This is a genomic window from Methanobrevibacter sp. TMH8 (assembly GCF_020148105.1).
Lineage (GTDB): Archaea > Methanobacteriota > Methanobacteria > Methanobacteriales > Methanobacteriaceae > Methanobinarius.
Genome location: NZ_JAHLZE010000012.1, coordinates 1 through 57671, shown reverse-complemented (window position 1 = coordinate 57671; position 57671 = coordinate 1). Strand labels below are relative to the sequence as shown.

General features: G+C 24.3%; 43 protein-coding genes (1 of these 43 running past the window's edge). 34 read left to right on the top strand and 9 right to left on the bottom strand.

The window, feature by feature from the left end:
* From KQY27_RS02655 to KQY27_RS02640, 4 genes are all read left to right on the top strand, one after another.
* Nucleotides 1-655: the 3' portion of a glycosyltransferase gene (locus tag KQY27_RS02655; protein ID WP_224425029.1), read on the top strand. 479 nt of this gene lie to the left of the window's left edge; 655 of the gene's 1134 nt are visible here — the last part of the coding sequence; the start codon falls outside the window, past its left edge; its stop codon occupies nt 653-655.
* A 281-nt stretch (nt 656-936) separates the two neighbouring features.
* The gene (locus KQY27_RS02650) at nt 937-2190 is read left to right on the top strand and encodes a glycosyltransferase family 2 protein (protein WP_224425028.1); all 1254 of its coding nucleotides are present in this window, start codon (nt 937-939) and stop codon (nt 2188-2190) included.
* A gap of 99 nt (nt 2191-2289) precedes the next feature.
* Complete coding sequence (locus tag KQY27_RS02645; protein ID WP_224425027.1) at nt 2290-3474, top strand: glycosyltransferase family 2 protein; 1185 nt, start codon at nt 2290-2292, stop codon at nt 3472-3474.
* A gap of 98 nt (nt 3475-3572) precedes the next feature.
* Nucleotides 3573-4670, top strand: a complete 1098-nt coding sequence (locus KQY27_RS02640; protein WP_224425026.1) for a glycosyltransferase — start codon at nt 3573-3575, stop codon at nt 4668-4670.
* A 139-nt stretch (nt 4671-4809) separates the two neighbouring features.
* Here KQY27_RS02640 and KQY27_RS02635 read toward each other — a convergent pair whose 3' ends face one another.
* The gene (locus KQY27_RS02635; protein ID WP_224425025.1) at nt 4810-5679 is read right to left on the bottom strand and encodes a hypothetical protein; all 870 of its coding nucleotides are present in this window, start codon (nt 5677-5679) and stop codon (nt 4810-4812) included.
* Between the two features lie 150 nt (nt 5680-5829).
* Nucleotides 5830-7074: a nucleotide sugar dehydrogenase gene (locus KQY27_RS02630; protein ID WP_224425024.1), complete on the bottom strand. Its 1245-nt coding sequence runs from the start codon at nt 7072-7074 to the stop codon at nt 5830-5832.
* 396 nt (nt 7075-7470) lie between these two features.
* Here KQY27_RS02630 and KQY27_RS02625 point away from each other — a divergent pair, with 396 nt between their 5' ends.
* The 3 genes from KQY27_RS02625 (at nt 7471) to rfbA (ending at nt 10649) form a co-directional block, all read left to right on the top strand.
* Nucleotides 7471-8790, top strand: coding sequence for a UDP-glucose/GDP-mannose dehydrogenase family protein (locus tag KQY27_RS02625; protein WP_224425023.1), 1320 nt, complete (start codon nt 7471-7473; stop codon nt 8788-8790).
* Nucleotides 8791-8904: 114 nt separating this feature from the next.
* A complete protein-coding gene (rfbD, locus tag KQY27_RS02620; protein ID WP_224425022.1) occupies nt 8905-9759 on the top strand; it encodes a dTDP-4-dehydrorhamnose reductase in 855 nt (284 codons plus the stop codon).
* A gap of 17 nt (nt 9760-9776) precedes the next feature.
* A complete protein-coding gene (gene rfbA, locus KQY27_RS02615) occupies nt 9777-10649 on the top strand; it encodes a glucose-1-phosphate thymidylyltransferase RfbA (RefSeq protein WP_224425021.1) in 873 nt (290 codons plus the stop codon).
* A 38-nt stretch (nt 10650-10687) separates the two neighbouring features.
* On the opposite strand, the gene glf is transcribed toward rfbA, so the two are convergent.
* Together glf and KQY27_RS02605 are read right to left on the bottom strand one after the other, a co-directional pair.
* Nucleotides 10688-11812: a UDP-galactopyranose mutase gene (gene glf, locus KQY27_RS02610; protein ID WP_224425020.1), complete on the bottom strand. Its 1125-nt coding sequence runs from the start codon at nt 11810-11812 to the stop codon at nt 10688-10690.
* Between the two features lie 45 nt (nt 11813-11857).
* The gene (locus tag KQY27_RS02605; RefSeq protein ID WP_224425019.1) at nt 11858-12883 is read right to left on the bottom strand and encodes a hypothetical protein; all 1026 of its coding nucleotides are present in this window, start codon (nt 12881-12883) and stop codon (nt 11858-11860) included.
* Nucleotides 12884-13397: 514 nt separating this feature from the next.
* On the opposite strand from KQY27_RS02605, the gene KQY27_RS02600 reads away from it, so the two are divergent.
* The 4 genes from KQY27_RS02600 (at nt 13398) to KQY27_RS02585 (ending at nt 18504) form a co-directional block, all read left to right on the top strand.
* Nucleotides 13398-14687 carry a LicD family protein gene (locus KQY27_RS02600; protein WP_224425018.1) on the top strand — a complete coding sequence of 430 codons (1290 nt, stop codon included), beginning with the start codon at nt 13398-13400 and terminating at the stop codon, nt 14685-14687.
* A gap of 218 nt (nt 14688-14905) precedes the next feature.
* Nucleotides 14906-16054 (top strand): acyltransferase family protein, encoded by a 1149-nt coding sequence (locus tag KQY27_RS02595; RefSeq protein ID WP_224425017.1) that lies wholly within the window; start codon nt 14906-14908, stop codon nt 16052-16054.
* 156 nt (nt 16055-16210) lie between these two features.
* On the top strand, nt 16211-17368 hold the full coding sequence (locus tag KQY27_RS02590) for an acyltransferase family protein (RefSeq protein ID WP_224425016.1): 1158 nt from the start codon (nt 16211-16213) through the stop codon (nt 17366-17368).
* A 191-nt stretch (nt 17369-17559) separates the two neighbouring features.
* Nucleotides 17560-18504: a hypothetical protein gene (locus KQY27_RS02585; protein WP_224425015.1), complete on the top strand. Its 945-nt coding sequence runs from the start codon at nt 17560-17562 to the stop codon at nt 18502-18504.
* A 143-nt stretch (nt 18505-18647) separates the two neighbouring features.
* On the opposite strand, the gene KQY27_RS02580 is transcribed toward KQY27_RS02585, so the two are convergent.
* Complete coding sequence (locus KQY27_RS02580; RefSeq protein ID WP_224425014.1) at nt 18648-21869, bottom strand: glycosyltransferase; 3222 nt, start codon at nt 21867-21869, stop codon at nt 18648-18650.
* A 94-nt stretch (nt 21870-21963) separates the two neighbouring features.
* Entirely contained in the window at nt 21964-22614 is a 651-nt protein-coding gene (locus KQY27_RS02575) for an NTP transferase domain-containing protein (protein ID WP_224425013.1), read from the bottom strand.
* 749 nt (nt 22615-23363) lie between these two features.
* Between KQY27_RS02575 and KQY27_RS02570 the strand changes: the two genes are divergently transcribed.
* The 15 genes from KQY27_RS02570 (at nt 23364) to KQY27_RS02500 (ending at nt 45690) form a co-directional block, all read left to right on the top strand.
* Nucleotides 23364-25625, top strand: a complete 2262-nt coding sequence (locus KQY27_RS02570) for a glycosyltransferase (RefSeq protein WP_342765735.1) — start codon at nt 23364-23366, stop codon at nt 25623-25625.
* Between the two features lie 217 nt (nt 25626-25842).
* Nucleotides 25843-26565 carry a 2-C-methyl-D-erythritol 4-phosphate cytidylyltransferase gene (locus KQY27_RS02565; protein ID WP_224425012.1) on the top strand — a complete coding sequence of 241 codons (723 nt, stop codon included), beginning with the start codon at nt 25843-25845 and terminating at the stop codon, nt 26563-26565.
* Nucleotides 26566-26667: 102 nt separating this feature from the next.
* The gene (locus tag KQY27_RS02560) at nt 26668-27690 is read left to right on the top strand and encodes an alcohol dehydrogenase catalytic domain-containing protein (RefSeq protein ID WP_224425011.1); all 1023 of its coding nucleotides are present in this window, start codon (nt 26668-26670) and stop codon (nt 27688-27690) included.
* A 399-nt stretch (nt 27691-28089) separates the two neighbouring features.
* Nucleotides 28090-28884, top strand: coding sequence for an ABC transporter permease (locus KQY27_RS02555; RefSeq protein WP_224425010.1), 795 nt, complete (start codon nt 28090-28092; stop codon nt 28882-28884).
* 8 nt (nt 28885-28892) lie between these two features.
* Entirely contained in the window at nt 28893-29636 is a 744-nt protein-coding gene (locus tag KQY27_RS02550) for an ABC transporter ATP-binding protein (RefSeq protein WP_224425009.1), read from the top strand.
* A 61-nt stretch (nt 29637-29697) separates the two neighbouring features.
* Nucleotides 29698-30846, top strand: a complete 1149-nt coding sequence (locus tag KQY27_RS02545) for a CDP-glycerol glycerophosphotransferase family protein (RefSeq protein WP_224425008.1) — start codon at nt 29698-29700, stop codon at nt 30844-30846.
* 250 nt (nt 30847-31096) lie between these two features.
* On the top strand, nt 31097-32092 hold the full coding sequence (locus KQY27_RS02540) for a glycosyltransferase family 2 protein (protein WP_224425007.1): 996 nt from the start codon (nt 31097-31099) through the stop codon (nt 32090-32092).
* Between the two features lie 13 nt (nt 32093-32105).
* A complete protein-coding gene (locus KQY27_RS02535) occupies nt 32106-32978 on the top strand; it encodes a glycosyltransferase family 2 protein (protein ID WP_224425006.1) in 873 nt (290 codons plus the stop codon).
* A gap of 416 nt (nt 32979-33394) precedes the next feature.
* Entirely contained in the window at nt 33395-34795 is a 1401-nt protein-coding gene (locus KQY27_RS02530; protein ID WP_224425005.1) for an undecaprenyl-phosphate glucose phosphotransferase, read from the top strand.
* 804 nt (nt 34796-35599) lie between these two features.
* The gene (locus KQY27_RS02525) at nt 35600-37978 is read left to right on the top strand and encodes an OB-fold nucleic acid binding domain-containing protein (RefSeq protein WP_224425004.1); all 2379 of its coding nucleotides are present in this window, start codon (nt 35600-35602) and stop codon (nt 37976-37978) included.
* A gap of 114 nt (nt 37979-38092) precedes the next feature.
* Complete coding sequence (radA, locus tag KQY27_RS02520) at nt 38093-39028, top strand: DNA repair and recombination protein RadA (RefSeq protein WP_224425003.1); 936 nt, start codon at nt 38093-38095, stop codon at nt 39026-39028.
* Nucleotides 39029-39359: 331 nt separating this feature from the next.
* Nucleotides 39360-40265, top strand: a complete 906-nt coding sequence (locus KQY27_RS02515) for an AEC family transporter (RefSeq protein ID WP_224425002.1) — start codon at nt 39360-39362, stop codon at nt 40263-40265.
* A gap of 775 nt (nt 40266-41040) precedes the next feature.
* Nucleotides 41041-43014, top strand: a complete 1974-nt coding sequence (locus tag KQY27_RS02510) for a CoB--CoM heterodisulfide reductase iron-sulfur subunit A family protein (protein WP_224425001.1) — start codon at nt 41041-41043, stop codon at nt 43012-43014.
* A gap of 525 nt (nt 43015-43539) precedes the next feature.
* Nucleotides 43540-44808, top strand: coding sequence for a serine hydroxymethyltransferase (gene glyA / locus KQY27_RS02505; protein WP_224425000.1), 1269 nt, complete (start codon nt 43540-43542; stop codon nt 44806-44808).
* Between the two features lie 189 nt (nt 44809-44997).
* Nucleotides 44998-45690, top strand: coding sequence for a dihydromethanopterin reductase (acceptor) (locus tag KQY27_RS02500; protein ID WP_224424999.1), 693 nt, complete (start codon nt 44998-45000; stop codon nt 45688-45690).
* A gap of 117 nt (nt 45691-45807) precedes the next feature.
* Here the strand turns inward: KQY27_RS02500 and KQY27_RS02495 are convergent, their stop codons facing one another.
* Complete coding sequence (locus tag KQY27_RS02495; RefSeq protein ID WP_224424998.1) at nt 45808-46194, bottom strand: DUF192 domain-containing protein; 387 nt, start codon at nt 46192-46194, stop codon at nt 45808-45810.
* A gap of 375 nt (nt 46195-46569) precedes the next feature.
* On the opposite strand from KQY27_RS02495, the gene KQY27_RS02490 reads away from it, so the two are divergent.
* The 5 genes from KQY27_RS02490 to KQY27_RS02470 all read left to right on the top strand — a co-directional run bounded on the left by KQY27_RS02490 (nt 46570) and on the right by KQY27_RS02470 (nt 50926).
* Nucleotides 46570-47775, top strand: coding sequence for a methionine adenosyltransferase (locus KQY27_RS02490; protein WP_224424997.1), 1206 nt, complete (start codon nt 46570-46572; stop codon nt 47773-47775).
* 510 nt (nt 47776-48285) lie between these two features.
* Nucleotides 48286-48477: a ferredoxin gene (locus KQY27_RS02485; protein ID WP_224424996.1), complete on the top strand. Its 192-nt coding sequence runs from the start codon at nt 48286-48288 to the stop codon at nt 48475-48477.
* 15 nt (nt 48478-48492) lie between these two features.
* On the top strand, nt 48493-49503 hold the full coding sequence (gene fwdF, locus KQY27_RS02480) for a tungsten-dependent formylmethanofuran dehydrogenase subunit FwdF (protein ID WP_224424995.1): 1011 nt from the start codon (nt 48493-48495) through the stop codon (nt 49501-49503).
* Nucleotides 49504-50139: 636 nt separating this feature from the next.
* The gene (locus KQY27_RS02475) at nt 50140-50517 is read left to right on the top strand and encodes a hypothetical protein (RefSeq protein ID WP_224424994.1); all 378 of its coding nucleotides are present in this window, start codon (nt 50140-50142) and stop codon (nt 50515-50517) included.
* 196 nt (nt 50518-50713) lie between these two features.
* A complete protein-coding gene (locus tag KQY27_RS02470; protein ID WP_224424993.1) occupies nt 50714-50926 on the top strand; it encodes a hypothetical protein in 213 nt (70 codons plus the stop codon).
* 24 nt (nt 50927-50950) lie between these two features.
* Here KQY27_RS02470 and KQY27_RS02465 read toward each other — a convergent pair whose 3' ends face one another.
* Nucleotides 50951-51709: a class I SAM-dependent methyltransferase gene (locus KQY27_RS02465; protein WP_224425094.1), complete on the bottom strand. Its 759-nt coding sequence runs from the start codon at nt 51707-51709 to the stop codon at nt 50951-50953.
* A 385-nt stretch (nt 51710-52094) separates the two neighbouring features.
* Between KQY27_RS02465 and KQY27_RS02460 the strand changes: the two genes are divergently transcribed.
* A complete protein-coding gene (locus tag KQY27_RS02460) occupies nt 52095-52388 on the top strand; it encodes a hypothetical protein (protein WP_224424992.1) in 294 nt (97 codons plus the stop codon).
* Between the two features lie 3 nt (nt 52389-52391).
* Nucleotides 52392-52793 (top strand): type II toxin-antitoxin system VapC family toxin, encoded by a 402-nt coding sequence (locus KQY27_RS02455; protein ID WP_224424991.1) that lies wholly within the window; start codon nt 52392-52394, stop codon nt 52791-52793.
* A gap of 179 nt (nt 52794-52972) precedes the next feature.
* On the opposite strand, the gene tsaA is transcribed toward KQY27_RS02455, so the two are convergent.
* The gene (gene tsaA, locus KQY27_RS02450) at nt 52973-53467 is read right to left on the bottom strand and encodes a tRNA (N6-threonylcarbamoyladenosine(37)-N6)-methyltransferase TrmO (protein ID WP_224424990.1); all 495 of its coding nucleotides are present in this window, start codon (nt 53465-53467) and stop codon (nt 52973-52975) included.
* Between the two features lie 612 nt (nt 53468-54079).
* Between tsaA and ileS the strand changes: the two genes are divergently transcribed.
* Nucleotides 54080-57466, top strand: coding sequence for an isoleucine--tRNA ligase (gene ileS / locus KQY27_RS02445; protein WP_224424989.1), 3387 nt, complete (start codon nt 54080-54082; stop codon nt 57464-57466).
* Nucleotides 57467-57671 lie beyond the last annotated feature (205 nt).

The window sequence follows — 57671 nt, the reverse complement described above, 5'->3', positions numbered from 1 at the left end:
ACAGGTTATGAATAATCTTTTTGCCCCTTGGTTTAAGTTTTATAGATTGGAGTTTTTAAAATCTTATAATTTTTATTTTAAAGAGAAAATAACTTATCCTGATGTTCCATTTCATGTTCAAGTTTTATTAAAGGCTAATAAAATATCTTTCTGCCCAGAATATTTATATTTTTATAGAAGAAATCATCAAGAGTCTATGTTATTGATTTCTAAGGATACTCCTAGAATATTTGATATCTTTGAAGTTATTGATGAAGTTCAATCTTTTTTAATTTCTAACAATCTATTTGAATCTTATGAATTAGAATTTTATGAGTTTAAATTACAACAAATAAATTTTTGGCTTTTAAGATGTGGAAAAAGTTATCAAGATGAATATTTTCTCAAATCAAAAGAAGAAATTTCAAATATTGAATTTTCTAAAATTGAATCAAAATTACGTAGAAGATATAAAAAAATTTATTCAAATATTATTAATTCTAATTCATTCCAAGAAGTTATATTACTAAATGAAAAAAGGGACTCAAAAATTAATGTTATTAAATCTAAAAATAAAAAGAGTAAGAATAAAACAGAAAAAAAAATTGAAAATCAAAAATTTCAAAAATCAACCTCCTCTTCTAAGATATTAAATTTTTTGAGAGGTTTAAAATAGTTATTATCTAAATTAATGGTAAAAATATAAATTTTTTTAGAGGGAATATATGATATAATATATTAAAAATATATAAACATATGATACAATCCTTTTGATTAGATTAAATATTATATAACATATTAAAAATAGATTAAATATTATACAATAAATATCATATAATAGACTAAATATTATATAATAGATTAAAAATTAGCTAATATATTATAAAGTATATATTAAAATTATACAATAGAGAATAATAATCATAAAATCTATTATTATAAAAAGGGATGATTTTAATGAGTAAATTGAAAATTTCAATAATTATTCCAGTATATAATTCTGAAAAACATCTGGAAGATTGTTTAAATAGTGTTATTAATCAAACATTAAACGAAATAGAGATTATATGTGTTAATGATGGGTCTACTGATAAATCTCTTGAAATATTAAATAAATATTCTTCAAAAGATAAAAGAATAAATATTATTAACAAAAAAAATGGTGGTGCAGGATCAGCTAGAAATTTAGGTATTGAAAAATCTAATGGAGAATACATACTTTTTTTAGATTCAGATGATTGGATTGATGCCAAAACTTGTGAATATTTGTATTTAAAGGCAAAAAATAATCAAACTGATTTGATAATTTTTAAAATGCTGAATTATGATGATATCAGTCAAAAATTTTATAAAACAGATTATTATGATCTTTTGCAATTTAAAGAATTTTTTACAGATTCTGTATATAATTTAAATGATTTTAATGATAAAATATTTTATTTAGCTGTTTCACCAGTTAATAAACTATATAAAAAAGATTTAATAGATTCTATCGATGCAAAATTTATTGAAGGATTGATTTTTGAAGATAATCCTTTTTTCTTTAATGTTATTTTGAATGCTAAAAGAGTTTTATTATATGATGAATATTTTTATTTCCGCAGAAGAGTAAAAAATTCTGTAATGTCTTTTATTGATGAAAAACATTTTGATATTATCCCAATAACAAACTTAATAATAAGTATTTTCAAAGAAAATAATTTTTATAAAATATTCCAAAAAAAAGTCTTAAACAAGAAAATTACATTAATTAAACATGAATATAATAAATTTGAAGGAGAAAACAGATTAGAATTTTTTAAACTATTACAAGATGATTTTAATACAATAAGAAAAGATGAAAATTTAAATGAAGAGTATAAAAATAACTTAATTCCTCGTAATTTAGATTTTTACATTAATTCACAGAAAACAGATGATTATTATATTTTTGATCTTTTAAATGAAAATTCATACTTGATTTCTAGAGTAAAAAACCTTGAAAATAATTATGAAAACCTAAAAATATATAGAGATAATTTAAAAGATAAAAATAAAAGATTATTGGAAAAAAACCATGATTTAAAGGATAATATTATAAGAATTAAAAATCATCATACTGAACTTAAAAATCGTAATAGTGAACTTAAAAATGAGCTTGAAAAAGTTTATTCTTCTAAAAGTTGGAAAATTACTAAACCTATTAGGATAATAACTAATAAATTCAGATAATTTTTCCATGACTAATAATATTGTTAGATGAAAAAATATTTTTATTAGAAGAATCAATCTTACTATTAATGACTATTTAATATTAATTAAGTGATTTTCATGAATGATATCAAAATATCAGTAATTATCCCAGTTTATAACGTTGAAAAATATCTTGAACAATGTTTAAATAGTGTTGTTAATCAAACACTAAAAGATATTGAGATTATTTGTATAAATGATAATTCTAGTGATAACTCTTTAACAATTTTGGAAAGGTATGCAAAAAAAGACAATCGAATTACTATTATTAATAATTTAAAAAATAGTGGGGGAGGTTTTTCAAGAAATGAAGGCCTTAAAATTGCAAAAGGGGAATATATATCTTTCATCGATGCTGATGATTGGGTTGAGGAGGAAATGCTTGAATATACTTATAATGAGTCAAAAAGCAAGAATTTAGACCTTCTTATATTTTTAGCTAAGAATTATGATGATGTAAATTCTGAATTCTATGAAATTGATTATTATAATTTTAAATGTTTAGATGATTCTTTTAAAAATAGATTATTTTATTTTGATGAAGTTAAAGACCTTATATTTTGTTTTGCTGTTAGTCCCTGGTTAAAATTATATAAAAAGGAGCTTTTAGATAAATCTAATGCGAAATTTCCAAAAGAACGTGTAATGCATGATAATCCATTTTTTTACAATGTTTTCTTAAATGCTGAAAGGATGGAGCTAGTTGAGGAATATTTTTACTATAGGAGGAGACATAAGACTTCTTTAGTTAATATGAGGGGACATAGATGTCAAGATATAATTCCAATAGCTGATCATATTATAAATTCTTTTAAAGATAATAATACTTTTGATTATTATAAAAAAAAATTATTAAACCGTAAAATTTTTTTAATTCGTAGTGAATATAAAAAAATGAATGAAGATTTTCAAAAAAATTTTTTTAATTATATTAAGGAAGAATTTAATAATATTTGCAATGATTTTTCTATGCATTATGAATATCTTATTAATCTAAGTCAAATAAATTTAAGTTTTTATTTCAATGCTTTGAGAGCAGAATCTTATTCAGAATTTAATTATCTTAATGATTTTTCAGAAGCATTGGTTACTATAAACCGTCTTGAAAAAAAGGTAGAAAGACTTAAAAATAAGAATAAAGAATTGAATAAGGATATTAAATATTTAAAAAAGAATAATGAAATAATGATATCTTCAAATAGTTGGAAAATAACAAAACCTCTTCGAAATATCACATGTTTTATTAAAAAACTTTTAAAATAATGATTTATCTAAAAATAATTAAATATTTTATTATATTTTAATTTTATTGTAAAAGCGAATAATAACTTAATATTTATTATAAGATAATTGGAGGAAAAATGAACTTCAAAATTAGTATTATAATGCCAATACACAATGTTGAAGAGTATATACAAAAAGCATTTTTATCTATACAATCACAAACCTTTGGATTTGAAAATTTGGAAGTTATTATGGTAGATGATGCTTCTACTGATAGTAGTGGAAAAATTATTGATGAATATGCTAAGAACTATTCTAACTGTTTTGCTTTTCATTTGGAAAATAATACGGGGTCTGCTGGAATACCAAGAAATGTAGCTATTTCCCATGCATCTTCTCCATATATAATGTTTTTAGATCCTGATGATTATTATGAGAACAATGCATGTGAATTATTATATAATGAAATAAATAAGGAAAACATAGATATAGTTTTTGGAAATCGGATTGAAACTAAAGAGAATATTTCTAAAATCAGAAATAATGATTGGTTTTCTGGAAAAACTTTTGTTGAAAATATAGACGAAAACATGAAAATTTTATCATTATCTCCTGCATTATCTGGTAAAATAATAAAAAGAGACTTTTTAGAAAAAAATAAAATAGAATTTGTTCCTAATATCCCGGGCCAGGACACTATTTTTGTGTATGAAGTTTTTTTCAATGCTAAAGGAATAAAATATCTTCCAGATGAAAATATATATGTGTATGTATTTAGAGAAAGTTCTATAACAAACAATATAACTTTAAAGTATATTAATGGAACTATGAAAGGAGTAAAAATTAAATATGATTTATATTTGAAATATGGTAAAGAAGCATATATAAAAAATGTGTTTAGAGGATTTTTGAATTATCTTTTACCAAAAATTCTTTTTAGTAATTTTTCTACAAAAGAAGAATTTGAGAAAGTTTTAGATGAGATGGATTGGTATATTAAAAAGAATATTGAGTATTCTAACGAACCTAAAAATGATGAATTAAAGTTATTTTTTAGTTTAATGGCTAATAAAGATATTAAAAATATTTTAAGATATAAAAGAATCATGAATTCCAATAAAAATAAAATTTATAATATTACTACAGAAAATAACAATCTCAAAAATAAATTAAAAACATATGAAAATCGTAAAATTATAAAATATTCTGATAAAATAAACAAAATTTTCAGATAATCTAATAATGAGAAAAATAGCTATTTATTTTTAAATCTTTTTTAATTATTTTATTAATATTTTTAAAAAAATTTATATATGTTATCAGATTATTTTATACAATTTTATTTTATACAATTTTATTTTATACAATTTTATTTTATACAGTTTTATTTTTCATGATTTTATTTTTGATTTTAAGTAGTTTATCTACTATTTTTACAATTTTTCTTGTTTTATAACGTTGTAATTCTTTTTTCAATAATTTCACTTTATTAAAATAATTATAATTAGCTTCATAATTCACAGTCTTTTTAATAACTTTTATTGTTTTAGATTTACTCATTGGGCTGTGTCCATTATCATCGGTATAAAATATTATTTCGACATTATTATTTTCATTGTAAATATTAAGCTCTTTTAATCCTTTAATAAATGGTATACATTGTTTATCAATATCATGACTAGAATTTGAATTAACATAATATGTAATTGGAGGAATATATCCTTCCTTTTTAAAAGCTTCTAAAACATTTAATCTATATCCATAATTATTAAATATTTCTTCATCGCTTAGCTCACTAAAACATGCTTTTTTCATCTTGCTAACATGAGCCTCATAATAATTCTTTATTATTAGTTGAGAATTATTTACTAGAGCTTTTGAGTCTTTAATCAATGTTGCAAGAATTATTGAAGTAAATCCTCCTCCAGAGCTACCATAAAATAAAATATCTTTAAATTTTATATTTTTTTTATAATTTGAATCATTATTATAATTTTTTACAATTTTTTTTATAATTTCTGAAATAGTTTCTAAATAATATTCTTTTTCTGTTCCTACACACCATCCTAATGCAATATTATTACTTAAATATCTAGTAGGATCATTATAAAAAATCAATGACTCTTCAAAATTAATATTCCAACTGTATCTGTTATATATTGGAGGTTCAATTGATTTAGGACCATTTAAAGCAACTGCACCAGAACCAAATACTATTAATTTATTAATTTTAGTTAATTTCAATAAAAATTCATATTTATTATTATTTTGATTAACTACTAATTCGAAAAGTTGATTTTTTGGAAATTGGCAACTTTCAATTTCATCAAATTCAATTTCAATGATTTTTTGAACTAATTTTGAGATAAAATCACCTTCATTTAAAAATTATTTTCATTTTAAATTTCCATAATTTATAATTTTTAAATTATTATTTGAAACATCTTTAATAAGATTTTTAGTATCAAAAATTATAGGGTTTCTCATTTTTTCACTCATTAGATTAAAATCCAAGTTTTTAAATTCAAAATGGTCTGATAATACAATGCATATATCAGCATCTTCAATTGCTTCTTTAAAACCATAATAATTTTCATTTTTGACATGAGGGTCATGAATATTTATTTCAAAACCTTCATTTTCCAATATTTCACATACTTTTAATGCAGGACTTTCTCTAATATCTCCAGTATTTCCTTTATAAGCTACTCCTAAAATAGCTATTTTTGGATTTTCAACCTCTTTCAATATTTCTTTTGTTTTATCAACTACAAATTGAGGCATACTATTATTAATATCTCTAGCTAATTTAATTAGTTTAGCTTCTTCTGGAGCTTGAGCATAAATGAAATAAGGATCAATAGCTAAGCAATGTCCACCTACTCCCGGACCTGGAGAATGAATATTAACTCTTGGATGTTTGTTAGCTAATTCAATGACATCTAGTGCATTAACTCCAATTTTTGAACATACTTTTGTTAATTCATTAGCTAATGCAATATTCACATCTCTAAAAGTATTTTCCATGCACTTAGACATTTCAGCAGTTTTTGCTTCTGTTTTCATTATTTTTCCCTTGACAAAGGTTTCATAAATATTCGCTGCTTTATTTGAGCATTTTGGAGTTATTCCTCCAACTATTCTATCATTATTAATTAATTCTTCCATTATTTTACCTGGAAGAACTCTTTCTGGGCAATGTGCAAGATATAAATCTTTTCCAACTTTAAAACCTTCTTTTTCAAAAATTGGTTTTATTATATTGTCTGTTGACATTGGGGCTATAGTTGATTCAATTATAACAATATTTCCTTTTTCTAAATAGGGGATTATTGTTTCACATGCAGATATGACATAACTTAAATCACATGATAAATCATCTGTATTTGTTGGGGTTGGAACTGTTATTATAAATACATCACTTTTTTCAGGTTTGGTTGATGCAGAATAATTTTTATTAGTTATAGCTAGATTTAATTTTTCTTTTAGACCTGGTTCTTCAATATGAACAATACTTTTATTTAAATCATCAATTAAATCTTGATTTATGTCAACTCCAACTACTTCACAGCCATTATCTGCAAAAAGAGTTGCAGTAGGTAGACCAATGTATCCTTGACCAATTATACAGATTTTCATTATTATCACATAATTTAAAATAATTTTTCAATTGTTTTTATTTATTCATATAAAGCTATTTATTTTTGGTATTAAATAGATTATATATCAATAGGTTATCAAATATTATATCAAAATATATTATATTAAATATTTTATTTCAATATTTTATCTAAAATATTTTATTTCAAATATTTATTTATATCATTAAAATTAATATTAATTTAGCTTTTATTATATATTAAAATTCTTAATAATATAATTTTACATGACAATTAAGATAGTTTAATTTGGCATGTTTGTATATGATTTTTATATTAACTTGATAAATCTATTAATCATATTTTAGATTCAATTGAAATTTTTAAATAGATAAATTTATACTTTCAAATATAAGAGATTTTTTGTGGGGTAAAAATGAATATAACTGTAATTGGAACAGGATATGTTGGATTAGTCACAGGAGCTTGTTTTTCAGAAATGGGAAATAATGTTTACTGTGTGGATGTTGATGAAGATAAGATAAAATCCTTGAAAAATGGTATAATGCCTATTTATGAAGAACATTTGGAAAAAATAGTCAATAGAAACTACAAAAATGGAAATCTTATTTTTACAACAAATTTAGAAGAAGGATTATCGAAATCAGATATTTGTTTTATAGCTGTAGGCACTCCAATGGCTGAAGATGGATGTGCTGATTTAAGTGTTGTTTTTCAAGTAGCTAAAAATATTGGAGAACTAATGACTAATGATCTTATTGTTGTTACTAAATCAACAGTACCTGTTGGAACTGGAGATAAAATTAAAGAAATCATTCAGAAAGAGTTAGATATAAGAAAAACTAACTATAATTTTGAAATGGTCTCTAATCCTGAGTTTTTAAAAGAAGGGACTGCTGTTGAAGATTCAATGAGGCCTGATAGAGTTATAATAGGTTCTAATAATGAAGGAACTATAAATACAATTAAAGAACTTTATGCACCTTATGTTAAGAATCATGATAGGTTTATTATAATGGATATTAGAAGTGCAGAAATGTCTAAATATGCATCTAATGCAATGTTAGCTACTAGAATTTCTTTTATGAATGAAGTAGCTAATATTTGTGAAAAAGTTGGGGCAGACATTAACCAAGTCAGACTAGGTTTAGGAAGCGATACTCGAATAGGTTATAGCTTTTTATATGCAGGCTGTGGTTATGGTGGAAGTTGTTTTCCAAAGGATGTAAATGCACTTATTAAAACAGGCGAAATTGCTGGTTATTCTCCTAAAATATTAAAAGAAGTAGAAAATGTTAATAATGAACAGAAAATGGTCATTGTTAATAAAATTAAGGAAAAATTTGGAAAAGATCTTTCAAATTTGAGATTTGGGTTATGGGGGTTGTCTTTTAAACCAGGAACTGACGATATGAGGGAAGCTCCTTCTGTAATAATTATCAATGAATTAATTAAATCTGGTGCAAAATTGAAAGCTTATGATCCTAAGGCTAAAGAAGTTGCTGAAGATATTTTCAACGATAACCCAAATATTGAATTTTATAATAATAAGTATGATGTTTTAGATGATTGTGATGGACTTATTATTGTAACTGAATGGAATGAATTTAGAAGTCCTGATTTTGATGAAATTTCTAATAGATTAACTAACAAAGTCATTTTTGATGGTAGAAATCAATTTGATAAAGAATTATTAAATAGAATTGGCTTTGAATATTATCAGATTGGTGCTTAATCATATTTCCTTATTCAATATATGCATAAATAGATTATTATTGTATATTTGATTATTATAATATTTTACAATGATATTTAATTTATTAATTTATTTAAGATATTTGATGATAAAATGAAGATTTTAATAACTGGGTATAAAGGAATGTTAGGTTCAGATTTAGTTGAAACTTTAAAAAATGAAAATCAACATGAATTAATACTTACCGATGTTGAAGAATTAGATATAACTAAGTTAGACCAAGTAAAAAAAATTTTAAATGAAGAAAATCCTGAAGTTATAATTAATGTAGCTGCATATACAGATGTTGACGGCTGTGAAACTAATCGTGATTTAGCATATAATATTAATTCTATTGGTCCTAAGAATTTAGCAGTTGTTGCAGATGAAATTAATGCTAAATTATTGCATATTAGTACAGATTATGTTTTTGATGGAAATAATTCAAAACCTTATATAGAAGGTGATAAAACTAATCCTAAAAGTTATTATGGGGAAACTAAACTTCAAGCAGAATTATTTATTAAAAATGAGATGAAAAATTATTTTATAGTTAGAACTGCTTGGTTATATGGGTTTAATGGAAAAAATTTCGTTAAAACAATGTTAGAATTATCTAAAAATAATGATAAAATAACAGTTGTTAATGATCAACATGGTTCTCCTACTTTTACTAAAGATTTAGCTATAGCTATTTGTGAACTTATTAAAACAGATAAATATGGAACTTATCATGTTACAAATAATGATAATTGTACTTGGTATGAATTTGCAAGTAAAATATTTGAATTAGCAAATATTAAAATTAATATTATACCTGTGACTACATCAGAATATCCCACACCAGCTCAAAGACCAAAATATTCCGTTCTTTCTAATGAAAAATGGAAAAATGCTGGTTTTAATTCATTGAGACATTATGAGGATGCTCTTAAAAGTTATATGGAAATTGAATTAGAAAATAATTAAATTGAGAGGTTTTTTAAATGAAAGGAATCGTTTTGGCAGGAGGATCTGGAACTAGGTTATATCCAATTACAAAAGCTGTTTCTAAACAATTACTCCCATTGTATGATAAACCAATGATTTATTATCCTATATCTGTTTTAATGCTTGCGGGAATTAAAGAAATTCTAATTATATCCACGCCTCATGATTTACCACAATATAAACTCTTATTAGGGGATGGAAGTGATTTAGGAATATCATTTAGTTATGCTGTTCAGGAAAATCCCAATGGATTAGCTGAAGCATTTATAGTTGGTGAGGATTTTATTGGTGAGGATACAGTTGCTCTTGTTTTGGGAGATAATGTTTTTTATGGTCATAGATTAACTGAAATATTGGAAAATGCTTCTAAAGTTAATGAAGGAGCAATTATTTTTGGATATTACACAAAAAATCCTGAAGATTTTGGTGTTGTTGAATTTGACAATGAAAAAAATGTACTTTCAATTGAAGAAAAACCAAAAAATCCAAAATCAAACTATATTGTTCCAGGACTTTATTTTTATGATAATGAGGTTATTGAAATAGCTAAAAAAGTTAAACCTTCTGAGAGAGGAGAATTAGAAATTACTTCTGTTAATGAAGAATATTTGAAGAGAAATAAGCTTAAAGTTAAACTTTTAGGAAGAGGAATGGCTTGGTTAGATACTGGAACTCACATGGGTCTTTTGGAAGCTGCAAATTTTATTGAAACAGTTCAAAAAAGACAAGGACTATATATAGCTTGCTTAGAAGAAATAGCTTATTATAAAGGATATATTGATAAAAATAAACTGATTAAACTTGCTAAATCATTGGAAAAAACTGAATATGGTGAATATTTACTTAAATTATCTAATCAAACAATTTAAGTGTGTAAAAATAAAAATAGTTATTCACTATAATATCTTTATTTTTCATTATTTTTAAAATTGTTCATTTCTGATTTTACAGCCTTTAATGATTCTTCAATAACTTCCCACATGTCATAATACTTATATAAAGCTAATCTTCCACCAAATATCATATTTTCTTCTTTATTTCCTAATTTTTGATATTTTTCAAATATTTTTAGATTTTTTTCATCATTTATTGGATAATAAGCTTCATATCCTTTTTCCCATTTAATAGGATATTCTTTTGTAATAATAGTTTTACAAGAATCAATGTTTTCGAAATGTTTATGTTCTATTATTCTGGTATAAGGGATTTCACTTTCATTGTAATTTACAACAGCATTCCCTTGATAATTTTCCACGTTTTTTGTTTCATGCTTAAATTCTAATGACCTATATTCTAATTCACCAAAACAATAGTCATAATATTGATCTATCATACCAGTATATACAATTTTATCAGCTATATTTTTCCAATTTTCCTTATCATCAAAAAAATCAGTATTCAATTTTATTTCAATTCCATTTAAGAGTTTTTCTATTATTTTAGTATAGCCTCCAATTGGAATTCCTTGATAAAGATCATTAAAATAATTATTATCATAAGTAAATCGAACAGGAAGTCTTTTAATAATAAAAGATGGTAGCTCGCTACATTTTTTTCCCCATTGTTTTTCTGTGTAGCCTTTAATTAATTTTTCATAAATATCTTTACCAACTAAGCTAATTGCCTGTTCTTCTAGATTTTTTGGATTTTTTATGTTAGCTTCTTCTTTTTGAGCCTTAATTATTTTTTTTGCTTCTTCAGGAGTTTTAATTCCCCACATTTGATGAAATGTATTCATATTAAATGGTAAATTGTAGAGTTCATCTTTATAAATAGCTATAGGAGAATTTGTATATCTATTGAACTCTGCAAATTGCTGAATATAATCCCAAACTTCTTTATTATTTGTATGGAAAATATGAGCCCCATATTTGTGTACATTTATGTTTTCAATATTTTCTGTGAAAACATTACCTCCAACATGGGATCTTTTTTCTATAACTAAACATTTTTTTTCATTTTTATTCATTTCATGGGCAAAAATTGATCCAAACAATCCAGATCCAACGATTAAATAATCATATTTTGACATAATAACCCTTTATTAGCTATTTAATAATCCTATTTCAATTTTTATTTAATTTTTATTTGAAGATTTTTTCAATGATTTCCTAATAGAACGTTTTATTTTTCTTAATTTCTCATAAATTTTGATAATTTTCAAGGATTTATATTTTTCTATAGTTTTATTTTGTTTTTTTATAATTTTTCTTGATTTTTCTGCAATTTTTTTATATTTATTTATTTCATTATAAGAAATTGGTTGCATTCTACTAGTATTATAGTATTTATACATTTTTCTCTCTAAAATTAGTTTAATCAAGGGATAAGCTTCAATAAATGTTACTCGAGATTTGTGCCCCCAATTATCATGACAAATCAGTATTTCAACATCATTTTCAAAAGAATTTATTTTTGCTTCTCCTAAACTTTCAATAAAAGGAATGCATTGATCTATTAAATCAACATCTTCATGAGCATTAACATGATAAATTATTGGTGGGACATATTCCATTTTTTTGAATAATTCTACAACATTCACACGATATCCATATTTTTCAATAATTGTACTTTCATCCAACCCATTAAAACAGAATTGTTTCATATTATCTATTGTACTTTGGATATGGACTCTGAATATATTAAAATTAAAGTTACCAACAAGGGCAGTTGAACCTTTAATCATTGTTGCTAACATCACGGCTCCGAAACCAGATGAAGATGTTCCATAATGAAGGATATTTTCATTATCAATATTTCTATTTGATATGATATTTTTTATTATTTTACAAATTGTTTTTAGGTACCAATCATCTTCTGTACCTAGGAACCATCCTGCAGCTAATTTTGAATCGAGATAAAATGTAGGATCTGCATAATAGATAACAGACTCTTCAAATTTAGATTGCCATGAGTGTCTTTGGAAAAAGGGCAAGTCATGTTTTTGCTGATTTACTCTACCAGAACCACCAAAACATATTAGCTTGTCATTTTTACTTGCAAGCCTTACTAAAAATTCATATTTAACATTATTTCTATGAATTTCTAAACCAAAAAATTCATCTTCAGGAAAATCAAAAGTTGAAACTTCATCAATATCCATCTTTAATATATTATTAACAAGATTTTTCAGAGTATTCCTCCTTAAATATATATAAACTTTTACATAACAAATTATTTCTATATTTATAAATTATTTCTATATAAATTGGTATAAATATAAATTATATGTAATTAAATTAATAATAAATGATTATATATTAAAAAGTTATATCAGTTATATTGATTTCAGTTATATTGATTTAATTTTTTTGGATTGAAATATAATAATTGATAATATAATTATTAATAAATATAATGACTGATTAATATATGAACAAAATAAATATTACTTTCATAATATATAATAATGATTTAGATTTATAATATTATAAATTTTGATATTATAAATTTTTCTATATAAATTTTTTATAGATAATTTTTATAGAAATATTTTATAGAAATATTTTCTAGATAATACTAGCTTTTTATATAATAAATTATTATAGTTTGACTAATTTAACTTCTAAAATCAACTATTGGATTGATATTTCAAAATTAGATATTATGGTGCACATATGATTTTCAATATTATAAAAGAAGAAAAAGGTAATCCAAAAAAAATTTATAAGATGCTAAAGGCTTATAATAAGATAAAAAAGTATAATCTTTTTGATGAAAAATACTATTTTGAAAAAAATCCTCATATTGATTTTTCTAAAATAAATCCTATGGATCATTATATTTATCATGGTTATAAAGAAGGAAAAAATCCAAGTAAAAATTTTGATGGAAATTTTTATCTTGAAAAATATAAAGATGTAAAATCTTCTAATCAAAATCCTTTAGTTCATTATGTTTTGTTTGGAAAGAAAGAAGGAAGAATACCTAATAAAGATGATTTTAAATATTTTAAAGAGCTAATTTTAAAAAATGATAAGAAACTTAAAAAACAAGAGGCTATAATAGATTCTTACAAAAGACTTTTTGACGTGATATTCATTGATCAAGATTTCTATCCAAAAAATACATTGAAAGATGTTCAGGATATGTGTTTAGAAATATTGAGATTTGTTGATAATGTTTGTAAGAAACATGATATTGATTATTGGTTAGATGTTGGTACATTATTAGGTGCTATACGCCATGGAGGATATATTCCATGGGATGATGATATAGACCTTGGAATGATGAGAAATGATTATATTAAATTTATAAAAGTTTTGGACGATGAAATTAAATTAAATGGTTTAGATGAAGTAATGGATGCTAGACGTCAAAGATTGTTTAATGATAATAAAAGTGTTTATGCATGTATACAAATGAAATATTACACATCTTATTCTTTAGGTATGATAGATATTTTTCCTTATGACTATGTTTCTATAGATAAGGAAAACATGAACGAAGATTTTGCTAAAATGTATGCAAAAGAACGTACAGACTATAGAAAAGAAATTGTTGATACAAAAGAAATCTTTGATAAAGGAAATTATATGTCTCTACAAAAATCAGATAAAGAAGATGAAATACTCGAAAAACATACTGATAAATTGAATATATCACTTCAAAAATCTACTAATTGGATAATTCCTGGATTCGAAGGTAGTTGTACATTTAGATTTATAGAAAATAAATGTATTTTTCCTCTAAGAAATATTAAATTTGAAAATTATGAATTCAAAGCTCCACATATCCCTTCAAAGTATTTGGCACTTAAATATGGAAAAAATTATATGGAACTTCCAGATGTTGTATTGTTTCATGAAAGAAGGAAATATTTGAGATATAAAAGAAACAATCATAAGGTTTTCAGGGAACAAATATATAAATTAAAAAATATTAATGACAATTTTAAATTTAGCTAATTTAATAAATTTCATCTAATTTTACCTTTTTAACTAATTTTAGATTAAATTTAAACATATAACATTAAATGTATTAGTATTAACATATTTCTAAAAATATTATTAATAATTTTCGACAAACTTATCAAAAGATTTATCTGAGAGTAATAATTTAAATAATCATGTTATAATTATCATAATTATTATAAGGCTAAGAAAGATAACAGGTAGGAAAACATATGTTCATAAATAAAATAAACAATCTTTCAAATATTTTTAGAGAAAATTCAAGCGAAAAACTAGAAATCACAACTAAAAATCATGAAGAATCCAAAACAAAACATCGAATAAACAAATATGATAATCTTAAAGGTCTTGCAATAATATTGGTTGTTTTAGGCCATATTTTAGTTTCTTTTGAAGCTTATTCTATTTATTATAGTCTAAGGGATATTATTTTTGTATTTCACATGCCAATTTTCTTTTTTGTAGCAGGATATTTTTCAAGAACATCATATTCATCAAGATTAAAAGCATTTCAATCATTAATAATTCCTTTCTTTTTATTTGGGGCATTTTATTATATTTTCAGATTTTTCCTAGATGGTAGTGTTCCTGATGCTCCTTTCGCTGTTCCTCCAAGAGGATTATGGTTTTTATTATCTCTATTTTTAATGAAATTGTTCTTACCAATATTTGATAAAGTTAAACATATGTTTTGGATAGCTTTAGCATTAGCTTTATTTGTAGGAATTTTTGATGTAACTAACAATATATTCGCTTTAACTAAGACTTTTTGCTTTTTACCAGCATTTCTGTTAGGATATTATTTTAAAAATTCAGACAAATATTTAAATAACTTAAAACCATTTATTAAAAAGATATTTTTAAAAATTAGAGATTTTATACTTGATAACAAGAAATTTACAATTTTATTTTTAATATTATTTATATTAGCTGTTGGATATTTGACTAATGGATTTAATCATCAAAATTTTTTATTTGAACTTTCATATCATGAAATGCATTTAAAAAATATTGTAGGAATGGCGATGAGACTTTTTATAATTTCTGCTGGATTGATAATAGTATTGTTATTAACATATGTAATGACTAATAAAAAAACTTTTTTAACTAAATTAGGACGTAATTCTTTAGCTATATATATTTTACACTTCTATTTCCTCAAATTCTCTCAAATGTTTATTAGTAAAACTTCAATAGGACATTTGATAGAGAGTAATGTTTTTCTAATAGCTATTTATCTTTTTATTGTAGTTGGATTAATTGTAGGTCTTTTATCCCGTGATTTTGTTAGTAATGCAGTTAAATGGCTCATTGATCTTGTGAACAAATTATTGTTTGGTGATAATAAAAACATTTCATAGATTTAAAAGTCTAAATTAAAATTTATTCAATAAAAAGTTTTTAAATAAACTATAATTTAATAAAATGATATGAATTAATAAAATATGAATTAAGATTAATTCATATTAATACATTTCTCATAAGTTATAAGCAAAATTTATTTAGGTGGAATAATATTGAAAATAAATAATATAAATTATTTACAATCATTTTTCAATGATAAAAAAAATTCTTTTAATTCAAATAATATTTCAAAAGAAAACCATGAAGAAAAAAATGCTACAACTTCAAAAATAAGGTTGAATAAATATGATAATTTAAAAGGATTAGCTATAATATTAGTTGTTTTAGGCCATATTATTCCTCGTTTTGATGGTTTTCCTATTTATGCTAATATTTATAACCTTATTTACATTTTTCACATGCCAATTTTCTTCTTTGTAGCAGGATATTTTTCTAAAGTTACTGAAAATTCTGATTTAAAAGCATTCAAATCATTAATGATTCCTTTCTTTGTTTTCAGCATCCTTTGGTATGTTTTTGATTATCTTCTAAGAGGTAATGTATCAGATTTACCTTTTATCCTACCACCCTCAGGATTATGGTTTTTATTGGCTTTATTCTTTATGAAGCTCTTTTTACCAATTTTTACTAAGATTAAACATATGTTTTGGCTATCTTTGATACTGGCTTTATTAATTGGTATTTGTGATATTCCAAACAATATATTAGCTGTAAGCAGATTTTTATGTTTCACCCCAGTATTCTTAGTTGGATACTACTATAAAAATTCAGAAAAATATTTGAATAATTTGAAACCTAAGATTAAAAAGGCCATGATAATTGTTAGAGATTTTATATATAATAATAAACTTATTTTAGTCATTATTCTAATCGTTTCTCTAATAATAATTGATATTATCGGTAATTACATTCTCCCTGGCAGATTCACATTTAGATTATCATACATGGGATTGCATCAAGGAATAAAATATGGTATGTTAAAAAGACTTTTTGTTATATCAGCTGGAATAATAATAACTTTCCTAATTACCTTACTTATGACAGATAAAAAATCATTTTTAACTAAAATTGGACGTAATTCTTTAGCTATTTATTTATTACATTTTTATTTAATAGTTTTCTCCAATATGTTTATAACTAAAACACATATAGGCCACTTAATATCTCACAATGTTGTATTTTCTGGGATTTATCTTGTAGTAGCTACAATGATTATCGTGATTATTTTATCTCCTAATATTTTTAATGATTCTATTAGAAAATTAAATGATTATGTTTGGGATATATTTTTCAAAATACCAATTAAATGATTTGTAATGATTTAGATATAATTTTGATTAAAATAAACATATTTTAAGTTTTTATTTAATTTATTTAAAAAAATATTTAAAAGATATTTTATAAAACATTATTATAATTTTATATTAAGTAAATATTTAGTAATTAATAAATATTTAGTAAATAATAAATATTTAGTAAATAATTATAAATTGTGTTTTTTATGAATAGATTTGTTGATAAAATCATTAATTTAGAGCTTGATGAAATATTTGACTATGATTTTCCTCAAGATGAACTTTTTGGACTAGAAATTTTAGAAAATAATGTCAAATATGAATTTCTAATAAAACTTTCTAGTTTTAACAAAAATTTAATTTGTTTTGGCTCTGGTGCATACAAAAATTCTGGGCCTAAAGCAACATTTCCTCCGATATTTAATCGATGGTCTTGGTATGAAGACTTTGAAGAATCTGTTTTATTATATAATGATCCTACCTTATACTTAGAAGAAAATGTAAAATTAGGATGGGGTGTTGGATCAAAAGATGATTATTATTTAGAAACTATTTCTAAAATTATTGAACTATTTGCAGAAACTAATGGCATATCTAATAATAATATCTTATTTTATGGGAGCTCTGGTGGAGGATTCACTTCAATTATATTAGGTACTTTGATAAAAGAATCAAAAGTTCTTGTTAATAATGCTCAATTGGTATTAAAGAATTATTATCATAAAAATGTATATAAAAGAATGATTAAGGCTTGCTTTGGAAATTTAGACAACAATAGTATTTATGAAGACTATGGTCATAGATTAAGTGTTTTAGAAATGTTTAAAAAGGAAAATTATGTTCCACCAATTGTTTATTATGTTAATTCTGAATCTAAACAAGATATAATAAATCAATGTATCCCATTTATAGAGGGATTTTTAGAGATACCTTTTTTGAAAGATAAAGTTGAAATTATTTTTTATAGTAATAATCAAAAAAATAAACATAATCCTCTAAGTAATAAAAAAACTGTAGAAATTATAAAAAAATTATCAAAAGATAGCTTATCCAATGAAAATGATGTTTCAAGACTTAAATATCGAGAAATATTCAGGTATAAGAATAAATTATTGAAAATTAAGAAAATTCTATTTTTTAATAAAAGATAAATGTAATAGAAATTTAAAGAAATTTAAAGAGATTTAAACAAAATTTATTTTTTTGATGAAAGTGTTTATATATTTATTTTATAATCTTCTTTAAAAAATCTTTATATATAAATTTGAATTAATTTTTCAATAGAAAGATTGAATTACTTTTTAATTTTGTTAATACTTTCTATTTTTTTTATATCTTCCTCTAAAGTTGAAATATTAATATTTAATGAATTAAAGTAGTCTTCGTTTGTATTATGAAACTTTATGATTTCAGTCAAATCATTTATATCCTCATCATATTCGGAAATTAAAACTTTTTGAGGATCAAATGGACATTTAAACTGATAATTTTCATATTCAATTGATTTAAGTGGAAAAATATCCTTTGAATTTATAATACAGAATTTTTCATCTGAATCTACCCCTGGAATAAGATAATCAGTTTTTTTATAATCTAAATCTAGTTTTTGCATTGATTTTTTAAGTAATTTCTTTTCATTAGTTGATATATTGATAGAATCATTTGATATATTATCATATATGCTATTTGCTTCAATGGACCTTTTATATTTTTTAATTTCTAAGTTCCTAATTCCTTCTATATCCTCTTTGTATTTATTATTTTTATTTATGTAATCATAAGGTAAAATATCAAAAAACCCTATTTCATTTTCTGACAAGTAATTGAACCGAAGATAAGTTGTGATTTCTCCCCATCCATAACTACAAACAGGACCATAATTTCGAATAGGCTTAATAGTATTTTCTAAATTATTTGATATTATTTCATCTTCTATTATAGATATAAATTTATCATAATCTTTTCTTATCATTCCAATATCAATTCCATCATCCCAAGGGAAAAATCCTTTCTTATTAAATGCTCCAATTAAGCTATTTTTATTTAACCAGTAATCAATCTCATGTTTTTCACAGATTTTATCAATAAATTTTAAAAATTCTAGAGAAAATTTTTGTAAGGATTTAATATTATGCTTTGTTTCAAGTTCACAACCTTTAAAAATTACATTAAATAATGCACTTTGTGTATTAATTTTTTTATTAGCTATATCTATTTTATAATCAAAATCTTTTTCTGGGTTTATAGCTCTACCTTCACTTTTTCCATAAAGTACATAATGCAATAAAGGATTTTCTCCATTTTTCTCCACATCGGAATATTGTCTCAAATAATGCAGGCTATCAAACTTTTCACTGGGGAGATAATTTTTTTTATATCCATAAAACATGTAATGGTCAATTGGATTATATTTGGATGAATATGCCTTAGGATATTTTTTAGTGTAATAAGCTCCATTAAATAGATTCGATTTTTTAATAGTTTTATAAGCTCTTAAAAGATTTATAACCTGTTTGGGGTGTTTCCATTCTTTTTTAAGAATAAAAGATAGGCTTTTCAACATTTTTCTAAGATTAGATTGATTATTACCATATGCTTTATAAAATTCCTCAGGATCATTGATTATTAAGTTCAAAAGATACCAATTAGCAGGGCTAAAAAAATCTTCATTTAAATTCCCTTTTTGATTTGCCAAAACAAATTCTTCATGGAACTTCTCTAAAAAACCCTTTTTAAATTTATTAGCAACCCTCCTATAATGAAAAATATAGGATTTATATTTGCAAGATTCGTAAACAGATTTCAAATCATCTGATTCAGATAATATTTTGTTTAATTTATTTTTTATGAATTCCCATTCTTCAAATATTATAAAAACCTTTTCTTTATTAGTTGTTGATTGATTAGGATTATCTTTTCTGTAAAAATAAAATGCTTTATCTAATATCATTATTTTTTCTGCAAAACAAAAGGTTTGGAACCAAAAACCATTATCTTGGAAAGATGCACCTGGTGTTTCATTATGCTTTATATCATTTTCAACTAAGAAATTTCGTTTGTATATGCCTGCCCAGGTTTGTTTATTGAATTTAAATGCTTTAAAATCTTTTTTAGGATTTATAATACAATTATAATAGTCAAAATCAGCTAAATTTGAATATGTAAATATTCTATTTCCTTGTTCATCTCTAAAGTTTCTAAAATCACCTTTTATGAAGTCAAGGTCATGTTGTATTGCTTTTTTATATAATGTTTCATACATTTTAAGTGCAACATAGTCATCTGGTTCTAAAATTCCGATATATTCTCCTTTAGCTTGATCCATACCTAAATTCATACTATGTCCATAACCAGAGTTCGATTTGGATATTATCTTAATTCTTTCGTCTCTAGCCGCATAATCTTCAATTATTTCTGCAGATTTATCTGTAGAACCATCATTCACACAAATAATTTCTATATCTTTTAAAGTTTGATTTACAAGACTATCTAAAGCAATTTTTAAATAATCTTCAACATTGAATATTGGAACTACAATAGATACTTTAGGCTTGCTTGATGCTTTTATTAAAGGGTATTTTTCGATATCTCTAATTTTTAGATACTTTTTTTCGTAAAAATAGTTTTCTGGTACTTCACTTATTGAAAGTTCTTTTAATCCAGTTTCATGTAAGAATTCATAGAGTTCTCTGTAAGATTCTTGTGTTTTCAATGAATTTAAATTGTGCAGACATCCACTAACTCCAAAATTAACAAAGCTTTGTTTTAAATCATCAAAAATACCTTCTTCTATTAAAAAATTTTTTAATTCTAAAAAAGCATAATAAAAATCTTTTGGATATAAATGATTGTTGCTTTGACAGCTATTTTCATTTCTTCTATAATTTACCAGGGGAATATCTAGTATAGAGATCCTTTTTGCCTTTATTAATGCTTTAGAAGTAAATAAAAGGTCATTAGTTCTATGTATTTCTTGGAATTTAATGTTATTTTTTTCTATAAATTCCTTTCTAAATAGTTTATTCCAAGTCCAATTTTGAAATGTATTGAAAATATATTTCGGAAAATCTTTATAATTAAAAACCTCTTTTTTAGGCAATCTTTTTTTGTTCATATCATGGGGAACTCTTTTTAAATTAGAAATATCATCTTTAAAATCATTAACTCCAAAATTTATAATATCCAAAGATAATTTTTTGGATTTTTCATAAGCTTTTTCTAACATTTCAGGTTTAAAAATGTCATCAGCATCTAAAAATGAGAGATATTCTCCTTTTGAGATTTTCAATCCCTTATTTCTAGCAACTCCCGCACCACTATTTTCCTGATTTAATACTATGATTCTCTTATCTTTTTCTGCATATTCTTCTAATATTTTCAATGAATTATCTGTAGAACCATCATCTATGCAAATTATTTCTATGTCTTTTAGAGTTTGATTAATAATACTGTCTAGTGTTTCTTTTAAATAGTCTTCTACATTATATACAGGTAATATTACAGATATTTTTGGCATAAATGACCTCTTTTAACATTAGTTTAAATTTTTGATAGATAAAAACATATTAAATTTTGTTATTTCTAATTAAATAAATATTTTTGATTAATTTCTATAATTCTAATTTATTTAAGTTTTTTGCAGCAATTTTTAAATCATTTTTCGTATCTATTTCATAAGATCTAAGTAAATAATATTTAAGTGGTAAATTTTTGTTTAATACCTCGAAAACATATCCATCATTTTTAGTTATCTCTAAATCTTTAAAATAAAAAATACCTGCAATTTCATAGTTTGTTGAAGGTTGTCTTTGAAAATTTTTAATCATTTCAATGTTTTCTTCTACATCAGCAAAAACTGCTTCTTCAGATTTAGATAAAGTCAACCCAACAAGCGTTCCATTATCGCATTTGTTAATAAATGTTCTAAAATCGTTTTTATTAAATATAACATCTCCAAATAAGAGTAAATATGGGCTTTTAACATATTTAAGTCCTAAATAAAGACTATATGTATTTGATGTAGTTCTAAAATCAGGATTTTCAATAAAAACTACATCTTCTCTAATTTTTTTAACATGTTCCATTACTTTTTCCTTTTCATATCCAACTACCATGTAAATATTTGGGATATCTTTTAATAATTCAAGATTATAGTCAATAATTGCTTTTCCCCCTATTTCAACTAAGCATTTTGGAGTATTAAGTCCTAATCTTGATCCTAAACCTGCTGCAAGTATAATGGCATGTTTAACAACTTCCATAGATTTTCCTCATCATTCATTAAAATAATCATCTAAAAAATCTTAATATTTTGAAAATATAATATTATTTAATCCATATAACTAATCATATAACTTTTTTAAATTATTGAAAATCAGAAGATTAAATAATATTAAATTTAATATATTTTATAGATGCTTTAAATAAATAAAATCATATAATTTTTTACAAGGATTTTTAATTAATACTAATTTTAATTATATAATATTAATAATAATTATTTATAAATATTTATTATAATCCAAATTTTAATACAAAAAATTATATCAAAAAATATAATACAAAATATATTTTATTTAAGTTATTGTATATAAATATGTATATTTAACTTTATAATATTTAATTTTTTATTGATTGTTGAATTATAAAGATTATTTAGGATTTGTCTATAATATTAAATAGATTTTTAAAATTTAAGTGAAATTTTTATTAATATCTAATTTATATATTAAAATATATAGGAATAAAAATACATAATATTTAGAGTGCTAAAATAGTTAAATAATAGTTAAAAATTTTTATAAAATAATTAATCAGTTATTATTATATTTAATTTTTTATTATAAATGTAATTTAATAGGTCATTAATATTTAATTATATCATTAATATTTAATATTTTTAGTCTTAATAATAATGAAATAAATATTTGATTGTTCAAAAGTTTAATTATTTTATTTATTTAAATTAAAATTTAAATTAAATCTCTTTAGTTCTTTTAATGGAGGAAGTATAATTACTTATAGATTTTCAATAATTATTCCTGCTTATAATGTAGAAAAATACATTTCAAAAAGTTTAGATTCTTTAGTTAATCAAACTTTTAAAAATTTTGAAGTAATTTTGATTGATGATGGTTCTACAGATTCAACACAGGATATCATTAAAGAATATTGTGAAAAATATCATAATTTCAAATCTATCATTCAAAAAAATCAAGGAGTTGCTAATGCTAGAAATAACGCACTTAAAATTGCTAAAGGTGAGTATATTGGTTTTTTAGATCCTGATGGGGATTGTTTTTTTGAAGATGCTCTTTATAACTTTAATGAAACAATAAATTTTCATGAAAATAAAGATAATTCTCCAGAATTAGTAATAGGTTCTCAAATTACTACAGATACTTGGTCAAAAGTGAATTTTGATTCTTCTAGTAGAAATTTAAAAAATACTTTAAGGTTGGTTCTTAACTTTAGAAATAAATTTAATAAAATAAATTTTTTAAAGAAACTAAGTAATAATAAATTTTTTAAAAATTTATATTATTATAAAAGTGCAAAATTTCTTCCTTATGAGAATGAAATAGCTCCTCATGATAAAAGAATAATTTGGACTATGTTAATATTAAATAAAATGTTTAAAAGAGAAAAATTATTGGAAACTGGTGTTAAAATGCCTATTTTGACCCATGCAAGTGATGCAGCATTCTTATTTTCTTTTTTATATAAGTGTGATATAATTGTGGGATGTCCACATGATGTTTTAATTTATAAAAAAAGAATATTTTCAGATGATTCTTCTCTTTCACAAGAATCAAATTTAGATTCTGTAAATGCATATTATGAATCTTATAACATAATTTTGGAATCCTTTAAAGAATATTCTAATAAATATCGACAATTATTAAAAAATAATAATGATAATAATGAATTGAAAAATTTTGAAAGTGAATTTTCAGAATATATTGATTTATTACAATTTAAAGAACTACAAACTCTATTTATCAACATGACTTATAGATCATTCTGGAAAACGGATACTGATACTTTAATAAGGGTTAAAAATATTCTAATGGAATTTAAAGAAGAAATAATTCCAGAAACATGGGAAGTAATCCGTAATTCTAATAAAGATATTAATATAGATGATCTTGTTGTTGATCCTATTGAAATGGCAGATAATCCTTTAATCACAATAGTATTAGATAATATGGGAGGCAAAATTGATTTTATTCTCTTAAGAAGAATAATATCTAACATATATAACTCAAATTTCCCTGCATTTGAATTAATAATTTCAAATGAATTATTTAGGGAGTTAGATGAGAGTTTTCAAAGTAAAGAAAATATTCATTTTATTGAATATGTTCATGCAAATGATTTTAAAAATAAGGCTATTAATAAATCTAAAGGGGATTATCTATTTTTTATAGATCAAGATATTTTATTCTCTCCTAATTTATTAAAAGAAATGTTTGATAGGATAAATGGTATTAATTCTTCAGTTACTACAATTAAAGAAAAACTCAGTGAAGTTAAATCTCTTGGATTTTCTACTAAATTAATTAGGAACTTTCCTAAAATATTTATAAATTTTATAAGATTATTCATTTCTTTATTTAAAAGAAAATCACAAAAAAAATATGATTTTATAATCTGTCCAATGAAACCTGTGATTGAGGACAGAATGGATAAAGAAGATGAATATGAAATCTACAAATATTCTAAAAGAAATCTTTTAGATTCCAATATCCTTAGTGATTGTATCATTTCTGATAAACTAATTAGTAAGGAGTTTTTAAAAAGAATTAAATTTGAATTTTCTAAAGACATTAAAAAAGATATTAATATTTTCTATTCTCTTGGCGAATTTCAGAAAATAAATAAAAATTATATATTAACAACTGATGAATATTTGAAAAAACCTCTTATTTCAATAATAATTGATAATATTAATTTAAATGAACAAGAAATAAATGATTTATTGGAATCAATATATAATCAGGAATTTAAATCTTTTGAAATAATTTTAAATGGAGATTTAAAACTTAAAAATAATATAAATCATTTAAATGAGGATAATATTAAATTCACTAATAATAATTTCAAGGAAGAATCTATTAATATATCTAGTAGCCAATATGTTTTATATATCGACTCACCTATTAATTATAAATCAAATGACTTTAATAAAATTTTTAATAAATTTAAATCAAATAAAATTGGAATGAAAGATAATATCAATAATAAAATTATTATAAAAAATAAGCTTTAGTAGTTGATGATATATGAGGATATAATTTCAATAAAAAATTTCATAAAATGGTAATTTATTTTATATTATTATATTTAAAATAGTTAATTTAATTAAAAACAATTATAAAAAATATATAATTAAATTATTATATAAATAATTATATAATAATAATATAAGAACATAATTTTATTTTAATATTTAATTTAGATTATTATTTAATATTTAGGAGATTAACATGATATTCGGGGCAATTTTGGCAGGTGGTACTGGAACAAGAATGGGGAAGATTGAAAAGCCTAAACAATTTCTTTTACTTGGAAATAAACCAATTATAATACATACAATAGAAAAATTTTACATCAACGATATCTTTGATGAAATAATTGTATTATGTCCAAAAAATTGGATAAATTATACTGAAGATCTTATAAATAAATATATTATTAATCAAAATATTTTTAATAGCTCAAATAAGATTAAAGTAGTGGAAGGTGGGGATCAGCGTAATGAAACTATTATGAATGCTGTTTCATATATTGATGAAAATTATGAATTATCTGATGATGATATAATTGTTACTCATGATTCTGTTAGACCATTTATAACTCACAGAATATTAACTGAAAATATAAAGTATTCTGGTAAATATGGGGCATGTGATACTGTTATCCCAGCATCAGATACAATTGTAGAAAGTAACGACAATAAATTCATTAAGAATATACCTAATAGAAAAAATATGTATCAAGGTCAAACACCTCAGTCTTTTAAAATAAATAAACTAAAAACACTCTATAATAAACTTTCAAATGAAGAAAAAGACATGTTAACCGATGCATGTAAAATTTTTTCAATAAACAATGAAAAAGTTTTTCTTGTTGAAGGAGAAGTAACAAATATTAAAATTACATATCCATATGATTTAAAAGTTGCAAACTCTATTTTAAAAGGATATTAATTTTATTATTTAATTTTATTATATTATTAATTATATTTTTATTATAATAATTATTATAATATATATTATTTAATTATCTTTAAAGTTCTGGCTAGTGAAATAATGATTAACACAGTATATCGATTAGTGGCTCCTAAACTCTTTGAAGAAGAGTATGAAGAAGTTTTTTTAAAAGATAATGTGGTTGTTAGACCTACTTATCTTTCAATTTGCCAAGCAGATCAAAGATATTATAATGGTAACAGACCTCCTGAAGTTTTAGCTGAAAAATTTCCTATGGCATTAATACATGAATGTATTGGAGAAGTTATTAATGATGATACTGGAACTTTTTCTCAGGGAGATAATGTAGTAATTATTCCAAATACACCTATAGAATCTGATGATATAATATCTGAAAATTATTTGGAATCTAGCAAGTTTAGATCTAGTGATTTTGATGGATTTATGCAGGATTATATTGTTTCATCTCCAGATAGATTAGTTAAACTACCAAATAATATAAATAAAGAAGTTGCATCATTTACAGAACTGGTTAGTGTAAGTCTTCATTCAATTACTCGGTTTTCTGAAATTTCTCATGAAAAAAAAACAGTAATAGGTGTTTGGGGAGATGGAAACTTAGGATATATAACTTCTCTTTTGTTAAAAACACTTTTTCCAGATTCTAAAGTGATAGTATTTGGAACAAATGATGAAAAATTGAATATATTTAGTTTTGTTGATGAAACATTCAAAATAAATGAAATCCCTCATAATTTAAATATTGATCATGCATTTGAATGTGTTGGTGGAAGAGGATCTCAAATGGCAATTGATCAAATAATTAATCATATTAAACCTGAAGGAACAATATCTTTTTTAGGAGTATCGGAATTTCCTATACCAATAAATACGAGAATTATATTAGAAAAAGGTCTTTTTATTTTTGGAACTAGTAGAAGTGGAAAAAAAGATTTTTTGAATACTATAAAAATTTTTGAAGAACATCCAATTATACTGTCTTATTTAGAGAGTATTATCAGCAATGTATTTAAAATAAGAACTTTAAATGATATTAATGAAGCATTTGAGAAGGATTTTAACTCTCATTATGGAAAAACAGTTTTAGTTTGGAATAAATAGATTCATATGATTATTATTTTATTTTAGCTAAATATTGTTCAATTATTCTATATTTTCCTTAAATAATACATTAGATAAAATATAAGAAGATAATTATATTTTAAACTAAATATATTCTATTAATTTTTAAAATTATATTTCTGATAGTCTTTAAAATTATATTTAGAAACCTATTTAAAGGATTTATTACATATTCTTTTTAATATTATCATTAAAATTCAAATTATTATTAAATACTAAATAATTATTAATCTTAATGATTTATATATTTAGATAATGAATATAAATAATAAAAATTAATATAGTAAAACTGAATTAAATAAATAAGCAATTAAATAAATAAGATATTAAATAAATAAGCTTAATAGTACTATATATTAAAAATTTCCTGGAGATATAATGAGTTTTGATTTTATAATAAATAATAGGTTTATTCTAAATTTTAAAAAATATAAGTATCTTTTATATGAACTTATTAAGAGAAACATTAAGTTAACCTATAGAAGATCTTCTTTAGGACTTTTTTGGACATTTTTAAGTCCTTTACTCTTTACAATAGTTTTATCAATAATTTTTTCAACATTTTTCAAGAGAAGTATTGAAAATTATCCTGTTTATCTTTTATGTGGAAAATTATTATTTGATTTTTTCAGTAGTGGAACTAAGACAGCAATGAATTCCTTGAAAAGTGCAAGCGTAATTAAGAAAATTTATGTTCCTAAATATATATTCCCATTAGCTAATGTTTTAGGAAACTATGCTACATTTTTAATTTCCTTATCAGTTTTAGTTCTTTTAGTGGTTGTTACAGGTGTTAATTTAACATGGAATGCATTTTTTATGATAGTGCCATTCTTCCTAATCTTATTACTAACTTTGAGTGTGGGATTAGTTCTTGCTACTGTTGTTATATTTGTTCGTGATGTTCAACATTTATGGGGAGTTTTTACTACTATGTTGATGTGGGGTAGTGCAATATTTTATCCTGTTAGTACAGTCCCTGAACAATTTAGATTTTTATTTGACATTAACCCAGTATATAATGTAATATTAATGCTTAGAAATTCAATTTTATACGGAATTGCTCCGACTACATACCAAATGTTGTTTGTTTTCGGATTTTCAATGGTTTTTTTAATAATTGGGATAGTTTTATTATATAAATACCAAGATAAATTTATACTTTATATTTAGGTGATATTTTGGGTGAAAAAGTTATTGAAGTTGAAAATCTTTCAATGAAATACAATCTAGCTAAAGAAGGAAAAATAAGTTTAAAAAACTATTTTAAAAAAGTTAAAAATAGAGAACTCCTTTATCAAGAATTTTGGGCTCTTGAAGATATTTCTTTTGATGTAGAAAAAGGAGATAGGTTAGCTATTTTGGGGTTAAATGGCGCTGGGAAAAGTACACTTCTTAAAGCTGTTGCAGGTGTTATAAAGCCAAATAAAGGAACAGTAAAAACAAAAGGAAGAATAGTTCCTTTATTAGAGTTAGGTGGAGGATTTTCTGGAAATTATACTGGAAGAGAAAATATTTTTCTTAGAGGGGCTATGTTAGGTTTTTCTACAAAATACATGGAGGAACATTTTAACGAAATTGTAGAATTTTCCGAAATTAAAGATTTTTTAGATGTTCCTCTAAATAATTATTCTTCTGGAATGAAATCAAGATTAGGATTTTCTGTTTCTACTGTGGTTAATCCAGATATACTAATTTTAGATGAAGTTTTGTCTGTTGGTGATGCTAAATTTAGAAAAAAATCATTTGCTAAAATGATGCAATTAATCGAAGATAATGATACTACAGTTTTATTTGTTTCTCATTCATTAACTCAAGTAAAAGAGCTTTGTAATAAAGCAATATTATTAGATAAAGGTAAACTTATAATGAAAGGGGATATAGAAGAAGTTTGTAATAAATATGAAGAAATTATTCAGAGCTAATCAAAACTTAGAATATTAAGTCATTGATTAGTTATTATTTTCCAGTGTTTACAGTGTTATAATGAATTTTAAATATAAAATATTTGCATATATCTTCAATTTTTTTAAATTATTTTCTTTTAATAGAAACGATGTATTTTTTATTCTTGATAAAAAAAATTCTTTTAATGGGAATTCAAAATTTATTAAAAATGAACTATCTAAAAGAGATAAATTTAAATTTTATACTCTTTCTAAAGAAGATTATTCTTTTCAAGGAGTGAAATCTCCAATAAATACTATAAAAAAATTTTTCACATTATTAAATTTCTTTTTTATTGGATCATATAGATTATCTAAATCAAAATATGTATTTCTAAATGATAATTTTTTTCCTCTTGCATATATGAACTTTAATAAGGATGTCACTATTTTTCAGCTTTGGCATGCTCCAGGTGCATTTAAAAAATTTGGAATATCCTCGCTTGATGATGAAAATGTTAAAATATTAACAAAATTATCAAATAAGAATTTAAAATTGTCTGTAAGCTCTAAAAACATTTTTGAATTTTATCAAGAAGCATTTGGGGTAAATAAAGATCAAATTTTCAATTTTGGAGTTCCTAGAATTGATTACTATTTTAATAAAAAATATAATAATAATGAAAATATAAAAAATATAAGAAAAAATCTTGAAAGAAGATATCCTGAAATTAAAGGGAAAAAATTAGTTTTATATGCTCCAACTTTCAGAGAAAATAAAGAAAAAAATGATGATATTGTAAATAAATTTGATTTTAAAAGATTTAATTCATGTTTAGGGGATAAATTTTCATTAATATTTAAATCACATCCTAAAATTACAACGCCTTCAATAGAAGGAGTAATTGATTTAACAACTTATTCGGATGAAAAAGAATTACTACTGATATCAGACATATTAATAACAGATTACTCATCTTTAATGGTAGAATATGCTTTATTATCAAAACCGATTATTTTTTATCCATTCGATTTAGATTATTATTTAAAATATGAAAGAGGATTTTATTTTGATTATAAAGATGTTCCTGGTCCAATAGCTAAGGACACTGATGAAATAATTAAAATAATTAAAAATAATGATTTTGACTTTAATCTTATTGATAATTTCGTTAAAAATAATTATGATTATTTAGATAGTAATTCTTCGAAAAGAATTGTTGATTATGTTTTGAAAAGTGAATTTTAAGTTTGGATGTAATATTAGATAATTATTTTATTTCAAAATTATAAATAATTATATTATAATATAATTAATTATAAAATTATAAAAACTAACTATCAAAACCAAAAAATAATATAAAAAATACTATAATAACTAAATATTAGAACTAAATATTAGAATTAACTATTAGAACTAAATATAGAATTAAATATTAAAAGTATAAATAATAAATATTATTTTAAATTTAAGATTTGCCTTATAAATGGTGTTAATATTGAAAATTTCTGTTGTTATTCCTAACTATAATGGTATGAATTTTTTAGGCAACTGTTTGAAATCATTAGAAAATGAATCTGAAAGAGATGAATCTCATTTTTTAGAAGTTATTATAATTGATAATGGATCAGATGATGGTAGTTTGGATTTTTTAAAGGATAAAGCTAATGATAACAATTTAAATAATATTAATTACAACTTAATTTTAAATAAAAATAATTTAGGATTTGCTAAAGCTGTTAATCAAGGTATAAAACTAGCTAATGATCAAAATACAGATTATATATGTTTGCTTAATAATGATGTAGATGTTAAACAAGGTTTTATATCTAATTTAGTTAAATCAATAGAAATTGATGAAAATATATTTAGTGTCAGCAGTAAGATGCTACAATATAAAAATCCTGATTTAATAGATGATGCAGGGGATGAATATACCATATTGGGATGGACAAAAAAGGCAGGAGATGGAAAATCTTCAAAAAATTATTCAAATTCTCGAAAAATTTTTAGTAGTTGTGCTGGTGCAGCCTTATATAGAAAATCTATCCTAAATGAAATAGGTTATTTTGATGAAAACTTTTTTGCCTATATGGAAGATGTTGATATAGGATTTAGGGCATTAATCAATGGTTATACAAATGTATATTCTCCTAATGCGATTGTATACCATATAGGCAGTGGTAGTAGTGGTAGTAGATATAATGAATTCAAAATAAAATTAGCTGCCAGAAACAACATTTGGGTTATTTATAAAAATATGCCTTGGCCTCAAATATTACTTAATATAGGGTTTTTATTTATAGGATTCTTAATAAAATATCTCTTTTTCCTTAGAAAAGGTTATGGAAAATTATATTTAGAAGGATTAAAAGAAGGATTAAATAATAGAAAAAAAATCAAAAAAAATGGGTTTAAATCTTCTAATTTAAAAAATTATTTTAAGATTGAATGGAAATTAATAATAAATACATTCAAACTATTAATTAAATAGACTATGTGATTAAATGGATTTATCAATTATCATTGTTAATTATAAAACTCATGATTTGACAAAAAATACTGTTAATTCAGTGTTAAAAACTGTAAAATCCTCATATGAGATTTTTATAGTTGATAATGATTCTCAAGATGGTAGCTATCAAAAGCTGGAATCAACTTTTCAAAATGAAATATCTAGTGGAAAAATAAAATTAATTGCTAATGATTCTAATCAAGGTTTTGCAGCTGCAAATAATATAGCTATTAGAAAATCAAAAGGAAATTTCATACTTCTTTTAAATTCTGATACCATAGTAAAAAAAGGGTCAATAGATATTCCTTTGGAATACATCAAACATAACAATGATATAGGTGCTATTGGGCCTAAAATTCTTCTTCCAAATGGAGATTTAGATAAAGCAGCTAAACGTAGTTTTCCAAATCCTAAAAATTCATTTTATAGATTATTTGGACTTTCTAAAATTAGTAAAAATTCGAATTCTGATAATTATAATCTTGATAATCTCGACCCAGATGAAGTTTATGAAGTAGATAGTTTGGTTGGAGCATTCATGCTTGTTAGAAATGAAACAATAATTGAAATAGGCCTTTTAGATGAAGATTATTTCATGTATGGTGAAGATATTGATTGGTGCTATCGAATAAAAAAAGCTGGTTGGAAGGTCATTTATTATGGAAAAGTAGATATTATTCATTATAAAGGTTCAAGTAGTAAGAAACAGAAGTCAAAGCTAATATATGAATTTCATAGGGCCATGTATCTTTTTTATAAGAAGCATTATACTGATAAATATTCATTATTTACAAAAATTATTGTTTACATAGGTATAACTCTTCTTTTAATAATTAAACTATTTTTAAATATTTTTAAAAAATAAATCTATTTTATAATATTTTTAATATTTTTAATATATTTAATATATTTTATATAATTTTATATATTTTTTATAATTTTTATTAATTACATATAAATATATATTTAGTATTTATTTTCTACTAAATTTTTAATAATTATTATATTTATAAATATTAACAGTTATAATAATGATATTTAATATATAAATTTTTTAGTAATGATTATATAAATGTTTATAATAAAATAATTATAATAAAATATTTAATATTAAGATAAATAATTAATAAGATAAGATATTTAAATATAACTAAATATAATTAATATTAATTAATAATAATTGATATCTAATTAATAATATAACATATTCTTAATTATATTGATATTTGATTCACGCTTAAAGAGTTTTACTTTGAAATTTAACCAAATAATCCAGATAATATGATTAAACAAAACCAACGATTTTTAAATACTATATTAATCGTAATTGATGCATCTGTTCTAATTCTAGCTTTTATTGTGGCATGGTTTTTAAGATTCAAAACAACTCTTTTTGGGCCATTGGGAGGCTTTCTTTCTTTTGAAAAATATCTGCTGATGGTTATTTTCATAATCCCTTTATACTTATTATCATATTATTTTTTAGGTCTTTATAAACCATTTAGGGATCAATCTAGTATTATACCTGAAGCTAGTCAAATTGTAAAAGCTAATATTTTTGTTTTCGCATTATCAATAGCTACATTGTTCATTATTGAACAACCTGATTATTCAAGAATACTTTTATTTGTCTTCGCTGTTTTAAGTACATTATTTGCTATAATTGAAAGATATATTTTTAGAGAGATTTTAAAGCATATTAGGGCTAATGATCAAAACATGAAACATGTTTTAATTGTAGGAGATGGAGAATTAGCTATTAAATTTGCTGAAAAAATAACATCAAAAAAATATCTAGGTTATTCTATAAGTGGGTTTTTAGGTTCTCGTCACGAAATTGGACATATAATTGGAAATTCTAAAGTTATTGCAAAAATCGATGATCTTGATGAATTATTAGCAAATAATGAATATGACAGGGTTATAATTGCTATTCCTCTTAAGTACTATGATAACCTAATGAAATTAGTAGATATATGTGAAAATCAAGGTGTAAAAGCTGAAATTATTCCAGATTATTACAAATATATTCCAGCAAAACCTTCTATTGACATGATAGATGAGTTACCTATCATAAATATTCGTTATGTTCCTTTAGATGATGCTTTAAATAGTTTTATAAAGAAATCTTCTGATATTATTATTTCTTTAATCGCTATACTTATTACTTCACCAATTATGATTATAACGGCCATAGCTATTAAATTAACATCTCCTGGACCAATTATTTTTAAACAAGAACGAATTGGTTATCAAAGAAAACCTTTTATGATGTATAAGTTTAGAAGCATGAAAGTACAAGATGAAAATGATGAAAAATCAGAATGGACTACTAAAGATGATCCAAGAAAGACAAAAGTAGGAGATTTCATTAGAAAAACTAGTATAGATGAATTACCTCAATTTTTCAATGTATTAAAAGGTGAAATGAGTGTTGTAGGTCCAAGACCAGAAAGACCTTATTTTGTTGAAAAATTTAGGAGTGATATTCCAAAATACATGGTAAAACATCAAGTAAGACCAGGACTCACTGGACTTGCTCAGGTACATGGTTATAGGGGAAATACTTCTATTAAAAGACGTATTGAATATGATATTGAATATGTAGAAAATTGGTACTTAGGATTAGATTTATTAATAATGTGGAAAACTATAATTAAAGGAAATAGAAATGCTTATTGATTTTAAAATATATAAAATTTCCTATATTAGAATATGTTTTTACTTTATAATAACTTCTTTAGATAATTATCTTTGGATAATTTCTTTATATAATCTTTTTAAAACATTTTAACTTTATTTAATAAGAATATTATAATGAATTATTTCTATTATATTTATATAAAATAATTTTATTTAAAATAATTTTATTATGAGAACACAATTTCAATATAAGAAATGATTATTTTTATAATATAACAATTTTCCAAAATTATTGTAATAATATTTATATATAAGTTATTACTAATTTTATTTAAAATATAAAAATACTTTCTTAATAATTAAATAATTAATAATATTTTCATGATTTAATTTTATATACTAAATTTAATTATAAATGAGAATAATAATATAATATATATAATAATAATATGTGGCTTTATTGTAGCTTATTATCAATATATAGCTATTATTGTATTAAAATTTTTATCATTGATTATTAAATAAAATATATTATTTTATATCATGAAAGTATAGACAAGAAGTATCTAAATATTAAAATGAAAATTAGTTAAAATTAATTAAAACTAGTCAAAATTAATTAGAATTAGATAATATAATATAAAATCAAATGAAATATGAATAAAAGTAAAACATCACTATAAGAATATATTTAAAATCTAAGTTTGGTTTAACCTTGTAAAATTGAAAATTTGAAAAGTAACTTAGAAATTTATTTTCAAAATATTACTTCTCATTACCTCTCTTAGATAAGGATTATTTAATTGGTAACAATAATTAATATTAAAAGTGTGAGGGCTTGGTATGGATAATGAAATAATTGAAGAATATGAAAAAATTAGGGATAAAATCTCTGAAGAAGAATTTTTAGAGAAAATGAAGGAAAAAAAGAAAGATTATGAAGATATAAGTTTTATGAGTGATCTTGACATAGCTAGGACTGTTGTGGGGGAATATATCACTGAAAAAAATGAACATAGATCTGAAAATGAAGAACATCTTATGGACAAAATATCTAAGTTAGAATCTGGTGCTCAAAATTTAAGTGTCATCGGTCGTATAATGGGTATTTCGAATCCTAAAGTATTTACAAGCAGAAAAGGGAAAGTTGGAAAACTAGCTAATTTAAAAATTGCTGATGATACTGGGGAAATTAGGGCTGTTCTATGGACAGAAAACATAAAACTTTTAAAACAGATTAATGAGGGGGATGTTGTTCAAATAAACAAGGTAGATGTTAAAGATGGATACAGGCCAGGGACCAAAGAAATTCATTTAACTCCTCGATCAACTATTGATGTTTTAGATAGTGAAGATTATTTAGATTTGCCTGAATATGAAGAACCTATAACTCTTATTTCTGATATTGAACCAGATACTGAAGTAAATATCATAGCTAGACTTATAAGACTTCCTAAAATTAGGACTTATGAGAAAAACGGAAAAGAAGGGCAAGTAGCTTCTTTAGAACTTCAAGATGAAACTGGAAAAATTAGCTATACATTATGGAACAAAGATACAGACTTAATCAACAGCCTAGAATTAAATGAGGGGGATTCTCTAAAAATACTCTCTGCATCTGCACGTGAACGAAATGGTGAGATTTCTTTAAGCCATTGGGATGGAAGGATAATAAAAGGAGATTTTGAAGTTCCAGAATATGAAGATAAAGTATTAAAAATAGCTGAAGTACAAGAAATGAAAGATGTTTCTTTAATTGGCCTAGTTACTAAAATCCAAGATACTATTGAGTTTGATAGAGCTGATGGTTCTAAAGGTGCAGTTAAATCTATTGAAATAGCTGATGATACAGGTTCTATCAGAGTAACTCTTTGGGGAGATGACACTAATTTGGAAATCAACAAAGGAGATATAATTAAAATAACTGGTGGAAATATTGAATTTGATGAATATACTGAAACTGGATATAGAGTTAATACAAATTGGAATACTCAGATTATAACAGATCCTGATGAAGAAAATAATTTAATTGATGTTTTAAAAGAATATCAAGCTCAATTAGGCCCAATTAAAGTTGAACAAGTTCAACTTATAGAAGAAGATGGTGAGGAAGTGGATGTTCTTGGTAGAATTATAAATATGAATGATCCGAGAGAATTCCAAAGAGATGATGGAACAACTGGTCTTGTTAGATCTGGAGATTTGGCAGATGAAACAGGAATGATCAGGCTTTCGTTTTGGGATGAAAAAGCTCAAAATAATTTTGAACCTGGAAAAGCTTTCTTAATTGAAAATGCTAGAACTAGAATGGGTCTTTATGCTGTTGAATTAAATATAGGAAAAACAGCAAGAGTAATAGAATTGGCTGAAGAAGATACTGGAGATTTACCTTCATTTACAGAACTTGAAGATATGATTTACACTCTCAAAAAAATTGAAGATTTAGAAGAAGATGATGTAAATGTAAAAGTAATAGCTAGAATCGTCGATATTCAAGAACCTAATGAATTCCAAAGACAAGATGGAACTCCGGGCCTCCTTAGAAATATGGAAATAGGGGATGATACTGGAATTATAAGAACAACTCTTTGGAATGAACAAGCAGAAATCCAATATGAAGTAGGGGATGCTTTAAAAATTGAAAATCCTCGTGTATCTTTTAGAAATGATCAGCTTGAATTAAGTATAAGTAACAGTACTAAAATTACTAAAGCAAATGAGGATGATTTAAAAGATTTACCTTCATTTGAAGAATTAGAAGAAATATTATATGTATCTAAAAATATAGCTGATTTAGAAGATGATGATAAAAATGTTAAAATCCAAGGAAATCTAGGAGATACTTTTGGTAACAATATTCTTTCTGCAAGATGTCCTAATTGTAATAATAGATTAGAACAACTTGATGATGAATATGTCTGTGATTATTGTGGTGAAGATGTTGAAAAACCAAGATATCTTTTAATGATTCCAGCAAGGATTGAAGATGATACTGGTGATATTTCCATTACTTTCTTTGGAAAGTTGGCTGAAAAATTACTTGATATGACTACTGATGAAGCAGCTGAAATCGTAGAAGATAGTGCTGATGAAGGTGTTTTAGAAGGTAAAGTTGAAAATTTAGCTGGACTTGGTATAAAAATTATTGCAGATGTTAATTTTGATGAATATAATGAAGAAATTAGATTGAATCCTAAAAAGATTATTTCTACAGAATTGTAATTATTGATTCACATTAATAAAATGATAAAAAAATGATAAAATATCAAAAATAAACAAATATCAAATTTATAAGCGAATTATAAAAGCAAAATTAAAATAAAAGGAATGATTATTATGGTTGAACTTGAAGAATTGCCTAGTGTCGGTGAAAAAACCGCGCAAAAATTAAGAGATGCTGGGTTTGCTGACATGATGAGGTTAGCCACGGCCACAGCCAAAGAATTAGCTGTAAAAGCAGAGATTGGTGAAGGAGTAGCTGAAAAAGTTATTGAAGCAGCTAGAAAAGCTGAATCCATTGATTTTGAAACTGCTTTTGATGTAATGGAACGAAGACGTGATGTAGGAAGAATTACAGTAGGGAGTGAAGCTTTCAATGAATTAATTGGTGGAGGAATTGAAACTCAATCAATCACTGAAGTATTTGGTGAATTTGGGTCTGGTAAAAGTCAAATTTCTCATGAATTAGCTGTTACAGTTCAACTTCCAAGAGATAAAGGTGGTCTTGATGGAGAATGTGTATTTATTGATACTGAAAATACCTTCCGTCCTGAAAGAATAGATCAAATTGCTGCTGGATTTGACATGGATCCAGAAGAAGTTCTTCAAAAAATTCATATAGCTAGAGCTTTTAATTCATCTCATCAAATCTTAATGGCTGATAAAATTAATGAATTGATTCAAAGTGGAGTAAATATAAAATTAGTCATTGTGGATTCATTAATGGCACATTTTAGAGCAGAGTACGTTGGAAGAGAGTCTTTAGCTACAAGACAACAGAAATTAAATCAACACTTACATGCACTTCAAAATATAGCTAATACTTATAATGTAGCTGTCTTCATTACAAATCAAGTGCAAGCAAGGCCAGATGCTTTCTTTGGAAGTCCAACAAAAGCTATTGGTGGTCATGTTTTAGGTCATGCTTCTACTTATAGAATTTGGCTTAAAAAAGGTTTAGCAGGCAAAAGAATTGCTAGATTAGTTGATTCTCCTCATTTACCTGAAGGTGAATGTGTATTTAAAATCACATCTGATGGTATTGTGGATTAATTAATCACAATTACCTTTTTTATTTTTATTCTTATATTTCTTTTTAGTTTTTTTTATTTTTATTTTTATTTCTTTTTTATCAAAAATTTATTTGTATCAGCTTTTTTCTCTTTTATAGATTATTTTTGTTTTATTTTATCTTGTTATTATGTAATAATATTTTTAATATTTGCTATATTGATAATTTTATCATTGATAATTTAATAGTTAATATATATTAAAATATATAAGATACAATTTAAAAATATAGATATATCATTCTGTATTAGAATATCATTTTGAGATATAGAATATTCTTTAGTAAATTTTAACGATTTTTTAAAGTGAGATAATGGCTGATGTGTTAAGTACAATAATTGTTATTTTAATAATGATTTTTTTGGGGTATTTTTTAAAAAGAATAAATTTACTCAATACAAAAGACATTGATGTTTTAAACAAGCTTGTTATTAATGTAGCTATGCCTTGTCTTATTTTTTCTTCTTTATATGTAGCAGATTTATCAAACATAACTAATTTGGCTGTAATGCCGATGATTACTCTTATTGTAGGAGCAATTTCGGGTCTAATGGTTTTCATAGTTCTTACATTTAAGGGATATTCTAAAAAACAAAAATGGAGTGTAATTGTCCCAGTTGCAATTGGAAATACTGCATTTCTTGGATTTCCAATGGTATTAGGAGTTTTTGGTCAAACAGGTTTAATTAGAGCTATATTTTCTGATATGGGAACTCTAATAATGTTCCTTTCTCTTAGTATAATATTAATGGCAAATTTTGGTGGAACCTTTAAGGAAGTTATTAAAAGGATTTTAAGTTTTCCAGTTCTTTGGGCAGTTATTTTAGGAGTTAGTTTTAATCTTTTTAATATTCCCATTGGGGGAATAGCTACTGATGTTATTGGATATTTAGCTGCGGCAGCAATTCCTATTATAATGATATCTCTTGGTATTTCTCTACAATTTGAAGGATTTTTGAGAAATTTAAAAGAAGCTGGATTAGCTGTAATTGTTAAATTGTTTTTAGCACCATTAATTGCTTTTATTATTGTAAATCTTTTAGGAATTTCTGGAATGGGGTATACTATAGCTATTGTTGAAGCAGCAATGCCTTCTGGAATGTTAACTTTAGTTTTAGCTATTAATTATAAATTAGACTTTAAGCTATCTGCTGATTGTGCCATTGTTACTACTATTTTTAGTTTAATTACATTACCAATTATTATTGGTATTATATAAATATATAAAAATTATTTTTGTAAAAATTATTTATTTCAGATGATAATATTAATATTAATTCAGATACTATAATACTAATACATTAACTATTAATATTTATTACAATTATTTTTTCCTTTTTATTTTTCCTTTTTATTTTTTAATTAATTGATTTAATATCATTTTTTGACAAATTCGTATTATTTATAAAAACATTGTTTTTCATTATTTAACTAGTAATTATAACTATTTTGATTTATAAAATCTTATAAATCATTTGTAAATTATTTTAAATATTATTAAAGGGATATTTATTAATTAACAGATTTTAATTATAATTTTAATCATATTGCTTTAAATTTTGTTTAATATAATTTAATCTAATTTAAATACTATTAAAATAAATATATAATTATTTTCATGATATAACAACTATTAAATAAATTTGAAGCAATTTAAAATAATTTAAATGAGGTTTAATTCATCATATATAAAGTTTACTCAACACTAAAAATAGAAACCTTTATTTATGTAAATGGCATACATAACACCATCTAAGATTTTATAATATATTTAATATTATAATTTAATATTATAAAAATTATTAAAGAATTAAAAATATATTTAAAAATTATAAATATTTAAAAGATATTTAAAAATATTTAAAGTATTTAATATTAAAAATTACTCATATTTTTTTAATGTTTTTAAGATAATATAAAATATTATTGTATATTTTAAAAATTGAGTCTTATAAAATATTAGATATCATCAACTTGTACAAGGTGATTATAAAATGGCAGAAGAAAGAGATGTTTCAAATGAAGAACCACGTATAGGGGTATATGTTTGCCACTGTGGTATAAATATTGGTGGGGTCGTCGACGTCCCAGCAGTCGCAGAGTATGCAAAAACTCTTCCTAATGTGGTTATTGCAAAAGATTATAAATATTACTGTTCTGACCCAGGTCAACAAGTAATTCAAGATGACATTAAAGAACACAACCTCAACAGAATTGTTGTAGCTGCATGTTCTCCAAGACTTCACGAACCTACATTCAGAAGATGTGTAAGAGAAGCTGGATTAAATCAATTCTTGTTTGAATTTGCTAACTTAAGAGAGCACGATTCTTGGGTACACATGGGTGAACCTGAAGCTGCTACTGAAAAAGCAAAAGATTTAACAAGAATGGCAGTAGCTAAAGCTAGACTCCTTGAGCCTTTAGAAGCTTCCGTTGTATCTGTAGACAACAAAGCTATGGTTATTGGTGGGGGAGTAGCTGGTATTCAGTCTGCTCTTGATTTAGCTGATATGGGATTCCAAACCTACATGATAGAAAAACAACCTACTATTGGAGGAAGAATGGGACAATTGGATAAAACGTTCCCAACATTGGATTGTTCAATGTGTATTCTCGCTCCTAAGATGGTGGATGTTGGTAAGCATGAAAACATCGAACTTATGACTTACTCTGAAGTAAGAGAAGTAGATGGATATATTGGTAACTTTAAAGTAAAAGTAGAGAAAAAACCAAGATACATTGATGAAGAACTTTGTGTTGGTTGCGGATCTTGTGTAGAAGTATGCCCTATTGAAATGCCAAACTACTTTGATGAAGGTATTGGTATGGTAAAAGCTGCATACATTCCATTCCCACAAGCAGTACCATTATGTGCTACTATTGATAAAGATTATTGTATTGAATGTAAGCTTTGTGATCAAATCTGTGAACGTGGAGCTGTTAAACATGACCAAGAATCTGAATTTGTAGATATTGAAGTAGGTACTATTATTGTAGCTACTGGTTATGATCCATATAACCCTACAGAAAAATTAGAATATGGTTATGGAGCTCACAGTAATGTAATTACAGCTATGGAAATCGAAAGGATGATTAATGCATCTGGTCCTACTGAAGGACATGTTGTTAAACCATCTGATCATAAAACTCCAAAACGTGTTGCATTTATCCATTGTGTTGGTTCAAGAGATGAACAAATCGGTAAACCTTACTGTTCAAGAGTATGTTGTATGTACTCCATGAAAAATGCTCAATTAATTATTGACCATGAACCTGATACTGAAGTAACTCTCTACTACATGGATATCAGAGCTTTCGGTAAAGGATTTGAAGAGTTCTACAAAAATTCCCAAGAAAAATATGGAATCAAGTTTGTAAGAGGTCGACCTTCTGAAGTTATTGAAAATGATGATTTAACTTTAACAGTTAGAGGGGAAGATACATTACTTAATACTGTAACTGAATATGATTATGATTTAGTTGTTTTAAGTGTTGGTCTCGTACCTCCTGAAGGATCTGAAACTTTAAGGCAAACTATTGGTTTATCTAAGAGTGGAGACGGTTTCTTAATGGAAGCTCACCCAAAACTCAGACCTGTTGACACATTAACTGATGGTGTTTACTTAGCTGGTGTTGCTCAAGGACCTAAGGATATTCCTGATGCAGTTGCACAAGGTTCTGGTGCAGCAGCTCGTGCAGCTATCCCTATGGTTAAAGGTGAAGTGGAAATTGAACCTATTATCGCTACAACTGATGCAGATGTTTGTGGAGCATGTGAAGTTTGTGTTGAACTTTGTCCATATGGTGCAGTATCTATTGAAGATGATCAAGCTACTGTTAATGTTGCTTTATGTAAAGGATGCGGTACATGTGTAGGTGCATGTCCATCTGGAGCTATGGATCAAAACCACTTCAAAACAGACCAAATCATGGCACAAATCGAAGCTGCTCTTGAAGACGGTAAATAATCTTGTAAAATTTAATTACATTTAGAAAAATCCTATATTTTTCTAAGATTGGAGATTTATTCTCCAATATTTTTTCTTTTTTATTTAATAATAATATATTTTATTACTCATTTTTCAAAAATTCTAATTTTAATAATTTTAATATTTTATCAATTTATTAATTTATCAATTATTAATTTATTAATAATCATTGTTATTTTATGAAAATATTTTTAATTTTTTTAAAAGTTTTAAAACTTTAAATAATTAAAAAATAATATACAATACATATAATATTTTTATCTAAAATTTAAAATTTAATTCATGAAATTTTAAGATATGAAATTTGATATAAAATGTTAAGATAGAAATTTTTAATAAAAATTTTAAATATAAATTTTAAATATAAATCTTAAGATATAATTTTATGATGTAAAATTGTAAAATTATAAATTATAACATAATTTATTAATTTAAATCTATTGCCATTATTAAATTGATTTTAATAATTATAGGCCTTTTTAATATTCCTTTATAGGTGTACAAATGTCTGAAAATGAAAATAATGTTACTGAAATTCAAAAGCTTATGAAAGAGCACAATGACTGGATGAAAAATAGTATAAATCTAATAGCTAGTGAAAATATAACTAGTTCTCAAGTACAGTCTGCTATGGCGTCTGACTTATCTCATAGATATGCAGAAGGTAAATGTGGTGAAAGACTCTATGAAGGTTGTCAATTCATTGATGATATTGAATCTGTTACTATTCGCCTTTCAAAAAAACTATTTAATGCTGAACATGCAAATGTTCAACCAACTTCTGGTGTTGTAGCTAATCTTGCAGCATTTTTCACATTTTCAAAGCCAGGTGATAATCTCATGGCTCTTGAAGTTCCTGTAGGTGGTCATATTAGTCATGCAAATGTTAGTGCAGCTGGTATAAGAGGTCTTAAAGTAAAACAACATCCTTTTGATGAAAAAATCATGAATATTGATGCTGATGCAATGGCTAAAAAAATTCTTGAAGTTAAACCTAAGATAGTTCTTCTTGGTGGTAGCTTGTTCCTTTTCCCTCATCCAGTAAAAGAGGCAAAAGAGGCAGCTGATGAAGTTGGAGCTAAAGTAATGTATGATGGTGCTCATGTTCTTGGTTTAATTGCAGGTGGAAAATTTCAAGACCCACTTAAAGAAGGTGCAGATGTTATGATGGGTAGTACTCATAAAACATTCCCTGGAACTCAAGGCGGTATAATATTAACTAAAAATGAGTATGCGGATAAAATTGATGATGCTGTTTTTCCAGGTGTTGTAAGTAACCATCATCTTCACCATGTAGCTGGACTTGGAATAGCTACAGCTGAAATGCTTGAATTTGGTATAGATTACGCTAATCAAATTATTAAAAATGCAAAAGCATTGGCTCAAGCTTTATATGAACGTGGGTTCAATGTTCTTTGCGAAGATTTAGGATTTACAGAATCTCATCAAGTTGCTTTTGATGTTTCAAATATTGGAAGAGCTTCTATTTTAGCTAAAGACTTAGAAGCTAATAATATAATATTAAACAAAAATCTTCTTCCTTGGGATGATGTTAATAGATCTGATGATCCTTCTGGTATAAGAGTAGGTACTCAGGAAATTACAAGACGAGGTATGAAAGAGTCTCATATGTCTGAAGTAGCTGATTTCATTATGAGAGTAGCTATGGAAAAAGTTGATGTAAAACAAGAGGTCACTGAATTTATGAATGATTATAATAAAGTTCATTATGCTTTTGAAGAATCAGAAGCTTATAAATATATTCAATTTTAAGATTTAATTTAAAATTTAATTTAAGCTTTTAATTTAAGCTTTTAATTAACATTTAATTAACATTTAATTAACCTTAATTAAGTTTTAATTAAGTTTTTAAGCTAAATTTTAATAAATTTTATATTTTCATTTAAATATAAATTTTATTTAAATTATTATTTTATTTAATAGATAAAAAAGGGATCAACAATGCGAATAGGATGGGCAATAACTGGAGCTGGACATTTATTAGATGAAAGTGTTGTAGTAATGGAAGAATTAGCTAAAAATAATGAAATTACTGTATTTCTTTCTAATGCTGGAGAAGAAGTTTTAAAGATGTATGGGCTTTTTGAACGGGTTGCTGCTATTACTGGTGGTTATTACAAAGAATTAGCACTTGATAGTGATCAAAGATTTAGCTATCCTATATCTGGTCGCCTTTCTCTTGGAAAATATGATCTTTTTATAGTTTCTCCTACTACTTCTAATACTGTTGCTAAAATTGTTAATGGAATTTCAGATACTCTTGTTACAAATTCTGTAGCTCAAGCTGGAAAAGGAATGGTAAAAACAATCATAATTCCAGTAGATATGGAATCTGGAGATGTTGAAACTATTCTTCCTTCAAAATTAGAACTTGAAAGTTGTGCAGACTGTGAAAAATGTGAAGCAGCTGAATTATGCCCACAAAATGCAATAATAGCTAAACAAGAAATTGACTTACTTAAATGCATTGGTTGTGGAGAATGTGAGAATTCTTGTCCTTATGGTGCTGTTAAAGCTGGAAAATTAATTACTATTCATATGAGAGATATCGATATTGAAAATACTCATAAATTAGTTCTTATGGAAGGAATTGATGTTTTAAAACATCCTAATGAAATTATGGATAACATTTAATTTTTATATTTTTATTTATTTATTCAATTTTATCTTTTTTATTTACTTTATCTACTTATCTTCTTTATTTCCTTTATCTAATTATATAATTTATCTACTTTATCTACTTTATTTCCTTTATCTAAGTTCACATACAAAATCTAATTTATCTCCGATTTTTATACTATATTTTTTTATACTTCCTTCTTTTAATTCTAAAATATATTTAGCTCCAGTTTTAGGTGTGTGAAATCTCCAAGTTTTCAACTGTTTTATTTCATAAACCTTTTTATATTTATCTAAAAATAACACATCAATATTTATTCTCATAAAAAAACTATGTATTGATGATGCAAAACGTTTGTTAGCTTTAGCTGGTTTTATTACAAGAACATAATCTAAATTTTTTTTAAACATAAGACCCTTTAATCTTGAAAAATAGCTATTTGCAAATTTTACATTAGCTATTTTCTCATTATTTTCCACTTTTATTAAAATTGTGTATTTTTTATTCATTTCAATCATGTTATATACCTTTTAATATTGATGTAAAATTGTATATTTATAAAATTATAAAATTATAAATTTTAAATTTATAAAATTTTAAGATTTATAAATAGCATTATATTAAAATATTATAAATTTTTATATTAATATTACTTTAAATACTAACATTTATTTATTAATCTTTCCATAAAGAATATAGATATATTTAAATTTTATCTAATTGTATGTATAAATTTATATTATTAATAATATTATAAAAATTAATACTATTATAAATTAATTATAAATTAATATTATTAATATTATTAAAATTAATCAAAATCAATCAGAATTATATAAAAAAAATAATTTAATAAAAAATTAATAATTTACAAAATTATAGCGAGGGTATTTATGAGAAATATTATTGTTGAAAAGCTCAATCAGACACCAATTGAAGAATTGGACATTGAAATTGTAGAAAGAAAAGGAATTGGTCACCCAGATAGTATTAGTGATGGAATAGCTGAATCTGTCAGTCGTGCCCTTTGTAATCTTTATTTAGATGAGTTCGGTGGTGTACTTCACCATAATACTGATGAAGTTCAAATAACTGCTGGTGAATCTAATCCCCTATTTGGTGGTGGAGAAATAATCAAACCTATTGATATTCTTCTTACTGGTCGTGGAGTTTCTGAATATGAAGGTAAAAAACTTGCTGTAGATAGGGTAGCTATTGAAGCAGCTAAAGCATATTTAGATGAATACATTCCTAATCTCAATGTTGAATCTGATGCTGTAGTAGAATGTAAGATTGGACATGGTTCTGGAGACCTTGTTGATGTATTCAAACGTGATGGTGCTCCATCTTCTAATGATACTTCTTTTGGTGTAGGATATGCTCCATTTTCTGAAGTTGAAACTATTGTTTTAGCTGTTGAAGAATTATTAAACTCTAAAGCTTTCACAAAAGCTAATCCTGCTATTGGTGAAGATATTAAAGTAATGGGTCTTCGTGATGATGGTAAAATAACTCTCACTATTGCATGTGCAATGGTCTCAAAATATGTAGCTAACCGTGAAGAATACATAGCTGTCAGAGAAAATTTAAAAGATGTTGCTCTTGATATAGCTGCTAAAGTCACTAATAGAGAAGTAGAAGTATTTGTTAATACAGCAGATAATGATGATGCAAAAGGTGAAGAAGGATATTATTTAACTGTCACTGGAACTTCTGCTGAAATGGGCGATGATGGATCTGTTGGTAGGGGTAACAGAGCAAACGGGCTTATAACTCCAAATAGACCAATGTCAATGGAAGCTACCTCTGGTAAAAATCCAATTAATCATGTCGGTAAAATTTACAATATTCTTTCAAATGAAATGGCAAATGACATAGCTAATAGTGTTGAAGGAGTAAAACAAATTAATATAATGATTTTAAGCCAAATTGGTATGCCAATTGATCAACCTAAAGCAGCTACTTCTCAATTAATACTTGAAAATGGTTACAATATGGATGATGTTAGTAAAAAAGTAGCTTCTGTAATGGATTCATGGTTAGAAAATATATCATCTATAACTGAAAATGTTGTAAAAGGCAAAGCTCGAACATTCTAAGGATACACATTGATTAAAATGTAGGTCATTGAATTATTATCAAACCTACTATTTCTTTTATTTTTTATATATTTCAAATATTTAAATAATTTCTATATTTAGCTATTTAATATTTTATTTTTTAGTATTTTCAGTATAATTCTATCTATTTTTATATATTTTCATATATTTTCATTATTTTAACTATTTTACTTTCAAATATTTCATTATTTTATTTTTTATTATTTGGTTTTCATTATTTTTAGAATTATACAATTACTGATATTTTTATTAAATAATTTAATATATTTATTTTATTCTTTTTTAACTAGAAATCTCTTTCATATTCATTTAAAATAATATTTTTATTTTTATTATAAATTTTCATTATTATATTTCTTTATTTTCTGATTAAGTTAGCTATTAATTTAAACATTCAAATCGTTATGTTTATATATTCATATCGTTTATATATTATAATGTTGGAAATAATTTAAAAAAATTAGAATAATATAAAATAAAGGTGATTGGATGACAGTTAAAATAGATTCAGAAAAATGCGGAAATATAAGTAATTGCCCTGGAGAAGGATTATGTATCAAAATATGCGAACAACAAGCATTAATTGATGATAATGGTAATTTAAAAGTGGTTGATGAAAATTGTGATGATTGTGATCTTTGTATTGCAAATTGTCCAAATCAAGCTATTAGTAAAGCATAATCTTTAGGTGATTAAATGGCTTCAGCCCATCGTGAAGGAGAAACAGCAAGAAAAATTAATCATATCAATGATAATTGTGTCGGGTGTGGGATATGTTCTGATATATGTCCTACTTCTTCTTTGAGTCTTGGACCGATACTTCCTATAGCTAGAGGAATAGTTGATATGGATTATATAAGAATAAACGAAGACAAATGTGTTTTATGTGGATTATGCTCATTTGCGTGTCCTTTTGATGCTATGGAATTTGAAATCGATGGAATCAATGCAAAAAATCAAGAAAAATATCCAAAATGGAATTATGGAACTAATATCACTCATGAAGATTGTATTTTTTGTGGAAACTGTGAAATATCTTGTCCAAGAGACGCAATAATTGTAAAAAGGAATTTACCAAAGATTCAAGATCTTGTAATTGGAGAAACAAGGACAGAAATAGATAAATGTATTAGTTGCCATATTTGTGAAGAAATGTGTCCAGCAAATGCCATAACAATTAAAACAGAAAATAAAGGTATTGGTCGATTCGAAGCATCTGATATTGAAATTGATCCTGAAAAATGTATGTATTGTAAAATATGTCAAAAAGTTTGTCCTACTGATGCTATCAGGATAGTATGTACTAGTTGTATGGATTCTGATCAGATATCTGATGTTGAAATTGATGGAAGTGTTATATTAGATAATGTGGCATGTATAAATTGTAGTTGGTGTGAGAAAATATGCCCTGTAGATGCAGCTCATACAGTAAAACCATTTAAAGGAGAAGTATTACTTCAAGAAGATGAATCAGAAGAAAAGATTTGTACAGGGGAATCCTGTCATGCATGTCAAGATGTTTGCCCATGTAATGCTATTATTTTAAATGATAAAATGAAAGTTAATCAAGATGTTTGTGTTTTATGTGGTGCATGCGAAAAAGCTTGTCCTCAAAAAATATTGTCTGTAAATAGGACATCAATGGAACTTTCTAATATAAAATCCAATTCTTGGCAAAAAATTCTTGGAAGTTTAGTTAATCAGTAATAAAATAAATCTGATTATAATATACCTGATTATAATATACATGAGTACAATATACTTGAGTATAATAAACTTGATTATAATAGATCTGAGTATAATAGATATAAAATTATTAAAAAATTTAAAATAGATAAAATAAGATTATAAAATGTGATTTTAAAGAAAAATGAGAGGATAAAATATAAATATAGTTACTATATACAATGTTTCATTATTTATAGAAATCTCTTATTTTTATAATTTAAAAAAAGTTTTAATTATTTATAAAATATTTTCTATATTTTATAAGTCTAAAATACGAAGTATTTTATTATTTATAAAAAACTTGTTTTTTTATAATTTTAAAAATCTTTGATTTTTTATTATTTATAAAACACATTTTATAAATCTTAAAAACTATCATTATGAATATATATACATTTCTAAAAATAAATATAAAATATAATACAACTAGAACATCATAAATAATTTTTATATAAAATATAAATTGATAATTTAATGAATAAGTATATTTTAAACTTTATTACATAATATTAATAATTATATAATGATTTTAAATCTTTTTATTCTTTTTTTAATAATAATAATTTATATTCATATAGAAAAATTTATTTATTATAACTTTATAAGTTATTAATTATGACACAAGAGGATATAATTGAAAGTTTTGACTTAGAAAAATCGATAGTTGAAAATAGTAATAAGATGAATGAATTTTTAGAAGTTCATTATGAAAAACTTAAAAGTAATTCAAAAAGTCCTGAATTAAATGAATTTTGGAATAAATTTGAAATAAAACTTAAAAATGCTCAAGAAAATAAATCAGATAATCAAGTAATAAGTGTATATATAAACTTAAGTGATACTAGACCCATATTAATCAACGAAATGGGTATAATTGAACCATGGTTTGTTAAAATAGAGGGAGTAAATTCTAAAACAGGTTTACCTGAAAAAGAAGTCTTAAACTCTAGAAAAGAAAAACCAGAAATATTAATAGATTTATTTAAGAAATAATTTTAGTATTTAATGTAAAAATTCTTCTTATTATATTTTTTATTATAGCTTTTATTATAGTTTATAGTATAGTTTTTATTTTAGTTTTTATTTTAGTTTTATAATTTTAATTAATATTTCATTTTTATTTTAATCTATATATTAAATTATAAATATATAATCAGAATAATTTAGATAAAATAATTGAAAATAATCAATGAACAAACAAAAAATAAAACAAAAAATAGGAGGTGAGATTATAGTTAGATATGTAAGCAGTGATAGAGTAATATATCATTGGTGTAAAAATTGTTCCGAATATCCTGAAGAAAAAGATATTGTTGATGAAATTCGTGCAAAACCATTAGGAAAAGCATGGCCTTGTGAGGAATGTTTAAATAATGAAAAAACTCACAGATGTAGACAATAAATTAAATCTACTTCTTTTATTCTATTACTTTTTCCACCAAATCAGAATCCAATCTGATTTATCATTAGGGTTTTCTAGCTTTCCATTCTCATTTTTAGTTAAATTTTTCTTTAGATAATCATATAATTTATCTTTTTCTTCTTCTGTAAAATTATCCAAGTTCCATTTTCCATTAGCTATAGCATCATCAATTGAATCATAAGTTCTATTTGTTTTAATTTCAAGGTTTTCAACATTAGGATATATTTCCATATTTACTAGAATATTAAATAGATAATTATAAGGTGCAAAACCATGATCTTCTTTATCAATTAGGGCATAAAAATCCTTTTCAAACTTCCAGTTATCAGGGCCAAAAATCGTAATATAAACATATTTATTAGCTATACTATTGATATTAGCTAATGTTTCTTTTATTTTATAAATTCCATTAATAGACCTTGATAAAAGGACAATATCGTGTTTTCCAACTTCTTCTTTTGTCACAGTTTCTAGATTTCCTTTAATAATCTTAACATTATTGATATTTTCATCAATACATTTAGATTCTAGAATTTCTAACATTCTTTTTGAAGAATCAATAGCTGTTACTTTTTTTGTTTTCTTAGCTATTGGAATTGTAATCGAACCTTCTCCACATCCTAAATCAAGTATGCTATCTGCCTCTGAAATTCTCATTTTTGAAAAAAGATTTTCATGATATTCGTCTTGTGCTGATCTTTGACTAAATTTATCAGCTTCTTTATCCCAATTTTTAGGCTTTGCTCTTTTTTTACTTACTATTTCTTGCCAAAAACCAACCCAATCTATATCTTCTGGATTTTTTATACAATTATTATCTTTGATATGAACACCTTCTCTATATTATTATTTGGTTTTATTTATAATAGATTTTTTTATTCTTTTTTTATTAGAATTTTTTATAATTATTTTAATATTTAAGATATAGATAACGGTTAATTATTTATTTTTTCAAATATTTTTCCTATTTAATAATTATAAAAATATTATATAACTTGTATAAAATATTGAAAAATTATTTATTAAATTAATTTTATTTATAAAAAAATATATATGTTAATATGGTTATATTATTATATGGTAAATACACAGAAAAACATATAATAATATAAACAATATAAATCAAAATAATAGAGTTGATTATTTTATGACTACAACAGTTAAAACAACATTAAATTTAAATAAAGATATTATGAGAAATATAAAAATAATAGCATTAAACAAAGAAACAACACAAACAAAGGTTATTAACGATTTATTAGAAAAAGCTATTGAAAAAGAAGATGATATATTTAAAAAAAATCCCAATATTAAAATAATAAAAAATCCGCCACTTAAAAAACCTAAAAGGAGTTTTGACGAACTTATAGGTAGTGTTAAAGCACCTAAAGGATTTGATGCAGTAAAAGCTGTGAAGGATGTAAGAAAAGGGAAGTATTAACTCATGATATTTCTAGATGCTAATTTTTTAATAGCTTTATTTATGGGGGATCACAGGCAAAATAAAGAAGCTTTTAAGATATGGAATAAAATTAAACATGATGAACTTGTAATTTCTAATTCAATTGTATTGGAAGTAATAACAGTCATGAATATTAATTTAAAAGTTTCAAAAGAAGTATTAGAAGATGTATATATTAATCTAAATTCTAATCTATTTAATATGATAGATGACACTATATTTTATAATGAAACTATGGAAAGACTAGTAGATTATTTCCCAGAAAGATTATCTTTTTTTGATTGTTTATATATAGAAATAATGGAACAATTAGGAATAACACAAATAGCTACATTTGATAAACACTTCAACAATAAAGAAATAGAAGTAATATCTGCGTATTAATGACAAACAAATATGATATGAGGTTTTTGGTCTAGATTTTAGCTATTTATTTTCTATTTATTAAAAAATAGTATAATATATTAAAATCTTAAAAATGAGAAGTGAGTTTGTATATAAGAGATATAAAATAAAAAAAGAAAATGATGAATTGATGAAATGAAAAAATAATATTTAAAAGTTTATTCATCTATAAAGCGATTATCTGATTTAGTATCTTTTGCATTTTTGTGTTTTTCTTCAAACCATCCTACTTTTAAGTCTTTACAGGTGTCTTCATATAATTGAGGTACGTATGGTTTTATATCTAAAACAGGAGTTCCATCTAAAATATCTAAATTTGAAATATGGATTACATTTCCTTCAACGGAATCTAGTTTTACAACTGATATTCCAATAGGATTTGGACGTTTAGGAGATCTTGTTGCAAAAACTCCATGATGTTCATCGTCTAAAAATGGTTTAACTTCTAAAGAATATCCTTTAGCTTTATGTAGGTGATATATTAAAGTTAAATGAGAAAAATCTTTTAAATCTTTTAACCCATTTATAAGTTCTGTGTTTAAATGAATCTCGCCTTTTATTCCTTTAGCCCCTGTTGGTTGAATTGGCATACCTTCTAAATTTTTAAAAGGAGATTTTACTATTCCTATGACATCAAACTCTATTTTATCCATTATTTCATCTTTTTTAGTTCTTTTTTATAATTTATATATTATTCTTAAATTATCTTAAAATTATATAATATTTCAACATTATATTATTATATTTAAAATCAAATCTATTTTAATTTATTATTAATTAAAAATATAAGTTTTTTGTCTAATGATTTATTATAAAGTAATGTAATGTAGGTTTTATAGATTAAATTTTAGAAGTTAATTAATGAAATTATATAAAATTATTCATGTAAATTATAAATAATTATTTATAAATAATTATATATTAAAATTAATCATGAAATATTTATTATATAATTTATCTAGTTTATCTAGTTTAAAAATTTAAAAATTTAATAAATTAAAAAATATTCATAATGGATAAATATTATAAAATAAATAGTATTAATGAATATTTTAATAATCTTATATTTTAATAATTTTATAGTTTTATTTCTATATTTTATATATTCTATATATTTTCTAATTGAATAATTCAAATTGAATAATTTATATTCAGTAAGGTAGTAATAATATAAATAATAATATAAATTTAAGATATAGCTAATTTATCACATAAATAATTTAACAAATAATTAAAATTAATTCATTTATCTAAGGAGAATTCTAATGCCAATAAAAGAGGCAGAAAAAGCATATGATCATAAGAAGATAGAAAAAGAAATCCAAGAAGCTTGGATAAAGAATCAAATTTATTCTAAAACTAACCAACTAAGGGAAAATGGTCCTAAATACTCTTTTTTAGATGGTCCACCTTATTGTAGTGGTGAAATTCACCTTGGAACAGCTTGGAATAAAGTAATTAAAGATACTTATTTAAGATTCAAATCTATGAGTGGATTTTCTCTCAGAAGGCAGGCTGGATGGGATACTCATGGTCTTCCTATTGAACATAAAGTAGAACAATTGCTGAATATTAAAAATAAACAGCAAATTGAGGAAGAAATAGGGATAGCTAATTTTGTAGCTAAATGTAAAGAATTTGCCGTGAAAAATAAAGGGGTCATGACTGAGCAGTTTGAAAGTCTTGGGGTTTGGATGGATTGGGATAATCCTTATATAACATTTGATCCAAAATATATGGAATCTTGTTGGTGGACTCTTAAAAAAGCTAATGAGAAAGATCTTCTTATTAAAGATAAACGTGTTATTAGCTGGTGTCCGAGATGTGAAACAGCATTAGCTGCAGCTGAAATAGATTATGAGGATAAAGAAGATCCTTCAATTTATGTTAAGTTTCCAGTAGTCGAACCAATATTAGAAGCTTTAGAAAATCCAGATGGTCTTAAAGAATACTTTTTAGTTTGGACTACTACTCCATGGACTCTTCCAGCTAACTTAGCTGTTTGTATGAATCCTGATTTCGATTATTCATTTATTAAATTTTTCAATAAAGAAAATGATAATAATAATATTGATGTAGATAATGAAAAAGGTATATTAATTTTAGCTAGTGATCTTGTTGAAGAAATCTTTGGGCCTGCTGTAAAGGTAACTAAGATTAAAAAAGATACTGGTGAAGTTGATGAAAATGGAAAACCTGTTAAAGTTACTGAAGAGCTTAGAGAGCCAATTTATGAAGTTATAAAAGAGATTAAAGGATATGAACTCAATGGAATGTCTTATGTTTATCCATTAACTCAAGAAGTTCCAGAACAAGTAGACTTTGATAAAGATCCAAAACTTGTCAATGTTCATACAATTCTTCCTGGTGATCATGTAGAGCTTGGAGAAGGTACTGGTCTTGTACATACTGCTCCTGGACATGGTCCTGATGATTTTGAAATTGGTAAAGAATTTGATCTTCCTATATTTTGTCCAGTAGATGAAGAAGGAAACTTCACTACTGAAGGTGGAAAATATAGTGGAGAATTTGTTAAAGATGCAAATTCTGATATAATTGATGATTTAAAAGAAAATGGACTTCTTTTAAAGAGTGAAATTATAGAACATAGATATGGAACTTGTTGGAGATGTAAAACTCCAATTATTTATCTTGCAACTGAACAATGGTTCTTGAAAGTTACAGAAATAAAGGAAAAAATGCTTTCTGAGATAAATAAAGTTGAATGGATTCCTAAATGGGCCGGTAAAGGAAGATTCCATGATTGGGTCGATAATGCTAAAGATTGGACAATTTCAAGACAAAGATATTGGGGAATTCCTATTCCTGTGTGGGTATGTGAAGAATGTGGTGAAATTAAAGTAATTGGTTCTGTAGAGGAGTTAAAACAAAATTCAATCCATGAAATTACAGCTAATGATGAAGATTTAGTTCACAGACCTTATGTCGATGATATTATATTTAAATGTGAGTCTTCTGATTGTAATGGTGAAATGAAACGTATTCCTGATGTTCTTGATGTTTGGATCGATTCTGGTGTAGCTGGATGGGCAGCACTTTATTATCCACAAGAAAAAGAAATGTTTGAGGAATGGTTCCCATATGACTTCATTACAGAGGGGCATGATCAAACTAGAGGATGGTTCTACTCACAACTTGGTACTGGTGTTATAGCCTTTGATCAAGTACCTTATAAGAAAGTTTTAATGCATGGATTTGTTCTTGATGAAATGGGTAAAAAAATGAGCAAATCCCTTGGAAATGTTGTTCAACCAGAAGATGTAATTGAGGGATATGGTGCAGATGTATTGAGATTCTATCTATTATGGGCGAGTAAACCATGGGATGATCTTAAATTTGTTTGGGATGAACTTAATAATATTAAAAAGATGTTCAATATTCTTTGGAATGTTTATGTATTCTCAACAACTTATATGTCTCTTGATAATTTTAATCCAGAAAATTGCAATTTTGATGATAAAAATGGTAAAAGCAATGTTATTCTTAGAGATGAAGATAAATGGATTATTTCAAGAGCTAATTCATTAGTTAAAGAAGTTGAAGAAGATTTAAATCAAGCATTTTTCCATCAAGCTACTAGAAGAATCAACACATTTATACTTGAAGATCTTAGTCGGTGGTATGTAAGACTTATAAGAGGACGTACTTGGGTTGAAAAAGATGATCCTGATAAATTAGGTGCGTATTATGGATTATATACAGCTATTGAAACATTAATAAAAGTATTAGCACCAATAGCTCCTCATATATCTGAAAAAATATATGAAAATATTGTTCAAGGTACAAAAGACAGTGCAAAATTAAGTATTCATATGGAAGATTGGACATATGATGAAGATTTAATAGATAACGATCTTGAAAAACAAATGGATGTAATAAGGGACATAATTGAAGCTAGTGCAAGAGGAAGAGATGTAGCTAAGTATAAACTCAGATGGCCAGTAAGTGATATAACCGTTGTATCTGATGATGATTTTGTTCTTAAAGCTGTAAATCATCTTCAAGATGTAATAAAAGATCAATCTAATACAAAAGAAGTTATAACAGCTACTGAATTTGAAAATCTTACATTTACAGCTAAACCTAATTTAAAAACACTTGGCCCTAGATTAAGACAAGATATGGGTCCAGTAAAACAATTTTTAGCTACAAATGATGGAAACCAAATAAAAGCTGATTTAGATAAAAATGGAAAGATTGATGTTGTTATTGATAGTGGAAATGAAGATGGAAGTGACAAAATCATCGAATTAGCTAAAGAAGATGTTTTATTTGATAGCATTCTTCCTGATGATGTAGTTAGCTCTGAATTTAAAGGAGGAAATGTATTTATAAATACTCAAATCACTCCTGAAATATTGTCTGAAGCCATGGCAAGAGAACTTATTAGAAGAATCCAAGACATGAGAAAAGACAAAGATCTCGATGTTGAAGCTAATATAAATGTCACTGTTCAAACAGATGATAAATTCAAAGATATAATAGCTAATCAAATCGATTTTATAGCTAATGAAGTTAGAGCTAATAATATTTCATTTGATGATATTGATGTTGGAAATGAGAGTACTAATCAATATACAAAAGAATGGAAAATCGAAGAAGATATTGTTATAGTTCGAATTGAAACTTAATCTAGATTTAAAATTTTTTTATTTTTTATTTTTTTTATTTACTTGTTCTTATTTTTGATTTATATGTTTATATTTTATATGGGAAATATTTTTTACAAAATCACAATATTTATATATTATTTTTTTCACAGTAATTATTAGTAAAAAATATATTTCAAATTGAATTTATATATGTTTTTTTACTTCGTTTAACCTAAGTTAAACG

Bases quoted from the DNA above. Each gene is read 5' to 3' on its own strand.
- rfbA (WP_224425021.1), top strand. From the start codon at position 9,777: ATGAAAGGAATCGTTTTGGCAGGAGGATCTGGAACTAGGTTATATCCA.
- KQY27_RS02545 (WP_224425008.1), top strand. From the start codon at position 29,698: ATGAATTTTAAATATAAAATATTTGCATATATCTTCAATTTTTTTAAA.
- radA (WP_224425003.1), top strand. From the start codon at position 38,093: ATGGTTGAACTTGAAGAATTGCCTAGTGTCGGTGAAAAAACCGCGCAA.
- glf (WP_224425020.1), bottom strand. From the start codon at position 11,812: ATGTCAAAATATGATTATTTAATCGTTGGATCTGGATTGTTTGGATCA.
- KQY27_RS02525 (WP_224425004.1), top strand. From the start codon at position 35,600: ATGGATAATGAAATAATTGAAGAATATGAAAAAATTAGGGATAAAATC.
- KQY27_RS02650 (WP_224425028.1), top strand. From the start codon at position 937: ATGAGTAAATTGAAAATTTCAATAATTATTCCAGTATATAATTCTGAA.
- fwdF (WP_224424995.1), top strand. From the start codon at position 48,493: ATGGCTTCAGCCCATCGTGAAGGAGAAACAGCAAGAAAAATTAATCAT.
- KQY27_RS02495 (WP_224424998.1), bottom strand. From the start codon at position 46,194: ATGATTGAAATGAATAAAAAATACACAATTTTAATAAAAGTGGAAAAT.
- KQY27_RS02600 (WP_224425018.1), top strand. From the start codon at position 13,398: ATGATTTTCAATATTATAAAAGAAGAAAAAGGTAATCCAAAAAAAATT.
- KQY27_RS02455 (WP_224424991.1), top strand. From the start codon at position 52,392: ATGATATTTCTAGATGCTAATTTTTTAATAGCTTTATTTATGGGGGAT.
- KQY27_RS02565 (WP_224425012.1), top strand. From the start codon at position 25,843: ATGATATTCGGGGCAATTTTGGCAGGTGGTACTGGAACAAGAATGGGG.
- KQY27_RS02460 (WP_224424992.1), top strand. From the start codon at position 52,095: ATGACTACAACAGTTAAAACAACATTAAATTTAAATAAAGATATTATG.
- KQY27_RS02535 (WP_224425006.1), top strand. From the start codon at position 32,106: ATGGATTTATCAATTATCATTGTTAATTATAAAACTCATGATTTGACA.
- KQY27_RS02530 (WP_224425005.1), top strand. From the start codon at position 33,395: ATGATTAAACAAAACCAACGATTTTTAAATACTATATTAATCGTAATT.
- glyA (WP_224425000.1), top strand. From the start codon at position 43,540: ATGTCTGAAAATGAAAATAATGTTACTGAAATTCAAAAGCTTATGAAA.
- KQY27_RS02555 (WP_224425010.1), top strand. From the start codon at position 28,090: ATGAGTTTTGATTTTATAATAAATAATAGGTTTATTCTAAATTTTAAA.
- KQY27_RS02515 (WP_224425002.1), top strand. From the start codon at position 39,360: ATGGCTGATGTGTTAAGTACAATAATTGTTATTTTAATAATGATTTTT.
- KQY27_RS02640 (WP_224425026.1), top strand. From the start codon at position 3,573: ATGAACTTCAAAATTAGTATTATAATGCCAATACACAATGTTGAAGAG.
- KQY27_RS02500 (WP_224424999.1), top strand. From the start codon at position 44,998: ATGCGAATAGGATGGGCAATAACTGGAGCTGGACATTTATTAGATGAA.
- KQY27_RS02485 (WP_224424996.1), top strand. From the start codon at position 48,286: ATGACAGTTAAAATAGATTCAGAAAAATGCGGAAATATAAGTAATTGC.
- KQY27_RS02595 (WP_224425017.1), top strand. From the start codon at position 14,906: ATGTTCATAAATAAAATAAACAATCTTTCAAATATTTTTAGAGAAAAT.
- KQY27_RS02580 (WP_224425014.1), bottom strand. From the start codon at position 21,869: ATGCCAAAAATATCTGTAATATTACCTGTATATAATGTAGAAGACTAT.
- rfbD (WP_224425022.1), top strand. From the start codon at position 8,905: ATGAAGATTTTAATAACTGGGTATAAAGGAATGTTAGGTTCAGATTTA.
- KQY27_RS02475 (WP_224424994.1), top strand. From the start codon at position 50,140: ATGACACAAGAGGATATAATTGAAAGTTTTGACTTAGAAAAATCGATA.
- KQY27_RS02510 (WP_224425001.1), top strand. From the start codon at position 41,041: ATGGCAGAAGAAAGAGATGTTTCAAATGAAGAACCACGTATAGGGGTA.
- KQY27_RS02605 (WP_224425019.1), bottom strand. From the start codon at position 12,883: ATGGATATTGATGAAGTTTCAACTTTTGATTTTCCTGAAGATGAATTT.
- KQY27_RS02470 (WP_224424993.1), top strand. From the start codon at position 50,714: ATGAACAAACAAAAAATAAAACAAAAAATAGGAGGTGAGATTATAGTT.
- KQY27_RS02585 (WP_224425015.1), top strand. From the start codon at position 17,560: ATGAATAGATTTGTTGATAAAATCATTAATTTAGAGCTTGATGAAATA.
- KQY27_RS02625 (WP_224425023.1), top strand. From the start codon at position 7,471: ATGAATATAACTGTAATTGGAACAGGATATGTTGGATTAGTCACAGGA.
- KQY27_RS02630 (WP_224425024.1), bottom strand. From the start codon at position 7,074: ATGAAAATCTGTATAATTGGTCAAGGATACATTGGTCTACCTACTGCA.
- ileS (WP_224424989.1), top strand. From the start codon at position 54,080: ATGCCAATAAAAGAGGCAGAAAAAGCATATGATCATAAGAAGATAGAA.
- tsaA (WP_224424990.1), bottom strand. From the start codon at position 53,467: ATGGATAAAATAGAGTTTGATGTCATAGGAATAGTAAAATCTCCTTTT.
- KQY27_RS02575 (WP_224425013.1), bottom strand. From the start codon at position 22,614: ATGGAAGTTGTTAAACATGCCATTATACTTGCAGCAGGTTTAGGATCA.
- KQY27_RS02560 (WP_224425011.1), top strand. From the start codon at position 26,668: ATGATTAACACAGTATATCGATTAGTGGCTCCTAAACTCTTTGAAGAA.
- KQY27_RS02490 (WP_224424997.1), top strand. From the start codon at position 46,570: ATGAGAAATATTATTGTTGAAAAGCTCAATCAGACACCAATTGAAGAA.
- KQY27_RS02645 (WP_224425027.1), top strand. From the start codon at position 2,290: ATGAATGATATCAAAATATCAGTAATTATCCCAGTTTATAACGTTGAA.